The organism is Streptococcus sp. F2 (genome assembly GCF_056500955.1).
In genome coordinates this window covers 1-57,671 of record NZ_JBWKAI010000003.1, presented here as the reverse complement: position 1 = coordinate 57,671, position 57,671 = coordinate 1, and the positions used below count along the sequence as shown (strand labels likewise).

Sequence of the window (57,671 nt, the reverse complement as noted above, 5' to 3'; positions counted from 1 at the left end):
CCACCAAATAATTGAATGGACATAGGGTGCTCGTTCTCATCAATATGGAGCATGTGGAGGGTCTTCTCATTGTTGTAAAGAAGCCCTTTTTCGGAAATCATTTCCATAACCACTAAACCAGCACCAAATTCTTTAGCGATGGTACGAAAGGCAGAATTGGTCACGCCAGCCATAGGGGCAAGTACAGTGCGGTGGGGGATTTTCACATCACCGATCATAAAGGAAGAATTAAGCTTTGTCATTGATGAGGGCCTCCAAATCATTTTCATTAAATTGGTACTTGGTGCCGCAGAATTGGCAGACAATTTCAGCACCCTTATCTTCGTCAATCATGGCCTGTAAATCTGCTTTGGGCAAGGTCATTAGGGCTGCTTCAAAACGTTCTCTAGAACAGTCACATTGGAAGCTTAGCGGTTCTTCAGAAAGACGCTTGTATGGCTCATCTCCATAGATGGCATCCAGCAGAGCATCCACATGATTTTCAGAAGCTAGTAGTTGAGAAATGGCCAGCATTTCTTGCAGGCGTTTTTCATAGCGAGCAATCTCTTCTTCAGAAGCTCCAGGTAGAACCTGCAACATAAAACCACCAGCAACTTTGACCTTATCATTTTCATCGAGAAGCACGTTAAGCCCAACAGCAGAAGGTGTTTGCTCTGATTCGGTTAAGTAATAAGCAAAATCCTCACCAATTTCCCCAGTAATAAGAGGCGTTGTTGAGGTATAGGGATTACCTGTGCCATAGTCGATGATGGTTACAAAATGACCATTTCCCATAAAAGGTCCAACAAGGACTTCACCTGTGGCCGTTTTCTTGATGTCAACACCTGTATTTTGAATGTAACCTTTCACATGCCCTTTGGTATCTGCCACAGAGATAATGTGTCCAAAAGAAGAATCACCAATCACTTTGACGGTAATCTTGCTATCGCCTTTTTGGTTGGCCGCTAATATTTGATTGGCAATCAAGGTACGGCCAAGAGCCACTGTTGACGATGACAGGGTATTGTGTTTTTCCTGAGCCAATTTAACTGTTTCAGTACTATCAAGGACATAGGCCCTAAAAGCACCTGATTGAGAAATTGATTTAATAATTTTATCCATAACTTATATTATATCACAAAGCGTAAAGCTTGTATTGACAGGATTACTTGAAAATCAATGCAGGCAACTAATAAAAAATCTCAGGGGACCCCTGAGATTAATGCGAAATAGTGTCAGTCTGGTCATAGTGTTGAGCAAGAAACTCTTTAGAAGACATGCCTGTATATTTTTTAAAGGTCTTCAGAAAATGGGTGGTGTCGTAGAAATGCAATAATTTGGCAACTTCGCCGACAGGGACCCCTCTAGAAAGAAGGGTTTTTGATTCGTCTATTTTTGCTTTAAGAATGTGACTTTGCAAAGAAATAGTCGAATATTTTTTGAAAACAGAGCGTAAATGAGATTCTGACACGTACAAATGATTGGCGATGTCAGACACCTTTAATTTCGAATAAAGGTGATTATTCACATAATGGAGAATACTACTATACATTTGACGCTTATCAGAAATGCTTTTATTGCTTAAAGATTCAGAAAAACTAATAATAGCTGCACAACGAATCCTCAAGACTTCAATTAAATCACGGGCTTCTTCATTCAAGGCCATGTAATGCTTTACAAGAGTATAATTCTTGGCGACGTCAGTGTTTTCCTCAAAACTCAATTCTAGTAACTTAGTGAAATAAATAACCGATAGATTTTTTTCAGCCCTAAGAGCTGGAACCGAAGACGATGTGACACTAGATAGAGGTATGCGATTGACTTCTTGTTTGAGCAATTGTGGATTGCCTAACCTAACGAGTTTCATAACATGATTCAAATGATTTAAAACAGGAGGAGGTGTACAGGATGCTTTACGGCCATGTTTCAGACAATGAATAATATCAGGGTCAGCACTAATCTGTTTTGAATGGTGTATCAATTGGTTAATAATTTGCTGGCAGCGAGCTTCAAATTGTGTATCAAAAAAGGCGTCAATAGCCACAAAAAGATTGCGTATATTAGCAATTGGGAAATCTGGGACAAGTGCCATGTAGGTTAACAGTTCTTCTTTGGTATGATGTGAAAAGTGTTCTAAAAAGTGATCTGCTAACTGTTCGTGATACTCTTTGTTCAGAGAATAAGGATAGAAAGGCCCAATAGCAATAATGTATTGGCAGACAGGAAAAATAAAAAAGGACTCTTCAAGAAGACCATCATAAAAAGTAACATCATCTGCGTCTTGAGGGATAGTTAAATGTTTTAAAAAGTGATAGTAAGGAACCAAGTAATCTTCATTTGCATATACCTGAACGAGTGCTTTATCGTGAGATATCACTAAAATCGGCAATTGAGATAAACTATGCAATGTTTGAACATATTTTAAATTGAATGTAACCACTTTGATAGACTCACTTTCATCATTAATTGTACAGTTCCGTTAGCCTTATAAAGGTTTCAAGTAATATCAATGATGAAAACGACTGATTTTTGGGCACACTAAAGAAATATAGCAATAGCGCAATCTCTCTCCATCATTTCACTCTCTCACCGATTATACCATTAGTTATTTAGTAAATAAAGTTAAGTGGTTTTTTTAGAAAATTTAATGTTGGATGAGGGATTATTTTCAATAATAAAGTTATTATCTGAAAAAAGTTCTAAAAATAGTAAAATTCAGCATGATTTTAAAATCAACAAATTCTTAATGAAAATTATGTTATAGTCTATTAGTTCTGTACTTAATAATAGTTAGTGCTTACAGAATCATGATGTAAAAAGTAGGGAGAGAATTTAATCAAATGAAATTGTCTAGGAAAACATTATACTCAGCAATGGCTTTTACCATGCTGACAAGTGCCACTGTTGCACCAGTTGCTCAGATTATACCAAGTAGTACGGTAAGGGCGGAGACAGTAGCGACTATACCTGAAAAAACTACCGTTAAAATCTATAAGTTACAGGCTGATAATTATACAGACGAAGTCCTTAAAGATAATGGTTTAAGGAATGAAAATGGAGATGTAGTAGATTTTAAAAATTTAGGAAGAAATGCAAGAGGTCTTTCTGGAGTTACATTCACAGCATTTAAAATAACAGACAATGCAACAAAAGATGACTTAAAAAAATTATCCTTGGAAGAACTAAAGCAAAAGTATAACGAAACAAAGGTGCTAACTCCAACTGCAGATAATGGTCTGACAACCTGGGAGTTAGCAAAAGCAGATAATGGTCGTTATTGGGTTGTAGAATCGACTAAACCTGAGACAGTCTCTAATTCAGTTGCAGTACCATTTGAAATTAGTTTTCCGATGTCAAAATCAGATGGGACGGGATACTTGACAGAAGTTAATATTTACCCAAAGAATGTTACGGGTGAAAAGCCAAAAGTTGATAAGGATGTTACAAAACTAGGAAATGATGATGATTCGTATGCTGTTGGCGAAGAAATTAAGTGGTTTTTAAAAGCAATGGTTCCCTCTAACTTTAAAGATTACAATGTTTTCAAGTTAACGGATACTTTAGAGACATCATTAAGTTTTTTAATTCCTAACGAAAACAGTATTGGTGAGGTTAAGTTCGGAGATAAAGTATTAGTGAAAGAACAAGATTATCAAGTTATTTTTGATAATGCTATGAAAAAGGTATCTGTTGAATTAACTCCCACAGGTATAAAAAATGTTTCAGATTATATTAATGATAAAGTCAATCCGCCTATTTTAGTTAATACAGAAGATGGTTTATACAAAGCAACTACAAATAGTAACAATTCGGCATTTCTTTCAGTTGAATTAAAAACTATGATTAATGAAAGTGCAGTTATGGGGAAACGTATTAATAATAACGTCGAACTTGAATATAAGCGTAATCCAGATCAAGAAGTTAAAAAAGAAAAAATTCCAGATAAAGAAATTCCAGAGGTTCATACTGGCGGGCGTATCTTTAAGAAAGTCGATGTAAATAACCCCGAGGGAAATGGTTTATCTGGTGCTGAGTTTGGACTTTATTTTGATGAGCTATTAAATACTCCTGTCACTTGGACAGATAGTTTAATTAAAGCTAATAAAGCAGCAATAGATGCAGGTAAATTTAAAGAAAATACTCCAAGAGTGGGAGATTCTATTATATTAAAATCCTCGCAAGACGGGACCTTTGAAATTAAAGGACTTTCTTATGGAGCAAGGGACTCTAAAAAGCGTACAGATGAAACTGTTGGCAATGCTGAGGAAACAGGGCAAACACTTTATTACTTAAAAGAAACAAAAGCACCTGCGGGCTATGTGATTCCTGAAGGTCCTATCAAATTTGAAGTTAATGCAACATCTTATTACAAAGATTCTAAAACGATTCAGTCGGGAACAACTGCAGCCGATGCGGAGCCCCAAAAAGTAGAAAACACCAAACGTCCTGAAATTCCAAATACTGGTGGTATTGGTACGGCTATTTTTGTTGTATTAGGCCTTATCATTATGTTTGTGGCGGCTAGAGGAATGAAACATCACAAGGAAGAAAACTAAACAAGGCTACTTCTAAGTAACCACGCTCAGGAAAGAGAAATAGCCTTATTTCTCTTTTCGTCGTTTAATAAAAAGGAACATTATGCAGAAATTATTAAAATACCTTTGTTCTTTTGGGGTGGTTTTGGGATTGTTGCTAGGTTTTCAGGGACAGGTTTTGGCTCAGGGAGAACAGGCCCAACTGACGGTTGTACATTTAGAATCACGGGATGTGGATCGTCCCAATCCTCAATTGGATTTGGCACCCAGTTCTGGGAAGCCGGTTGAAGGAATAACGTATCGTCTTTACCAGCTCAAGTTTGGTCACGAAGCACAGCCGATGTCTTATTGGGAAAAACTGGCGCTCAACTCCTTGAATGAGCAGTCTCAAGCTGTTTTTGAAGCTAAGACAGACAGTGAAGGGCGTGTCGCTTTTTTACAGCTACCGGTTGGAATTTATTACGGGGTAGCTGTGGAGAATCAACAGCGTCAAGCTGGCATAGCAGGCTTTTTGGTAGATCTTACAGGAGATACGGGCTACGTGAAGACCGTTTATCCTAAGGTTATTTGGCCTACAGGTGGGTTACACCTTATCAAATACGGTGTTGATGGGCAATCGAAGAAACCTCTTGCTGGGGTTAGGTTTGAACTTTATGAGGATAATGGATTGAAACCCTTGCGCATGAAAGATGGGCTTCATTCTTACGATTTGGACGCTAAGACAACATTAATCACTAATCAAGAAGGGCAACTTAAAGTGGCTGGACTACTTGCTGGTAATTATTACCTTAAAGAAGTGGCTACTGTTAAAGGCTATCGTCTGAAAAGCAGCCCTATTTCAGTGCAAATAGAAGCTGGGCAGACTAAAACCATTACTGTTGACAATCAAAAAGAAACGCCTCCACCGGTAAAACCGCCTAAACGTTTTGGAGACTGGATTCCAAGAACAGGAGAGGAACAAGCGCGTGCACTGATAGGTCTAGGGCTTGTCTTGATGTTTGTGGCCTTTGTGATTTTCTATTATCAGGACCGTCGCAAGGAGGATAAAGAATAAGATGGCAGGGCAGACAAAAAAGATGAGCCTACGGATATGGTTGTCTCGCTTCATTTTTCTAGTGGGTTTCTTGGTCTTGGCTTTCCCGATTGTCAGTCAGATTATTTATTACCAAGCTTCTCATGCTAATATTAACGCTTTTCAAAGAGCAGTCACTACCATTGACCGCACGGAGATTAAGCGTCGATTAGAGCTAGCTAAGGCCTATAATGCTAGTCTTTCTGGGACAAGTACTCAGGCGACTCAACCTGTGCTGAAAGACCCTTATTCTGAGGAACAAAAAAAGGCGGGGCGGGCTGAATATGCTAGGATGTTAGAAGTTAGGGAGCAGATTGGTCATGTGATGATTCCAAAAATCAATCAGGATTTACCAATCTACGCTGGTTCGGGAGAGGACAATCTGCAACGAGGAGTTGGTCATCTAGAAGGGACAAGTTTGCCGATTGGAGGACCTTCTACTCATGCGGTCTTGACCGCTCACAGAGGTCTGCCAACTGCTAGATTATTTACAGATTTGGATAAGATGCGCCGAGGGGATCGCTTTTACATTGAACACTTGGGAGGTAAGCTGGCTTATCAAGTAGATAGCATCAAAGTGATTACGCCAGATCGCTTAGATGAGTTATACCTTGTTCCAGATAAGGATTATGTGACCTTGCTCACCTGTACACCCTATATGATTAATAGCCATCGTCTCCTTGTTAGAGGCAAACGTATTCCTTATAAGGAAAGTCTGAAACAAAAAGATCAACAGCTTGGTCAGCGACACCAGTTGGCAACTTATGGCTTCATTGCCTTAGGGCTTACCTTAGTGCTAGGGTTACTATGGTATGGGAAGCGACAAAAGAAACAAAATCGGAGACAAGATGAAACAAAAGGTTAACCAATTATACCAACTAATTGCTACCAATAAGTTGAGGAGTGTTCTCTTTATTTTAGGCATCTTAGTGGTGTTATTTCCAGTTGTTAGTCAGGTTAGTTATTACCTTGCCTCTCATCAACAAATTAATCAATTTGAACATAAGGCAGCAGTTATTGATCGCTCTGCTATTGAGCGACGAATCAGCTTAGCTAAAGCTTACAATGATGCGATTTCTCGGCATCCCTCTCTGAGTGATCCTTTTACCAGTAAGGAAAAAGCAGGGCTACGTGAATATGCTCGAATGCTTGAAGTCAATGAACAAATTGGTCATGTTGCTATCCCTAAGATAGGGGTTGATTTGCCTATTTACGCGGGGACATCGGCTGCTATTTTGGAAAAAGGAAGCGGGCACTTGGAAGGAACTAGTTTACCGATTGGTGGGAAAACCACCCATGCCGTCTTGACGGCTCATAGAGGGTTACCAACAGCTCGGTTGTTTACAGATTTGGACAAGGTCAAAAAAGGTGATTATTTTTACGTTACCAATTTGAAAGGGACCTTGGCTTATCAAGTGGAACGTATCATGGTGATTGAACCTAGCCAATTGGATGCCGTGAGCATTGAAGAGGGTAAAGATTATGTGACCCTTCTGACCTGTACACCTTATATGATTAATAGCCATCGCTTATTGGTAAGAGGTGTGAGGGTTCCATTAACGTCTAGACAAGCCAAAAGAGAAAGCCTAACAGCTGTGAGACCATATCAGTATTATCGTTGGCTAGTGTACTTGGCCATTGCAGTTCTGATTATACTTGTGATGATTGTTGCCAAATATTACCAAAAGACTAACAAATCATCGTAATATTCATTAAGGTGTTCATAAACAGCAGCCAAGAGAGAGGGCTGAAACTTAAAGGGGAAAGTGAGTATTGTGACTAATAAAACATTACATAAAGTGCTTGTCAAGCTAGCAGCCGTTTTGGCTATACTATTCTTGGTGTTACCAACAGGACTGACAGCTGTGACAGTACTTGCCGAACAAATCAACACAGAAAATCTTACCCCGGTAGAAACCGCTGCTGGGGAAATACTAAAAGAAAGTGATCTTGATTTTGAACAAGCTATTTCAACATCAGGGGAAGTTCTCAAAGATGGTTCAGCCAGCTGGATACAGTTGACCTATAATAAGGTCAATCAAAATCTAGCTAAGCAAGATCTCTTTTTAAGACTGCCTCAAGGCATGACGATTGAGGGGATTGGTCAAGACCAGAAGCTTGATGTTAAGAGCGTTTCGGTGCCTAAGAATCTTGATTTGGACGAAGCAGCTTCAACCATCAATAATACTAACATCATCACTGGGTTTGAAAAAATAGGAGAGCAAGACTATAAACTTAGCTTTGCCGCAACATCAGAGACTCTTAATTTAGTGTTCAAAGTGACGGATACCATCTTAAACGAAACAAGAGAACTTCAACTAGGAGACAAACAGGACCCTAAACAAGCTACGATAAGTAAAACATTAAGCTTGGGCATTGCAACAGGGGAGGACAGAGCAAGTACAAGCGAAACGACTACAGCACCAAGTATTCAACCAAGAGCTGTGACAGCTCCTACCACTGGTGGCTGGGATGTTAGCCAACAGGTGAATGTGTTAAATGGGCAGTTGACTCTAGATGATAAGAATGCTAATGGTATTTATGATGTAGAAGCACCAGACTCATTATCATTTAAAGCTCAGCTAACCCTGCTAGATCAGAGTTTAATCGTACCAGGAAATTACTTTGAATTGAAATTATCAGATTCAATTCACTACAATATGTTAAATCCAACAGATATTAATTTTCCATATTTAACACAAGGTGGAAAAGTGATTGCTGTTCCGGAATTAGTTCAGGATCCACCAGTTGATGGTCTTTTGAGAGCAACGGGTAAAACTGTCCGCTACCGTTTCACAGACCAAGTTAGAGGGATGGATTCACTGACTATGACCTTGAATTTAGGTCATTCGGTTAATCCTAATGTGGTTCAGAACAATGGTAAATATGATTTTTCTTATCAGATAGGTAGGCATATTACGAAACAGAAGTATGATGTGCAGTATGGGAATCCTAAAGAAAAAGAGAACCTAAATGTTCATCAACGCTTAACTTATACTGACTCCAAGCAAAATCTTAAAGCCAGTAGTTTGATATATGTGAATCCACTACGAATTGCTCAATCTAACGGACAACAGACGCTACAAATTGGGGCCCCTAAATCACAAAATATAGGTGGTAAAGATGTTGCTAATTTGTTGCAGCTAAATGCTCAAACAGCTGTTAAGGTTTATAAGTTAAAAGATCCAAAAGGCATTACAGATGCGGTTAACCTTGATAAACAATATTGGGAAGAAGTTCCAAATCCAACGATTATTAAAAGGAATGGTAAGATTGATGTTTCTTTCGACTACACAAAAGGGGACTCTTCGACTTATGTTGTTGCAGTAACGACAGTTCTTCAACAAGAAGGGGTTGAGCCAGTCTTTATCGCACAGATGGCAAGGCTCATGAAGGACTCTACATCAACTTCAGTATTCGAAGGAGATGCTATAGCTTTTAATAGTAGTGGAGGTTCTGCGTCAGGTGATCAGACTCCAAAAGGGACACTTTACCTGAATAAGGTCGAAATGAATAAAAAACACCTTGCTAATGCTACCTTCACTCTTTCAGGAAGTACGACTGCAGGTCAATTTCTTTATCGCACATTGGTAACAGATACTAAAGAAGTTAGCTTTTCTGACTTACCTCCTGGTTCCTATCAACTAAAAGAAACAGCAGCTCCATCGGGCTACCAACAAATAACAACCCCATGGACAGTAATTGTTGACGACAAAGGAAAAGTGGCAGTTACAGATAATGAAGCTGACACGCAAAAAGCTCAGGAAGAAGCGGAAATTGTCATTTTATGGGAACAAATAAAAAGTTCTTCTTATCGTGTTGGTGATGTTAAATTTTATCAAGATAGGCTTAAAGAACTAGTTGATGCTATTGCCAATCCAAATGCAAAGTACACTCTTATTGGGTACAGTGGTAGCTCCACTCAAGCAGCGCAAGTGCTTTTTCAGTCAAAATCAGCGAGTGAAGTGCAGACTGCCATTAGTTCTGCTTCGTTCCTTGATAATTTAACTGATAGCCGAGTCGCAATGCCATATGCTTATCAGTTGGCATTGCAACAATTTCAAGCTAGCAAAGCTAAACAGAAATATTTGCTTCAGTTAACGGAATACCCTATTTATAATTCTAATAATGTTGAAAAAGCATTAATTTCTAATAGTCAGGCGACTATGAACTCTATAAAAAAATTAGGGGTAAATCCATACTTATTAGTTGCTCGTGATCCATCAAAAAATAGAAATAAATATTTGGACCCTTATTCTTCGGGGGCTTCTTTTGGGACTTTGTTTGCGCAAGAAAATATTCATATAGCTTGGAAGAATGAAACAGCCTCTACGCTTGTTTCTCCACCTTATGAGGACTATAGCTATTCGAAACAAATCCAATCTATTGGTTCTGCAATTAAACAACAAATCCCTGAATCTATCCTGACTATTACAAACAAGACAAGCGGGAAGTTCAGTATTAACAAGATTGACGAAGCTAAAAAAGGCTTAGCAGGTGCTACCTTCACCTTGTCTAAACGCACAACAGTAGCGGCAGATCATCAAGTACAAGGAGATTTCATTCCTGTCAGCAAAGAGACAACAGCCGGTCGAACAACCCTTACCTTTGACAACCTTAAACCTGGAGTTTATGACCTTAAAGAAACGAAAGCGCCGAATGCTTACGTGCTTGATCCTAAGACTTATGTAGTGGTCGTTCAAAATTCAGGAAAAACGACAATTGTGGATGAAGCTAACTTCAAAGAGGCTGATTACCCAATGGCTGATAATACCAGCCAGTTTGACTATCCAACCAAAGAGATTGCTAACGAACCGAATAAGATTGTATTTACTAAAATTGGTGATGGCGGCAAGTCTTTGACTGGAGCTGAATTCGAATTGCGTAAGGGGAACGAGAAAGTCCAAACAACCACATCAGGTGCTGCTGGTCTGGTAACTTTTACCAAATTACTTCCAGGAAGTTATGAGGTCTGGGAAACCAAAGTATCTGAGGACATTTACAATCTCCCTCAAGAAGCAGTAGCAACATTTGAGGTCAAGGCTGATGGTACTTTATCAGAACCTCAGGGCCGTCTTTTTAGGAAAAATGCACAACAAAATAACCGGTATGAAATTCGCAACGAGCTGGTTAATAAAAAAATAGGTGATCAAAAAATTAAGGTCATCAAAAAGGATGAACTCACTGATCTACCGCTTCCAAAAGCAAAATTCCAACTTGAAGCTTCAGATGGTACAATTTATATCGGAATTACAGATGACAAAGGTGAGTATGTCTTTGACAAGTTACCATTTGGACAATATGTCTTGACAGAAATAGAGGCCCCCTCAGGTTATGTCTTGGATCCAACGCCACATAAAATCAACATTACAGAAGTGGACGCTCCTGAGACAGAGGTGGTTGCAGGAGGAACCACAGTAGAAGCAACTCCTGCTGCTGGAACCCCAGTAGTAACCAATGCAGTAACTGCTCCAACGGGAAGGGATGTTTCGGACTTGATTGTTTTGGATGAAATTGATATTAATTCATCAAACGAAGATACTCCTCGTACGGTTAAACCAAATCATGGTGAAAATGTGATTATACGAGCAGAATTTAAGATTAAACCAGGAAGTGATATTAAGGCAGGAGATACGTTTACAGTTACTTTACCAGATACTGTTGATCCGTTTGGGATTTCTGCGCCAGAAAATGTCGGCTTTAGAATATTAGGGCCCCTAGGAACACTCGCATTGGGAACTTATAATCCTAGTTCTCGTACTATTACCTATACATTTACAGACTATATTAGCCGCTACGCAGTAACTTCTTTTAGTTCTATTTCACCATTTTTTATTGATAGATATACCGTTAAAACCAATCAAGAAATTGATTTGTTTTTAAAGGTTGGCCAAGTATCTTCGAATTTATATCATTTTACAGTTGATTATAATCCTTACTATGGTACAATGGACACCAAGAATCCTGTTAACATTGGATCGATGATTACCAGATTAGATCAAGACACAGGGGATTTTGTGAATTATGTTTACATTAATCCTGCGAGACAGTCTTTATTGGATACCACTTTTACGCTTACTGGTAATGGTTCAACCATTCTGGATGCTAACACTAAAGTTCAAGTATTTGAAGTAGATAATCCTGACACGCAAATGCCACCAAGTTGGGGAATTGATGACAATAGTTTGAGGGAAACTGATAAGTATTACATCTATAAACAGAATGGTCAAATCTTGATTAACTTCCATGATGACCTTTATCTTGGAAAATCTTATATTGTTAAAGTTACGGGAAAATCAGATTTAAGCAACGACGAATCTGTTCATACGGCAGCAGTACTAACGCAACGCCGTTATAATTATTATTCCTATATAACACAAACAGGAAGATATATTCCATCAGGTCATTATATAGAATCGTTTACTTATACTTCTGATGTTGTCAAAAAATCCGGTGAAAGTAGTGCTGACGGTTCGGTCATTGTTAGATTATCCAACCGGAAAAATTATATTGATTTTGTCAAATCAGATGCCCAAGGAATCCCACTTGAAGCCACCTTTGAGTTGCGGAAAAAAACAGCTACCAACGATACGGTAACGGTTGGAACACCGGTAACTTCTGATAAGGCAACAGGGAAGTTCTATTTTGAAGGACTTCCTCAAGGAGATTATGAGGTTTGGGAAACCAAGGCGCCAGAAGGTTATGTCAAACCCGTTAAAGCGGTGGCCACTTTTAGGATTAATGACAAAGGAGAAGTCGTTGAGAAGAGCTTAGAAGATAGTCGTATCATTAACTATCCAAGGCCAGAATTGCCAGCAACAGGAGGCATGGGGTGGATAGTTTACATGGTTATGGGAAGTGCTATTTGTTTTATAGCTATTTTCTGGAACCGACCGTTTCGGTTTAAAAAATAACCGACACAGTACTTAGAGAAAAAGAGTATCTAAAAACACTAAAAAAGACAAACACCAAATCGATGTTTGTCTTCAATCTGAGGCAACCCATTTGGGTTGCCTATTCTTTTTGTAACCTTAATCAGACTCGATTTTTTTGAGGTAGCGGTAAACGCTTGGTTCAGAGATGCAAAGGATGTCAGCGACTTTTGAGACAGCTCCTTTTAATTGGAAAACACCTTTTTCAGAAAGCTTGGTCACGATGTCTATTTTAACCTCTTGGCTAAGGTGGACATTGTGTCTCAATAAAGAAGGATCAATAATTTCACTGATAATATCTTGAATATTAGAAGTTAAAATCTCAACTGGTTCTTCTTGAAGGGCAACTGTTGATGTTGTTTCATGAGCTGTAGGGATGAGTTGTCCTAAGTTAAGATTGGCGAGTTTTAACAAGTCACTAGCCACACCTTGATAAGCTGAGATATCTAAGTTGATGCACAGCATCCCCTCAAGGTTGCCCTCTTTATCTTTGATAAAGAAAGTAGATCCCCGGACCTCTTTGTGTAGAGGACTCACAATAGCTTTGTAATTAGTGACAAAATCTTTTTCCTGATAAACTTTTTGCGTGATGAGGTCAAGGGCAAATTTGGTAAGGGGAGAATTTTTAGAACGTCCACTGATGTGGCTGTTCACTAGTTCTCCGATATAAATGTCATTTTTGTCAATCACATGCAAAATAATTTCGTAGTTGTCTCCTAGGACATCGTGAAGAAATGTAATAACGGTTTTCCAGTAGTTTAGTGTTTCTTTATCCATATTAAATTTCCTGTATCTTCTTGTTTATCAATATAGTAATACATTTTAGGCTAAAAGACAATTGGCAATAGTTGGAATTATTTCAATAATAATTTTTTATTAAAATGATAATTTATTATTGACTGTGAATACGGTTTCCTGTAAAATTTAACTATATTATCAATGAGGAGGTTTGAATATGAACAGCTACCCACAACCGATGGGGCCTTATTCAACATACATGATTGAAGGAAATCTTCTCTACACTGCAGGCCAATTGCCCCTTGACCCAGTAAGTGGTCAGTTGCCGGATGGTTTTGAGGCCCAGTGTCGTCAAGTTTTTGCCAATTTACAAGCTATTTTAGCGGAGCAGAACAGGGAACTAACTCATATCTGCAAGTTAACGGTGTATTTATCAGACTTGGTTTATTTTGACACATTGAATCAGGTCATGATGGAGTTGTTGGAAGAGCCTTATCCTATACGGACAGCGGTTCAGGTGGAGGCACTTCCTCTACAAGCATTGGTTGAAATCGAAGCTGTGGCAAGAGTAAACTAGTTACGGCACTTTATAATAAAATAGATTGGTGGAAAATATGGATATTCTTTTGGGAACAGGGCTGTTGGTTCTTGTTTTAGCAATTTTTAGTTTGTTTAATTATAAGGCTCCTCACGGAGCTAAGGCGATGGGAGCTTTGGCTTCGGCAGCTTGTGCGTCTTTTTTGGTTGAAGCTTTTCAAGATTCGTTTTTTGGACAAGTTTTAGGTTTTCAATTTTTAAGTGAAGTTGGTGGTGCCAATGGGGCACTATCAGGAGTTGCAGCAGCTATTTTGGTAGCTATCGCGATTGGTGTGTCGCCAGGATATGCTGTGTTAATTGGTTTGTCTGTTTCAGGAACAGGCATCATCCCAGGTTTTGTGGCAGGATACTTGGTATCCTTCCTAATCAAATGGATGGAGAAAAATATTCCTGGTGGCCTTGATCTGATTGCGATTATTATTGTTGGAGCACCTTTGACACGTTTCTTAGCACAGTTGATTACGCCTGTGATTAATGGCACTTTGTTAACCATTGGTGATATCTTAACATCAAGTGCTAACAGCAATCCGATTATTATGGGTATGATTTTAGGTGGGACTATTGTGGTTGTAGCGACAGCTCCCCTTTCATCAATGGCTTTGACAGCTATGCTTGGCTTGACTGGTATTCCGATGGCTATTGGGGCACTTTCTGTATTTGGTTCTTCTTTTATGAATGGTGTATTGTTCCACAAACTAAAATTAGGGGAACGAAAAGACAACATTGCTTTTGCTATTGAACCGTTGACTCAGGCAGATGTGACCTCTGCTAATCCAATCCCTATTTATCTTACTAACTTCGTGGGTGGTGCAGCTTGTGGCGTCTTAATCGCTTTAATGAAGTTAATCAATGACACTCCAGGAACAGCGACTCCAATTGCCGGTTTCGCCGTGATGTTTGCCTATAATTCTGTCACAAAAGTTTTAATGACAGCGGCTGGTTGTATCATTTTGAGTTTGATAGCTGGCTATATCGGAGGCTCTGTTTTCAAGAACTATCGTTTGGTGACTAAACAAGAATTGCAAGCAAGAAATTAGAATCAGTTGTTGGTTGAGTTCGTGATAACCTACCCGTCAGGGACGGTTAAGTAAATATAGCAATCTCTTAATATCCTTCGTCTATGACGATTGAAGCCCCAGCAGGTTAATCTGTTGGGGCTTTCTGAATGGCTTAGTGACAACACACGGAAATGCTTCTAAAAGGAATGAAAAAGTCTATTCAAGAAACGTTGGTAGCACATCTTGAATAAACCGATCTGAAATTATTGAGACGCTTGAAGCTTGTGGCAAGCTGTATTTCTAATGGATAAGTTTTCTGTAGTATTTAGGGAATAAGGCTAATCAGCGGTTTCCTTCTCCACAGTCTTTTGAGTTTCTTTGCCTTCATTTAGGAGGGCTTGGACAATTTTTTGATCACGCAATTTGACCGAATCATTAATGGTTTCAGCCGATTTGACAATGACGCTTTCTAATTGGGCCCGTTCTTTTCGCCCCTGATCGATAGCAGCAATGATGCCATTATTTTGTGCTACGAGGCTTTCTGCTAAGGTGGTGACTGATTTGATGGACATGGTAGGATTTTGTGCGGACCGTTCTAAAGCTGGGATAGCTTCTTTGCTGGTTTCCGCCAACATCTGAAGGGCAGCATTATTAGCATTGACAATGGCGTCAGCAGTAATGCCAGATTTAACCGATTGTTGTATCATTCCTAACTGAGCAATAGATAGTTTCATCGTTGGAATGGTGTTACGTCGTAGCATGCCTAGTTTTTGACGCATATCCGAAGATACCTTAACCAAATTACGCATTTGAGGGGTTGTTGCCCAAGCAACATATAGACGGCTGAGATACTCGGTGTGCTGTTGTTCTAGAGTGTTAATGACTTCAGTAGTTCTCGCCAAAAGGTCTGTCTGGACTTGATATTCTGGTGTCGCACTATCCAAAGTTGCTAATTTTTGTTGTAAGGTCAGGGCACGTGTAGTAGCTTCCTTCTGACTAGCTTCGATAAAGGCGATGACACCAACCAAATTTTCAATGGATTTGGTATTGTCTTCAATTAATAGCTCTGCTGAGACAATATTGCGAGCTAAGGTGTCTTCTTGTTTGACTACAGCTGCAGCCATACTGTCCATTTTTTGCTCAATATTTTGGGAATCAAAATAAAATTCCTGCAAGGTATCCCGACTTTGTTTGAAAAGTTTCTGAATCAAATTGGGTTTCTTCTCCAAATCAGCAGGAGTAGCATCCTTGTACTTTGCAATAAAACCGTTGAGTTCTCGATTGGTGTTTTTGAGGAGATCATCCACTTGCGGAATCTGTAATTTTTTTTGTTCTGCCAAGATATGATTAACCGTTGCATTAACCCCTTCGACAGCAGATTGACCAAAGTCAAGAAGGGCATTTTGGTCTACCAAAAAGGTATCTACCAATGCCGGGGCTTTGGCAGTAATAGCTGTCTGCTGGTCAGCACTTAGTTTCTCAAAAAAAGAAATCTGTCCAGTGGTGTTAGTTGGTAATTCAGAAATAATATCAGTGGTTTTGTCTGTTTTGACAATAGCGTTGTCAGCAATTTGGTCAATATCAAAATGAAATTCTGCCATGGGAAAACTCCTTTAGTCTTTTTCTTGAGAGGTTGTTGCACGTTTTTGAGCAGCTCCTTGCATCATGCGAAGACTGATATCAAAGTCTTTAAGGTCACTTTCGTTAAGTTGACGAAGGGTCTCATCAAGGTCTTCATCAAACTGTTGGATGGCTTGTCGAGCCCGTTCCAAGCGTACATCAGCATTGTAATAATTTTTAGGATTTTCCTTGATTTTTAAGTAGCCAGTCAAAATATCTTGGAAGCGTCGCATGTTGGATTCATGAAGAGCCATCAATTCTTCTTGATTGTCAGCCCCTTGAATTTTGGAGAGAATCGCTTGATGGTCAGTTTGGATATTATCGTAGTATACCTGAAGCTCTGGTGCTTTGTGGATAGGATTGGCGGTAGCTTCTTCTAAAGCTTGCGTTTTCAAACTTGTTGCGATTTGTATTTTTTCCAACTGTAGGCTAACATCGCTTTCTACAGTATTGGCTTTTTTAGTGATGCGACGATAAATAGTAGGGTCCATTTTTTCTTTTAAGGCAATGGCTTGTGCTTTTATCTCACTGAGTTGTGGTAATAATTGTTTGGCAAGAATGGTGTATTGGGCATCGTCCTTGTTCTCTAAATAGCTTTCTAGTAAGTTGACTTTGCGGTCAGCTAACTGAATATTAGCTTTTAAATCTTCTAGCTGTTTGGCAAGAGTAGCTTTTGCTAAACGCTTTTGACGTGATTTGAACCGGTAAATGCCGTAGGCAGCTCCTCCCAAGATGAGGGGAGGAAGAACATTTTCAATAAACTCAATCAAAGGAGATCCACCCAGAAAACTGGCCATAATGACAAAAAGAATAAGAGGACCAACCCACTTAAATGGCTTTTTTCGTTTGTCTATAACATCATACTTACTCATCATTCCATACTTCCTCTATACGCTTTTACAGTGACTCTTTTAGCAAGAGTAACTTATCTCTATTTTACCTTAAATCACTTATTTCTTAAAGAAAAGACCTGATTTCACACCCACTATTTTAGATTTTCTCATGAAGTGAGAACAAGCAATTCTATGAAGAAAAAGGAATCTTTATCTCACTAATGTTCGTTATTTCTAATTATTTTGATGATTAAAAAAACATTTTAACTTTTTTTCTGAATATTGACAGGGAAAACTGGCAGGGAAAAACATTTTTTGCTATAATAAAGTGTAAAACATATGCTTGCAGGTGAGATTCCTGCCCTATTCTCTTGGAAAATGAGGTAGCTGTATTCCTCTAAGGGATGATCGGTGAGATTGCCTTATCCAGCTTTTGAGAGAATAAGCGTTTTGGAAAGTTAGGACATGATATGACATCAGTAGTAGTCGTTGGTACCCAGTGGGGTGATGAAGGTAAAGGAAAAATCACTGACTTTTTATCTTCAGATGCAGAAGTGATTGCACGTTATCAAGGTGGTGATAATGCGGGACATACTATCGTTATTGATGGTAAGAAGTTCAAATTGCATTTAATCCCGTCAGGTATTTTCTTCCCAGAGAAAATTTCTGTGATTGGTAATGGTGTTGTGGTTAATCCCAAATCATTGGTAAAAGAGCTAGCATATCTCCATGACGAAGGAGTGACAACAGATAATCTTCGCATTTCAGACCGCGCTCATGTTATTTTGCCTTATCATATTCAGTTGGATCAGTTACAAGAAGAGGCTAAAGGCGACAATAAGATTGGAACAACCATCAAAGGGATTGGACCAGCTTATATGGACAAGGCAGCGCGTGTTGGTATCCGTATTGCAGACTTATTAGACAAGGATATTTTTGCAGAGCGTTTACGCATTAACTTAGCGGAGAAAAATCGTCTCTTTGAAAAAATGTACGACAGCACACCGCTTGATTTTGATGCTATTTTTGAAGAATACTATGCTTACGGTCAAGAAATTAAACAATATGTGACAGATACTTCTGTGATTTTAAATGATGCACTTGATGCTGGTAAACGTGTTCTTTTTGAGGGTGCACAAGGGGTTATGCTTGATATTGACCAAGGAACTTACCCATTTGTAACCTCATCTAACCCAGTTGCTGGTGGCGTCACTATTGGTTCTGGGGTTGGCCCAAGTAAAATCAACAAAGTTGTTGGTGTCTGCAAAGCCTACACTAGCCGTGTTGGTGATGGCCCATTCCCAACAGAGCTTTTTGATGAAGTGGGTGAACGTATCCGTGAAGTTGGTCATGAGTACGGTACGACAACAGGTCGTCCACGTCGTGTAGGTTGGTTTGACTCAGTTGTTATGCGCCATAGTCGTCGTGTGTCAGGGATTACTAACCTTTCCCTCAATTCCATTGACGTTCTTTCAGGACTTGATACCGTTAAAATTTGTGTTGCTTACGATTTAGATGGTGAACGTATTGATCACTACCCAGCAAGTCTCGAGCAACTCAAACGTTGCAAACCTATCTACGAAGAATTGCCAGGCTGGCAAGAGGATATTACAGGTGTTCGTAGCCTTGATGAGCTTCCTGAAAATGCCCGCAACTACGTTCGTCGCGTTGGAGAATTGGTTGGCGTTCGCATTTCAACCTTCTCAGTTGGTCCAGGACGTGAACAGACTAATATTCTGGAATCTGTTTGGGCGTCTATTTAATCATTGTGAGTGAAGAGGAGTTGGACAAGTTGTCCAGCTCCTTTTAGTATATTTGTATTCTGATATTGGCTTTTCGCTGTTAGCTGTTTCTGTTGCTTGTGATTTTCAGCTTAAAGATAACATGGTGTTCCCTTGGTACGAGTATAGAGAATTTAATGTTCGGTTTTTGTTGTAAAATCAATATTTTTCGATAAAAATAATAGGATAAAACTGATTTTTTTGATATACTAGGTTTTCCGTTCTTTAAAAAAACTAAAGGACGTCAACAAAAGAAGCTTTATATTTTAGAAGATTAAACATTTAGGAGGTTCATTTTCACATGAACAAAAAGGTAATGTCGCTTGGACTTGTCTCAACAGCTCTTTTAACACTAGGAGCTTGTAGCAATCGCTCTGCCCAAAAAGAGGCTGATCATTCGTTAAAGGTTGCTATGATCACAAACCAGACTGGGATTGATGACAAATCATTCAACCAATCAGCTTGGGAAGGTTTGCAAGCCTGGGGAAAAGAGAATAAGCTTAGCAAAGGAAAAGGCTATGACTATTTCCAATCAGCAAACGAGTCAGAGTTTACAACGAACTTAGATTCAGCGGTATCAAGTGGTTATAACCTAGTGTTTGGTATTGGTTTCCCATTGCATGATGCCGTAGAAAAAGCAGCGACAGATAATCCTGATAGCCAATTTGCTATTGTTGATGACGTCATCGAAGGTAAGAAAAATGTTGCCAGCATCACTTTTTCAGACCATGAAGCTGCTTATTTAGCAGGAGTTGCGGCAGCCAAAACCACAAAGACTAAACAAGTTGGTTTCGTTGGTGGCATGGAAGGTGTCGTGGTTAAACGCTTTGAAAAAGGTTTTGAAGCTGGGGTTAAATCTGTGGATGATACCATCAAGGTAAGAGTCTCTTATGTGGGTTCCTTTGCGGACGCGGCTAAAGGGAAAACGATTGCAGCTGCCCAATATGCTGAAGGTGCTGACGTTATTTATCAAGTAGCCGGTGGCACTGGAGCTGGTGTTTTCAATGAAGCCAAATCGCTCAATGAAAAAAGAGATGAAGCAGGTAAAGTTTGGGTTATCGGTGTTGACCGCGACCAAAGTGAAGATGGCAAATACACCTCAAAAGATGGCAAATCATCTAATTTTGTTTTGACATCAAGTATTAAAGAAGTTGGTCAAGCACTTGCTAAAGTTGCTACAAAAACCGCTAAAGGCAAATTCCCGGGTGGTCAGGTGACGACGTTTGGGTTAAAAGAAGCTGGCGTGACGTTGACAACAGACGCTTTATCAGATGAGACGAAAGCTGCTGTTGAAGCGGCCCAAAAAGCTATCATTGAAGGGACCGTTACTGTTCCTGAAAAGTAACAGCCAGATAACTTGTTTAGATAAAAAAGTCACTCGCTTTTTAGCGAGTGACTTTTTGAGTAAAGAAAAGCTGATAGTAATGCGTCTTTAAGGGGTATTCAAAAGAAGCGCAATAGGTTTTTACGTTGTCAGCTAGCCAGTAGAATGGGATTGTTCGGTACGCTTTAAGCAATAGTGATGTCAAAAAGCTAAAGGCCCTTCTCTCAGAAGTAGCAATGAATATTGTGGTTGAGAAAGACAGCCTGATAGTCTTCCAAGTCCTCAGGGTGATAGGCCTTAACCTCAGCCATCTCATAATCCCTACCTAATAGCTTGTACTTATTTTCGCCGAATTGGTGGAAAGGTAATAGCTGTACTTGGTCGATGTCAAGTTGGTTGAAGAGTTCTGAAAAGGCTTTAGCATCGTCTAGGGAATCATTGAATTGAGGAATAACTGGAATCCGTAGAACGATTTCTTTGCCGGCTTGAAAAGCGTAATGAATGTTTTTGATGATTAAGTCGTTACGAACTCCGGTTACCTTGCGGTGTCTAAGTTGGTCATAATGTTTTAAATCGGTATAAATAAAGTCTACGTAGTCAATAAGCGTAACAAATTGATCATGTTTGGCAAAGGCGGTGGTTTCAATTGCAGTGTGAAGACCTGCTGCCTTAGCAGCTTTTAACAGGGCTAAAGCAAAGTCAAACTGAGCAAAGATTTCCCCTCCTGATAGGGTCATGCCGCCGCCAGATTCTTCGTAGAAATCAATATCTTTGAGCACTTCCTCGATGACCTCATCAACGGTTTTTTCTTGTCCAACGATTTCGGTTCTCAGGCCATCGCTGCTTAGCATTTGTTCGGGCGCTTTTTGCTGAGATTCGGGATTAGCACACCAAGGACACCTTAAAGGACAGCCTTTCAGAAAAACGGTTGTTCGAATCCCTGGGCCGTCATGGATGCTAAAATGTTGGATATTAAAAACAATACCGCGATTAGTCATAGTGTCTCATCCTTTCGTTATAGGATCATCATAGCAGATAAACGTAAATAAATCAATTACGAATGAAAGAAAAATTAACTTTTCTTTTAAGAAAATAACTGATACAATGAAAAGGAGGTGAATTATGAATCGATTAGAGCAGATTATTCAACTGGTTTCCCAGAAGAAAAAGATAGATGTGAATAGTTTATCGGAGCAGCTAAAGGTTTCGAAAGTAACCATCCGAAAAGACCTTGATAAGCTTGAGAGTAAGGGCTTATTGCGCCGTGAGCACGGCTATGCGGTATTAAACAGTGGCGATGACCTTAACGTTCGTTTGTCTTATAATTACAACATTAAGCGACGGATTGCGGAAAAAGCGGCTGAATTGGTCCAAGATAATGACACGGTCATGATTGAATCGGGATCAACTTGCGCCCTTTTAGCAGAGGTTCTTTGCCAGACCAAACGCAACATTAAAATCATTACCAATTCTTGCTTTATTGCCAACTATATTCGGCAGTATAACAGTTGCCAAATCATGTTACTAGGTGGTTATTACCAGCCCAATTCAGAAGTTACGGTAGGACCATTGTTGAAAGAGATGGTTTCTTTGTTTCATGTCAACCGTGTCTTTGTAGGGACAGACGGCTTTAACCCAGATCTTGGTTTTATGGGCAAGGATATGATGCGCTCAGAAGGAGTTCGCTACATGGCAGAGATTGCTGAGGAAGTGGTGATTCTAACTGATTCTAGTAAATTTTCAAAAACCAGTTTGGTACACCATTTATCATTATCAGATGTTGACCGAGTGATTACAGACCATGGCCTGGACAAGCAAACACAAGACTTATTAAGTACCAGTGGTCTCATTCTTGATTTTGTTTCTTAGAAAATAGGTGGCCAGATGAAAGAAGAACGTAGACGGCTTCTTGCCAAGGTGGCTTACTTGCATTATGTTCAAGGCAAGAGCCAAACCTTGATTTCAAAGGAAATGAATATCTACCGAACAACGGTTTGTCGGATGTTAGCTAAAGCTAAGGAAGAAGGTATTGTTCGGATTGAGATTGCTGACTATGATGCCGATTTATTTGCTTTAGAAGAATACGTGCGACAGCAGTATGGTTTGGAAAAATTAGACCTTGTGCCAAATCAGGTTGAAGATACCCCAGCGGATACCTTGACAAATGTTTCTAAAACAGCAGCAGAGGTTGTCCGACATACGGTTAAGGATGGGGATAAGATTGGTCTCTCTTGGGGAGCGACCCTGTCGAGTGTGATTGACGAGTTGGACCCTAAAGCCATGAAGGATGTTCTTATTTATCCCTTAGCAGGCGGACCGAGCCACATTAACGCAAAATATCATGTGAATACCCTTATCTACCGTTTGGCCCGTATTTTTCATGGGAATAGTGCTTTTATTAATGCAATGGTGATTCAAGAAGATGAACAATTGACCAAGGGTATTATTCAATCTAAATATTTTGAGAGTATTTTGGCGAGTTGGGACCAGTTGGACCTCGCTTTAGTTGGCATTGGAGGAGAGCCTAACAGCCGTGAGGAAAGTCAGTGGCGTGACTTGTTAACTGATGCCGATTATGCACAACTCAAACAGGAAGAAGCTGTTGGAGAAGTTTGCTGCCGCTTTTTTGATCAAGCGGGCCATCCTGTTTACAAAGGTTTGCAAGATCGGACGATAGGCATTTCGCTGGAGCAATTAGGTCGAGTGCCAAAGACTATTGCCGTCGCGACAGGTAAATATAAGGCAAAAGCCATTTTAGCTGCTTTAAAGGCGGGAGTGATTAACTATCTGGTGACGGATAAAGAGACCATGATAGCTGTTTTAGCGTTAGATGAAGATATTGACCTTAATAACGTTCTTCTTTAATCGAAACTCAAAGATACTATGACATTTTTAGAAGCTCGAGACCAAACGGTCAGGGCTTTTTTTGTTGTTTTGTTTATTGATAAAACAGAGATTGCTCAACTGTGCAACGAACACATTGGCACAAAAGTGCATTAATTAAAAAATAGCACAATATATATTGACCCTAGAAACAAACATGATAAAATGAAGCTATCAATGAAAAGAAAACGATTACAAACGTAATTGAATCGTTTTCGTAACAAAGTGATAGCATTTGATTAAGAGGAGAAGGAGTTATTTATGGAACTGATTGTACCAGATCAAATCATTATGGGGTTAATTTTAAATGCTGGCGACGCTAAGCAGCATATTTACCAGGCCTTGAAATGTGCCAAGGCTGAAGACTATGACACGAGTGAAAAAGAAATGGCATTAGCAGATGATGCCTTGTTGGAAGCTCATAATTTACAGACCCAGTTTCTTGCCCAAGAAGCTAGTGGTAATAAGTCAGAGATTACAGCTCTTTTTGTTCACTCACAAGATCACTTGATGACGACCATTACAGAAATTAATCTCATCAAGGAGATTATTGACCTTCGTAAAGAATTGGCAACCAAATAATATTTCATTCATAAAAAGGAGATTGACATGATTAAGATTGGATTGTTTTGCGCAGCAGGGTTCTCAACAGGCATGTTGGTGAATAATATGAAAGTAGCTGCTGAAAAGAAAGGCATTGACAGCCAGATTGATGCCTATTCTCAAGGAAAGTTAGCTGAGTATGCCCCATTGATTGATGTGGCACTTTTAGGCCCACAGGTTGCTTATACTCTGGATAAATCAGAAACTATCTGTAAAGAGAGTGGCATCCCGATTGCAGTTATCCCAATGGCTGATTATGGAATGTTAGACGGCAACAAGGTGCTTGATTTAGCCCTTAGTCTTGTTAAAGAATAGGAGTCAATCATGGCAAATATGAATATGCAAAAAATCATCATGCCAATCATGAAATTTGTGAATATGCGCGGTATCATCGCCTTAAAAGACGGGATGTTAGCTATTTTACCTTTGACCGTTGTGGGAAGTCTTTTCCTGATTGCTGGTCAGATTCCTTTTCAAGGGATTAATGATGCCATTGCCGGTGTGTTTGGTGCCGACTGGACAGAACCCTTTATGCAGGTTTACCATGGAACGTTTGCTATTATGGGCTTGATTTCCTGCTTTGCGATTGGTTATTCTTATGCTAAAAATTCAGGTGTTGAACCTCTCCCTTCAGGGGTTTTATCCTTATCAGCTTTCTTTATTCTATTGAGATCATCTTATGTTCCAGCAGAAGGCGAACCTATCGGCGATGCTATTAGCAAGGCTTGGTTTGGTGGACAAGGGATTATTGGTGCTATTTTGATTGGTTTAACGGTAGGTGCTATTTATACAGCATTTATCCGTCGCCACATTGTCATCAAAATGCCAGAGCAAGTGCCACAAGCCATTGCCAAACAGTTTGAAGCTATGATTCCAGCCTTTGTGATTTTTACCTTGTCAATGCTTGTGTACATTATTGCCAAGTCAGTGACAGGTGGCGGAACCTTTATTGAAATGATTTATGCTGTCATCCAGGTACCGCTACAAGGGTTAACAGGCTCTCTTTATGGCGCCCTCGGCATTGCCTTCTTTATTTCCTTCCTTTGGTGGTTCGGCGTGCATGGACAATCCGTGGTCAATGGAATTGTGACAGCTCTCCTCTTGTCCAACTTAGATGCCAATAAGGCCTTGTTGGCAGCAGGTAATCTGTCATTGGACAAGGGTGCCCATATTGTGACCCAACAATTTTTAGATTCTTTCTTGATTCTCTCAGGGTCAGGAATTACCTTTGGTTTGGTGGTAGCTATGATTTTTGCAGCTAAATCTAAACAATATAAGGCCTTGGGTAAGGTAGCTGCTTTTCCAGCCCTCTTTAATGTCAATGAACCTGTCGTTTTTGGTTTTCCAATTGTGATGAATCCGGTCATGTTCTTGCCATTTATCTTGGTTCCTGTTTTGGCAGCCCTCATGGTTTATGGCTCCATTGCCATTGGTTTCATGCAGCCCTTTGCAGGAGTCACGCTGCCGTGGTCAACACCAGCCATTATCTCAGGGTTCATGGTTGGCGGCTGGCAAGGTGTTGTTGTGCAAATCCTTGTGCTTGTTATGTCTACATTAATTTATTTCCCATTCTTTAAGATTCAAGATAGAATTGCTTGCCAAAATGAAGCGGCAACTGAAAACGCATAGTTATCCCTTGTTTATGATGCCACTAGCTACCTTTGAAAACAGCTGTTGGAATGCTTTCTAGACTCTGTTTATCCTTGATATCGTTAAGACCATCTCACCCTCTGAGGTGGTTTTTTAGAAAAGAAAGCTGATGTTAGGCGTCAGCCATATGCACTATTGTGCAAATCGCGATGGTTTATGATTCTTTCAGGCAGCAGTGTTAAAAAAAGACTGAATATGGTAAAATAATTACGAAAGAAACAATTATTATTACGAAAGAAACAAAGGAGACGGCGATGACTGAAACAAAAATCCCTTATTTTGGTAACTTAACTGATAGGATGAATCAGTACCGTGAGGCGGTGTTAGACAAAAAACCTTATATTGATGCTGAGCGTGCCATTTTGGTAACAGAAGCCTATCAAAAACATCAGAACAAACCGGCGAACCTGAAACGGGCTTACATGTTGCAAAATATTTTGGAAAACATGACCATCTATATTGAAGACGAAAGCCTCATTGCTGGTAACCAAGCCTCTTCAAACAAGGATGCGCCGATTTTCCCTGAATATACTCTGGAATTTGTCCTCAACGAACTCGATCTTTTTGAAAAACGAGATGGGGATGTGTTCTACATTACCGAAGAAACCAAGCAACAGCTGCGAGATATTGCTCCTTTCTGGGAAAACAATAACCTACGTGCTCGCTGCGGTGTCTTGCTACCAGAAGAAGTGCAAGTGTACATGGAAACAGGTTTCTTTGGTATGGAAGGCAAGATGAATTCGGGAGATGCCCATTTAGCGGTCAATTACCAAAAACTCTTGGAACACGGCTTGAAGGGATTTGAAGAGCGGGCACGAGCTGCCAAAGCTGCGCTTGATTTGACTATTCCTGAAAATATTGACAAATACCATTTTTACGATTCGGTTTTTATTGTCATTGATGCGGTCAAAACTTATGCCAAACGCTATGCTAAGTTGGCTAGAGAACTAGCAGAAACCGCTAGTCCAGAACGTCAAGCAGAATTGTTAGAAATCGCGCGCATTTGTGACAAAGTGCCTTATGAACCAGCAAAAACGTTTGCAGAAGCTGTGCAATCCGTCTGGTTCATTCAGTGTATCTTGCAAATTGAATCAAACGGGCATTCCCTATCTTATGGCCGCTTTGACCAGTACATGTATCCTTATGTCAAAGCTGATTTGGAGGCTGGCCGTGAAACAGAAGGCTCAATCGTTGAACGTTTGACCAACCTCTGGATTAAGACCTTGACCATTAACAAAGTGCGGAGCCAAGCCCACACCTTCTCATCAGCAGGTAGTCCACTTTACCAAAACGTGACTATTGGTGGTCAAACACGAGATAAAAAAGATGCGGTCAACCCACTGTCTTATCTTGTCCTACGGAGTGTGGCTCAAACCAAATTGCCACAACCTAACTTGACTGTTCGTTACCATAAAGGCCTAGACAATACCTTTATGAACGAATGCATTGAGGTCATGAAACTTGGTTTTGGCATGCCAGCTATGAACAACGATGAAATCATCATTCCATCCTTTATCAAAAAAGGTGTCTCAGAAGAAGATGCTTACGATTACTCAGCCATTGGTTGTGTGGAAACAGCAGTTCCAGGGAAATGGGGCTACCGTTGTACTGGTATGAGTTACATCAACTTCCCTAAAATCTTGCTTATTACCATGAATGACGGGATTGACCCAGCATCAGGGAAGCGCTTTGCCACAGGACACGGTCATTTCAAACACATGACATCTTATGAAGATTTAAAAGCAGCATGGGATGCCACCCTGCGAGAAATTACTCGCATGAGTGTCATTGTTGAGAATGCCATTGACCTAGGTCTCGAACGTGAAGTGCCAGATATTCTTTGCTCAGCCTTGACAGATGATTGTATCGGCAGAGGCAAGACCTTAAAAGAAGGCGGAGCTGTTTACGACTACATCTCAGGCCTTCAAGTCGGTATTGCCAACCTATCTGATTCCTTAGCAGCGCTGAAAAAATTAGTATTTGAAGAAGGTCGATTAACTCCAGAGGAACTCTGGCAGGCCCTTGAAAGTGACTTTGCTGGAGAACGCGGAGAAGACATCCGCCAAATGCTAATCAATGACGCGCCAAAATATGGTAACGATGATGACTACGCAGATAGTCTCGTGGTAGAAGCCTACGATACCTACATTGATGAAATTGCCAAATACCCAAATACCCGTTATGGCCGTGGCCCAATCGGAGGTATCCGCTATTCTGGGACATCATCAATCTCAGCCAATGTCGGACAAGGCAAAGGAACCTTGGCGACACCAGACGGTCGTCATGCAGGCACCCCACTGGCAGAAGGTTGTTCACCAGAACACAGCATGGACAAAAAAGGCCCAACATCTGTCCTTAAATCTGTTGCTAAATTACCAACAGATGAGATTGTGGGGGGTGTTCTCTTGAACCAAAAAGTTAACCCACAAACCCTGGCCAAAGAAGAGGACAAACTGAAATTAATGGCCTTGCTTCGCACCTTCTTCAATCGTCTCCACGGTTACCATATTCAATACAATGTGGTATCTCGCGAGACCTTGATTGACGCCCAAAAGCATCCTGAAAAACACCGCGACCTCATTGTCCGTGTTGCTGGCTACTCTGCTTTCTTCAATGTTCTATCAAAAGCAACGCAGGATGACATTATTGAACGTACGGAACACACACTTTAGAAAGAAGAATACTTATGGAATACATGTTAGACACTCTAGACTTAGACGCTATTAAAAAATGGCATCATATTTTGCCGCTGGCAGGTGTGACCTCAAACCCTTCTATTGCCAAAAAAGAAGGTGACATTGATTTCTTTGAACGGATTCGAGAAGTTCGTGCCATTATCGGTGATCAGGCTTCTATTCATGTTCAAGTGATTGCCCAAGATTACGAAGGCATCTTAAAAGATGCTGCTGAAATTCGTCAGCAATGTGGGGACAGTGTGTATGTAAAAGTGCCTGTAACCCCAGAAGGGCTAGCGGCCATTAAAACCTTGAAAGCTGAAGGCTATCATATTACTGCGACAGCTATTTACAGCACTTTCCAAGGGTTATTAGCCATTGAAGCTGGCGCTGATTATTTGGCTCCTTATTATAACCGTATGGAAAATCTTAATATTGATCCAGAGGCCGTGATTGGGCAATTGGCAGAAGCTATTGACCGTGAGTGTTCTGACAGTAAACTCTTAGCAGCGAGCTTTAAAAATGTGGCTCAGGTCAATAAATCCTTTGCCTTGGGAGCACAAGCCATTACTGCTGGTCCAGATGTTTTTGAAGCAGGATTTGCGATGCCCTCTATTCAAAAAGCGGTCGACGATTTTGGCAAGGATTGGGAAGCCATTCATCACCGTAAGAGTATTTAAGAAAGTTCGTCATTAGTAATCACAGATAAAGGAGTTCAACGATGAAAGTATTTGCAAGTCCATCTCGTTACATTCAAGGTAAAAATGCCTTGTTTAGCAATGCAGAAACCCTGAAACAACTAGGGGATAACCCCATTTTACTATGTGATGATGTGGTTTATGGTATTGTCGGAAAAACATTTGAAGCTTATTTGGCAGATAACGGCATGACCCCTGTTCACGTAGCCTTTAATGGGGAAGCCTCTGATAATGAAATCAATCGCGTAGTTGCCATTGCCAAAGATAATGGTAGCAATGTCATTATCGGTCTTGGTGGCGGAAAAACCATTGATAGTGCTAAAGCTATTGCGGATGTGTTGACTGTTCCAGTGATTATTGCGCCAACCATTGCCTCAACAGATGCCCCAACCTCAGCCTTATCGGTTATTTACACCGATGAAGGAGCCTTTGAAAAATACATTTTCTATTCAAAGAATCCAGATCTTGTATTGGTTGACACACAAGTAATCTGTCAGGCACCAAAACGATTACTGGCGTCTGGGATTGCAGATGGGTTAGCAACCTGGGTAGAAGCGCGTGCGGTTATGCAAAAAAATGGAGACACCATGGCAGGTGGTAATCAAACGCTGGCAGGAGTTGCCATTGCACAAGCCTGTGAACGAACCTTGTTTGCGGATGGCCTAAAAGCGATGGCTAGTTGTGACAGACAAGTCGTGACTCCAGCCTTGGAAAATGTCATTGAAGCCAATACACTTCTTAGTGGGCTTGGTTTTGAAAGTGCGGGTCTGGCTGCTGCACACGCCATTCACAATGGTTTTACAGCGTTGACAGGTGATATTCATCACCTTACTCATGGTGAGAAAGTCGCCTATGGCACGTTGACACAACTCTTCTTAGAGAATCGTTCGCGTGAGGAAATTGACCGCTACATCGACTTTTACCAAGCCATTGGCATGCCGACAACCCTCAAAGAAATGCATTTAGACACTGCTAGTCAAGATGATTTCTTAAAAGTTGGCCGCCAAGCAACCATGGCAGGCGAAACCATCCATCAGATGCCATTTGTTATCAGCCCAGAAGATGTGGCTGCAGCCTTGGTTGCTGTTGATGCCTATGTCACTAGTCGATAAGGACGTGCTGCTTTAAAACGATTGCTAACTAGATTTTTCGAATCATCAAAAAAACCGCAAGACCAGTGAGTCCTTGCGGTTTTTACAGGTCAATCAGTCTCTTACTTTGATTGCACAAGAGCTTTTATTTTGCTACTATTAATTTATTAGATGATAAAGAATAGACATTAGGACTCTTGGATAGAAAGTGATTTATGACATGTTTAAAAGACAACAAAAGAGGGCAGAGTTTATGGGCTGTCTTCAATCATTGTATAATGAGAAAGAGCTTAACTTAAGTCAATCTTTTAGGGAAAAGTTGATTTGGGCAGCTAAAGGGCTTGATTCTGGAGATAGGCTGAGTTACTTAGCTTACCAATTATATCCCTATCTTATGGAAGAAATGAAAAGAGAAGAGGCTAATCATAACCCTCAGTTCTTAAAAGCTAAAAAGTACCTCGAGAAGATCAGATGGCGATATAATGTGGGCTCTGTATGGGGTTGGCCTTTCTCTAGTTAAAGCTAGCAGTTATTTATAGGAGTTAAAAACCAGTCTAGGGATATATTCCTAGACTGGTTTTGATTATGGTGCTTACTGTTGGTTGGTAATAGCACTTTTAGCGGGGTCATTGTGGGCAATACGGCTGGCAGCTGCTGCCGCAATAGCGCTAACAATATCATCTAAAAAGGTATGGCAGGATTTCCCGTCTTTGTGGTTGAGTTTGTCAACAATCCCTGGTTTTGTCTTGTCCAGATAACCGTAATTGGTAAAGCCGATGGAACCATAGAGGTTAACAATGGATAAGGCCAAGATTTCATCAATCCCATACAGCCCTTGGTCGGTTTTTAAGATAGTAAGGAGCGGCTCAGACAGCTGGTCGGTTTCAGCCAATTTATCCAATTCAACCCCAGTGATAATGGCGTTTTGTACTTCTCGTTTTTCAAGAACCGCTTCAACACTCTCTAAACATTCTGCCATGGTCAAATTGGGGATATAATTATTTTGCAAAAAAAGCACCAGCTCTGCAATAGCTTCTAAAGAAACCCCTCGTTCAGCTAGTAATTGATAAGACACTTCTCGTAATTGATGGTCAGTTGTCATGTGAGACCTCCTTTTTCTTTATTGTAACATAAATGAGCTACCAAGTAATCAAAAGGAGGGCTTGTCAGCAATTGAACTTGAGAACCACTTGTAAAACGATTACAATAGGGTTGTATAACGGTCCAAAATAACTAGTTGTTTGTCCAAACTTAGGGACTAGAAAAGAGATTGCTATGACAAAACGACAGCTCCGCTGGCTTCTTTTAGTGATTTTTGGGTTAATAGTGTTGGTATTTTGTTGGCATAGCAGAGCAGTCACCCCAGACAAGCCTCATCCATCAGCTCTTTCGGCTCATCAGACAATCGTTTTCCCAAAAGAAACGAACGGGTTGCCTGGTCAAGCCCAACTCAAATCAGGCCAATTAGTGGAAAAAGATGGAAAACAATATCGTACCTTGTCTGCGTCATTGCCTCAACAGTCTGGGAAGATTTATTTTTACTGTCAGGTATCAGAAATAGGAGATAAAAAGGGTATTAAAAAGATTTTGGCGGCAGGTTATCAAGCTGGGAAGAACCATGTGTTTGACGGTCAGTTGCAGTTCTATTTACCTGAAGAGAATCTGATTCATTTCACGGTATCAGGAAAAATCTTTGCTCAAACCAAGCTTAAGAAGGTAACAGCTCAGTCAAAACCAACTGATGAAGTAGGGGTTTACGAGATTCAAGTTGTCGCTAAAAATGCTTTAATAGATTCCTTGCTAGACCACCAGGACTTGGTTTATTAGTTGGGTAACTGCTAAACCACTTGTGAGAAGTTTTGGTTGTTCATCTTCAGTAAAGGGCTTTTGTGTTATAATGAAGCAATCTATTGTGAACAAGGAGGCCTTGTAATGATTCAAAAAGTTGGTATTGTCAGTTTATCAAGTGGCATTTTAGGCGAGGAAATGGTCAAACATGAGTTAGACTTGGGCATCAAACGGTTGAAAGCTTTAGGACTCGATCCTGTCTTTTTGCCAAATGCTTTAAAAGGTCTAGAGTATGTGAAAGACCATCCAGAAGCTAGGGCTGCTGATCTTCTTGAAGCTTTTGCAGACTTATCTATTGACATGATTTTATGTGCTATCGGCGGGGATGACACCCATCGTCTGTTGCCTTACCTTTTTAGTGATAGACAACTCGAAAAGGTTGCTCGGCAGAAGGTCTTTCTTGGCTTTTCAGACACAACCATAAACCATCTCATGCTTCACAAGTTAGGACTTAAAACTTTTTACGGTCAATCTTTCCTGGCAGATATTTGTGAACTGGAAGAGGAGATGTTGCCCTATTCCTTAGTCTATTTTAAGGAATTAATCGAGACAGGCAGTATTGCAGCTATTAGACCAAGTGACGTGTGGTACGACGAGCGGACAGATTTTAGCCAAGCAGCCTTGGGGACTAAACGAGTGGTCCACTCCAATCAAGGATTTAAATTATTGCGAGGTTCAGCCCAATTTAGCGGAGAGATTTTAGGGGGCTGTTTAGAATCCCTTTATCAGCTATTTGATGGGTCACGGTATGCAGACAGTGTGACCCTGTGCCAGCAATATGCGTTATTCCCTTCTCTGGCGGACTGGGAGGGCAAAATTCTCTTACTTGAAACAAGTGAAGAAAAGCCAAGCCCAGAGCTTTATCGTCTTATGCTCGAAACCTTGAAAGAAACCGGCATTTTTGATGTCATTTCAGGTGTTCTGGTCGGTAAACCTATGGACGAAACCTACGATGACGATTATCAAAACATTCTTTTAGAGGTCATTGATACCGATATTCCTATTTTGGCTAACCTTTCTATTGGGCATGCTACTCCAAGAGCCATTGTACCATTTGGAGTGAAGGCTTTTGTGGATGCAGACCAGCAACTTATTCGTTTTGACTGTTAGAATGATGGAATGTTTACTTATAACTTGACCAGACACCAGTAATGTAAGCAGACGTCGAGATAAGTCATCGAAAAGGTAGAGACCACTAGAGAAAGGAACTATTAAAGGTATTTTTCTTTTGGTCACTGTTCATGCCCAAAAGACTTCAACTGTTATTCAGGAAAGTTAAAGGGCTATTTAGGAAAAAACGATACTATTTTTGTGAAAATCAATTATCATAAGTTTGTCGAGGTTGCAACGAGACAAATATTGAAAAATAGGAGTATTTCTTATGGATACAAAAATCATGCAACAATTTAAAATGATACCTAACGCTACCCTTGCACACATTGAGGGAGGAACTGGTTGGGGAGATGTCTTCCTAGGTCTTTTTGGTGGCCTATCAAAATCTCCTACTTTAGAAGAATTAAATGGTGGTCGAACTAAAAACTTTCGCGCTTGCACCTGTAGTCCTTACGGAACAGGTGGAACACCTAACGCCTGTAACATTTGTTAAATAAAACTAAGGAGAGATAACAATGACAATATATTATAAAGGAAAACCAGCTAAGGTTTGGGAAATTGGGCGCCAAACCCCACAACCCGATTGGGTTAAGGAAGGGTTTCAGAAAAATTATATTGTTTGGCTAGATAATCATATCAGGGTTCTCATGGCGGGTCTAAATCCTTCCACAACAACCAACTTAAAGATTGGTGCAACAGGAACAGTAGGTGGTGGTTTTGCAGGCTACGGAATGTATGTGCTCGGTTATCCAGGTGATTTTTTAGACATTACAAATCATCGTATTGTCTCAGCCAAAACCTTCCATAAACAATACAAAAAGATAGAGGATAACTAACCATTGGGAATTGGCCAGTAATTGTTCATCTACCACAAAAAAGTTAGTCATTCTTTTTAGAAGAGGACTTAGTTCTGTACTAGGCAGAGCTAGGTCCTTTTTATGTTGCCTTGATAGGCTTGTTAGTAGACATCAATGGTTACTAATAATGAGATGTTCTGGTTTATCTGCGAGAGAGTGAGAGGTGACTAAACCCTACTTGATTTTTCGTATTAGCTGAGAATTATAGGAGAATGTCCCATTTTCTTTTTTAGGATTTAGCAAAGGGGACAGTTAGCCCTTGACTTGGGTTAGGAGTTTGTCTCATAGCTTCTAACCTTAATAGCATGGCATAATCAAAGAAATAGCTTTCACCCTTCAGAATAGTTTTAGTAAGAGATACCATGACTGTCATGATCCTGGCAAGACTGATTAATCTCAATGGTGACTTCCTGGATATGATGTTTTTTTAAAATCTGATGAATGCTTTGCCGGCAAGTTTTGTCATCAGAGCAATGGGCATTCGTGAGACAAATATGAATAGTAGCCCTGTTGTCTAGCCCATCAAGTGACCAGATGTTTAGCTGGTGAATATGTTTTAGGAAACAAAGTGCAGCTAATGCACCTTGCAAGGCTTCATAGGAAATGCTTTGAGGAAGGGCTCCAAGTAAGATAGTCATAGTTTCCTACATTTTAGGAAGGGCCTTGGACAAGATAAAGATTGCAACTAGAAGAGATAAACGAGGGTATAAAATATACCACTCACGAACCCTTAGGACGAGCGAGACCAGAATAACACCTAGCCAGCCAAGGATATCTTCTAAAAAATGCAAGCTAAGCAGGATTTCGGTAGCTGCCTGACCTGAATTGACAATGAAACTGACGGCAAGATTAATCACAATAGCAAAGATTCCTAAAACAAGTGTCCCTTGGCTATCAACAGTAGGAGGATGCCACAATTTTGGAAAATTAATGAGGACGACACCAACCGACCCCTCCTATTAAGACAAGACCCGTGAGTAAGGCACTCAATAATCGGAAGCTATGATTCCCAATGGTAAATTGGTTGTCTTTTGGCCGATGGGCATAGCAATCAAGCCAGGCAGATAAACCAATAGCTAAAGCATCTCCAAAATTGTGAATGGCATCAGCCCAAACCGACCCCGAGAAAAAGAGGTAAGCAAAGATTATTTCAATCATAGCAAAGCCAAGATTAAGCCAGAAAACGAGCTGGATATTTCTAGAAGCTGTCATAGTGACCTCCTTTTTGTTATACTTAGGTGTGACCTCATCTTTATTATCTATGTTAAACGGAAAGGTTACTAGAATTAAACCACTAAAACTGTTCTTTGTTCTTTAGTTAATAAATTCTACAAAATGTCCCCGAATGATTTCTGATCGACGTGTACAAAAAAACAAGGTAAGTCATCTACACTGCCTTTTTAAACCTTTTGAATGCCAAGAGCTATGCCCGCATGACCGTTCAAGATGTTATTGACGTGGCGAATGTGGGACGGTCAACTTTTTATGCCCATTATGCAAGCAAAGAAGCGTTCCTAGAACAATTATGCCAAGAACTCTTTCATCATCTCTTTCACCAGCAACGAAAAATAGGTCTTGAAGATTATGTCAAACATATTTTAGGACATTTTAGGGACAATAAAGGCAGCGTTGCTAGTCTTCTAATAGCAAAAGAGCCTTATTTCTCCTAAAGCTAGGTGCAGAGTTAGAACATGATGTCTATCTACAACTAGTAGCCGCACGAGAAACACATGTCTCTAATGAGGTCGTTCTGAACGATGGTTCAAGCCAGTACCTACAAGAAGCACTGGCATAGACGTTCAATGACAGTCCAAACTATTATAAAGTGTTAGGAGCAAGTCAACTTAATCCAGCACCCTTTCCTAAAACAGGAGATATTTTATATAGTGGACTTGATGAGCTAGGAAGAACTCGCGCTGCCAGAGGAATGTTACCTACGAAAATGTAGCAGCGAGCTACGGCGTTAGACAATCGTTTGGTAAAAATCAAAACCCTTTAGGCTGGACAGGAAATCCTAACCATGTGAAATACAGGATTGAATGGTTAAATGGTTTAGCATACGAAGGTGATTTTTGGAACAGAAGTCCTTTGATTGCTGACAGTCTCGGTGGTGATGCTCTTATGGTCAATGCCATTACAGGTAGTCGAACTCAAAATGTCGGCGGACGTGATCAAAAAGGTTTTATGCGTTATACTGAACAAAAAGCTCAAGAATGGCTAGAGGCAAACCGAGATAGTTATCTCTACGATGAAGCAGCTCCAGTCTATCAGGGCGATGAATTAGTTCCACGAGCTGTTGTGGTATCTATGCAATCTTCTGATAAATCAATTGATGAAAAGTGTTGGTTTACAACACTGCTAATGGTTGGACCATTAACTATAACGACGGTACTGTCGCTCAATAATAAACTCTAAAAAGTCAAACCTCTGCTCACCAGGTTTGACTTTTTGTAGCAAATGAGAAATTCGTTTACTTATAAAAAATAAAGAAAATAGAGGTAGGCTGTATCACCAGAGGGATCTGTAGCTTTTTTTAAAGAGGGGGAACGCTGCAACTTCCCTAACGTCGTTAACCATATCAGTGGGGGGAATTCAAAAGTTAAATTATCAAACATATTGACAACTATTTTAACGAGTGATATCATTAACTAGTTAACAACTGGTTAATTTTTTCTTTTTAAAGGAGTTTTATGAAAAAATATGTCTCACTCATGGCTCTGGTCACGAGTTTATTAGTGGTTACTGGTTGCGGAAAGGCAGCCAAACCCAAGCAACAGGACAAGGGAATGACTGTTGTTACTAGTTTTTATCCAATTTATGCCATGACCAAAGAAGTGTCGGGTGATTTAAATGATGTTAGAATGATCCAATCAGGCGCAGGTATTCATTCCTTTGAGCCGTCAGTTAATGATGTGGCAGCCATCTATGATGCGGATTTATTTGTTTACCATTCGCATACTCTAGAATCTTGGGCGCGCGACTTGGATTCCAACTTAAAGAAATCTACGGTTGATGTGTTCGAAGCATCAAAACCATTGACTTTGGAAAGAGTAACAGGGCTAGAAGATATGGAAGTCACAGATGGTATTGACCCAGCAACTCTTTATGACCCCCATACTTGGACGGACCCTATCCTGGTTGGCGAAGAAGCCCTCAATATCGCTAAAGAATTGAGCCGCTTAGACCCTAAACATAAAGCCTATTACACTAAAAATGCTAAAGCTTTCAATCAGAAAGCGGAGCGGTTGGCAGATGTCTATGGTAAAAAATTTAAAAAGGTCACCTCAAAAACGTTTGTCACCCAGCATACGGCTTTTTCTTATTTGGCAAAGCGGTTTGGTTTGAAGCAGTTAGGGATTTCGGGAATTTCACCAGAGCAAGAACCCTCTCCTCGTCAATTAAGTGAAATCCAAGATTTTGTCAAAGAATATAAGGTTAAGACCATTTTCGCAGAAGACAATGTTAGTCCAAAGATTGCCCATGCCATTGCGAAGTCAACTGGAGCTAAGGTCAAAACCTTAAGTCCACTAGAAGCAGCTCCAAGCGGAGATAAGTCCTATTTGGATAACCTTCAAGCCAACATGGAAGTTCTTTATCAACAATTAAAGTAAAGGGAGATGACAAGTGAAAAAGAAATATATTTACATCAGTTCAGTAGCCGCTATTTTACTAGCTAGTCATATTGGGAGTTACCAACTTGGTAAACATCAAGCTGACTCGGCTACCAAAGACAATGCAATTGCCTATATTGATGGTGGAAAAACCAAGGCTAAGGCACCTAAAGCAGATAAAACCCCTGACCAAATTAGTCAGGAAGAAGGCATTTCGGCAGAGCAAATTGTGGTTAAAATTACCGATCAAGGTTATGTAACGTCACATGGTGATCACTACCATTACTACAATGGTAAAGTTCCTTACAATGCCATTATCAGCGAAGAATTGTTGATGACAGATCCTAATTACCATTTCAACCAATCTGATGTTGTGAATGAGATTTTAGATGGTTATGTGATTAAAGTGGATGGTAAGTATTACGTTTACCTCAAACCAGGAAGCAAACGTAAGAACATTCGGACTAAGCAGCAAATAGCAGAGCAAGTTGCCAAAGGGACTAAGGAAGCTAAGGAAAAAGGGTTAGCCCAAATTACCCACCTCAGCAAGTCAGAGGCTGAAGCAGTAAATGAAGCCAGAAAAGAGGGCCGTTATACTACTGATGATGGTTATATCTTTAGTCCGACAGATGTCATTGATGATATGGGAGATGCTTATTTAGTGCCGCATGGAAGTCATTTCCACTACATTCCTAAAAAAGATTTATCTCCAAGTGAATTGGCAGCGGCCCAAGCCTATTGGAGCCAAAAACAAGGCGTAGCTGCTAAGCCAACTGGTTATCGCCCTGCTCCGATGCCAAATCCGGGGATCACACCAAATCCTGGATCTCTGCCAACAACTGGTGGTGATTACCCAGCAACTCCTATCCCAAATGGGACTTCACCAGTTGCAGGGAACCCAAGTGCAGCCTTTCATGGGAAATCCTTTACAGAACTGTTAAACCAATTGCATGGTTTGGACAAAAAATATCGTCATGTTGAAGAAGACGGACTTATTTTTGAACCAACTCAGGTGACAAAGGCCAATGAATTTGGTTATGTGATTCCTCATGGTGACCACTATCATATTATTCCAAGAAGCCAATTATCAGCTCTTGAAATCACCTTGGCTGACCGTTACCTTGCAGGAGAAACCCAAGACAATACTACTAACAAACCCAAACCAGCAGAACAGTCTCATTCTGATAAAGAAGTTTTTCATAACTTCCTTGGTCATCGTATTAAAGCTTACGGCAAAGGGTTAGATGGCAAACCTTATGATACGAGCGATGCTTATGTCTTTAGCAAGGAATCCATTGATTCCGTTGACAAATCAGGAGTGACAGCTAAACACGGTAATCATTTCCACTACATGGGATTTGGAGAACTTGAGCAAAGTGAATTGGACCAAGTTGCTGATTGGTTAAAAGCTAAGGGCCAAGCAGATACGATTGCAGCATCCCTAAGTCAATCAGAAGGTAAAGAAACAATGCTCTTTGATGCCAAGAAAGTTAGCCGTAAGGTGACTAACGGTGGCAAAATTGGCTATATGATGATAAAAGACGGCAAGGATTATTTTTATGATCGTGACCATCTAGACTTAACTCAAATTGCTTTTGCTGAACAAGAGCTAATGTTGAAAGACAAAGACCATTATCGCTATGATATTGTTAAGACAGCTATTGAACCAAAACTTGCTGTAGAAGTATCAAGCTTACCAATGCATGCTGGAAATGCTAGCTATGATACAGGTAGTTCATTTGTTATTCCTCATATCGACCACATTCACGTGGTTCCTTATTCATGGTTAAATAGTGACCAAATTGCAACTATTAAATATGTGATGCAGCATCCTGAAGCACGTCCTAATATTTGGTCTAATCCAGGACACGAAGAAGTTGGAACAGTAATTGCTAATGTCACTCCTGCTGACAAACGTGCTGGTATGGAAAATTGGCAAATTATTCACTCTGCTGAGGAAGTTCAAAAAGCGATTGCAGAAGGCCGCTTTGCAACACCAGATGGTTATATTTTTGATCCACAAGATGTTTTAGCTAAGGGAACTGTTGTCTGGAAAAATGGTTCGTTTAGTATTCCAAGGGCAAAGGGAAAATCCCTTAGAACCTTTTATAAAGAAGATTTAACAGAGACTGAATGGTTAAAAGCTCAAGAATTATTGGCTCGGAAAAAAGCTGTGTCAGCTTCAGATGTGGAAAAAGGAGATAATTCACCAACAACACCAGTACCTACTGCGCCAGCTAATACCCCGGAATCAAGCATAGATAAGATGGAAGAAATAGACGAGCCAAAATCTTTCATTGACAGTCTGCCAGATTATGGTTTGGATAAGGCAACTTTAGAAGACCATGTCAATCAATTAGCTAAAAAGGCAAATATTGACCCTAAATACTTAATTTTCTTACCAGAAGGTGTTCAATTCTATGACCAGACAGGAGCTATCGTCTTGTACGATATTAAAACCCTTGAAAAAATTAAATAGGCTTTGTTGGTTAGTATCAAATAAAGATGATGTAAAGTTCGTTAGCTATGTATATTCTTGTCTATAAAAAGACTACAGATTAACTTTTTAATATGTGCGTAGTTTGTCACTTCAGTATTGATAGAGTAATATAATTTTAATATTGTAACTAGTTAAGAGTAACAGTAAAATCAAGCAATTATTTTCTTGTTAAGTTATAATAGAAATATATATTTATAATAAAATGAGGATTTTTAGTTCTTCTTAGACTAGATCAATCGTAAAGGAGTGAATAAATAATGACAGGAAAACAAAAATTGTTACTAATCTTTTTAAGTCTTGGGTTTATTTCATTACTCGTGGGTTGTTCAATGTTACAAGATATGAGTGATTTTAAGGAAAAGAACTTTGAGACAAAGAAAGAAGCTCAACAGTTGATTACAAATGGATGGATTCCTAAAGAAATACCTCAAAATGCTAGTCATATACAGGTTGTATATAACATTGATACAAATGTTGTCAATGGTCGGTTTGACAGTAAGCCTAGAGAAATAAAAAAACTGTTAAGTACTCTGAGTAAAACATCTTCGACTAGATTTCAGACGGAAACAAAGGCACTAACTTCAGAATATAGGAAAGTAAGTGTAGCTATATCAAAAAAACCTTCTGATTATTATCAAAATGAGGACTATATATTTGTCGTAAAGAATCACCGGGTGTACTTTTTTAGACGTATTAAATAGATGATTAAAGTTAGTTTTCATTAAATGAAATGATTTTGTTTTTACTTATCTAAATATTTAACTAGCTTTGACAGATGTAACAAAAATTTTTAGTGCTAGAAATTAGCTATTTGGAAACTAGTAAAAAGAATCTGGGATAAAAAGGATAGGCTCCCCTTATAGTAGACAGTGAAAAAACAAAAATTCACTAGAAACTATAAGGGGAGTTTTCGTACTGAAAAGGCAATACTTTTCTGTACAGATTTTATAAAGTGCTTTTTTCTAAATGACTAAACGTTTAGTCATGGGTGTCTGGTAGTTGAGGTAGCTGTGAATGCGGTGGTGATTCCACCAGTGGACAAATTCCATTTTGAAAGCACGATAGGTACTTTCAGAGACGGCATTGTCGTATGGACAACCTGCTTGACTAAGAGAGCGGGGATTCTGAAGGCTTTCAACATGTCATCAATCAAAGTATGATCAAACGCCTTCCCACGATCTGAATGGAATAGCTTGACCTTGATCAGAGCGTAAGGGATGCTCTGAATCGCTTGTTTGACCAATTCTGCGGTATTGTACCAACCAACTGACAGACCGATGATTTCACGATTGAAGAGATTAATAATCAAGCAAACATAAGCCCAGCCATTACCGACACGAACGTAGGTTAAGTCTGTCACTAAAGCTTTTAGAGGCTTTTCTTGATGAAATTGTCTGGCTAAGTGATTAGGAATAGCTGCCTCATTCTTCCCTTTTGAATATGGCTTGAAGGCTGCTTTCTGATAAACGGATACTAAGTTGAATCTGTGCATGATGCGACGAATCCGACGATGAGATAGCTGGATGCCTTCATTTTCCAAACATTTCTTGATTTTCCTAGCCCCGTATCTGGCCTTACTTTCGAGAAAAATAGCTTTGATATTTTTTTCAAGTTCCGCTTCAGAGACTGGTTTAACAGCCTTGTAGTAATAGCTAGAACAAGGAATCTTAAACCAACGACACATGGCTGAAATGCTATATTTGTCTTTGTTAGCAGTGATTACTTCTCTTTTCGTGCCATAATCACCGCCGCTTGCTTTAAGATGTCTAACGCATTTCAAGCTCTCTGTTTCGTTTTCTGAGCTTAATCAACTCTCGTTGGTTATCACTTAGATTATCAATTGACTTAAATGATCCAGTTGTTTTTGCCTGATGAGCCCCCTTATCGAAGGTTGATGGGGTCAACTCGTATTTTTTAATAAGCTCACTTCGTTTCATACCAGCCTGGTGGAGGTCAACGATTTCTTGCTTAAAGTCTTAGGTGAAATGGCGACGTATTTTTTAGTCATATCTTTTCTCCTATTTTCTTTAGTGTAGAACACTTTATAAGACTGTCTAGTTTAGTGTAACCTATTCAGATACATAAACTATAGCATTTTACCTCGATTCCTTAAGTTGACTCCATTATATTACTATATAGTATTAAAATCAAGTGTTTCCCATTAAAGTAGTTGATTATTATCGAACGGTTTTGGTGAGAGAGGGAGATTTATGGTAGAATAAACTCAAAATGGTAATGGAATAGCGGGAAAACAGCAGCTAAGTACACTTAGAAGCGAGGCTACAGATGGATCTTTACACACCAGTTGTTGACAAACTGACAGACTTAGGGATTGCGTTTGAGGTTGTTGAGCATGAACCTGCCTTGACCACAGAACAAGCAGACAGCTTTATCGAAGGTATTGACGGTGTTCGCACGAAGACCATGTTTTTGACCAATAAAAAGAAAACATAGTATTATTTACTGATTATGGTTGATCAAAAACAACTGGATATGGACCGCTTCAAGGAGTTAGCAGGGGCAAATAGAATTCGGATGGCATCAGCAGATAGCCTCTATGATAAAATGCTTCTTCCACCAGGCGTGGTTTCACCATTTGGACTGTTAAATAATAGAGATAAGGATATCTTGGTCTATATTGACCACGACATCATGCCAGAAAAACGCATGAGTTTCCATCCAAATACCCCGGATTTGGTAAGGTTTATAGAGTCATTAGGATATGACGTGCATGTGATCAATTTGTAGTAGATTAAGAAAAAAGAAAAGCCTATATCACTAAAATGGAACGTTAGTGATATGGGCTTTTTAGTCGTTTTTACGAGAATGGTGCATAGATTGGATGGTTAAAAACTTTCTTAAATTTAGAAGACTCTTTAACAGTTTTTATAGTGGCTTCTCATCAGTAGGTGGAGTGTATTCTAAAAGATCACCAGGTTGGCAGTCTAGTACTTTGCAAATTTTTGAGAGCGTTCCAAATCGAATTCCTTTAGCTTTTCCTGTTCTCAAAATAGATAAATTAGCTTCTGTAATGCCTATTTTCTCAGCTAATTCTTTTGAAGTTATTCCTTTAGCTTTTAAAAGGCTATCTAAGGTTACGTGGATATTATCCATATTAAATAATACTTTCTGAATCATCTTTTGACAGTTTGCCATTTTTAAAAATCAAATAACCAGAGAAGGCACAAATGGCAATAATAATATTAGTCAAGTAACTTCCATGTGAGAAGTCGAAAAGGCTACTCATATCGTTCAGGTTAAAATAAGTTTGAATAAGATTAATGCTGAGTTGTAGTAGAACGATAAAGATGTTAAAAAGGCAAATTTTTAAACTATTTTGACTATTACTGGTCGTAAAATAAGTATTCTGGCTAAGGTTGGTCATAATATATCGAAAATACTTTGCTGAAAAGCTATGGCATAATAAAATAAGGATGGCTACAACAAGGGTGTATATGGTAAAACCTAGGACTAGAGGCTGATTTAAATCAATTCCTATCTTAAGTTCCGTAATACTATCTTTGAAAGCAATCGTAAAGAAAATGCCTATGAATACAAAAAATGTACAGATAAGAAATAAATACTGTAAAAAAGTAGCACAGATAGCTAAAAAACGAAAGACAGTTTTTTCCATAAGGACACCTCTATTATTGTTTTACGATAATTTATTTTCCAAAATTATTATAAAACAATAATTTTTATTTGTAAAGAAGTTTTTAGACAATATATCTGTTTATTTTCTATCCCCTACCTTTAAAGGCACGCTCTGCCATGCGTTGGATTTTTATGGTGGAATTGTTCTGATAGATGACGCCGTTTACCAAGGCACCGTGAGCATATAAATTGGGCATGACGCCATATTTTGGCGATAGAACTTGCGCTGTTTCTGGTAAAATGGTAAGTCCGCCCTGAGCATCTAGTTGACAAAGGCGCTGATTGATGAGTGATTGGAGAAGAGGTGTTGCTGATGAGAGATTAGCGGGTGTCAAGTGATAGCCAGTTGCATTGATGATGCGATTGACAAAAAACTTATCTGTCTTAGTAATGATCGTAAATCCCTGATCAGTCGATGTGATATTTGAAACATCATCAATCGTCGTTAGTCTATTTTGCTTGAAAGCCTCTAACAGTACTTTAGCAGAATCATCTGGCATGGGATTGCGCAAGTTGACAATGGCTTTTCCATAAGTCTCTTGATAAGCTTTGCGATCATCTAAGGACATGTAGGGCCACAAATCAGTCAACCAGACCGTTATTCTTGAGGCTAGTTGCTGTAAAAGATAAAGCTCTTTAGGATGTTCAACGGCTAAAGCAATGCCCTCTTGACCTGGAGCTAAAACCTGTTTAGTTGCCTCTTTCCAACTCTTAAAACCCAGTGCTTGTAACTCGCTTGACAACAAGTTGTCAAAGGTAGTCAAAGTAAAGGAATGCTCAGCTTGGGTGAGCAGTTGGTTGAGCGTTTCGTCTGTGAAAAACTGCCAATCAATGACAGGCCCCTCTAAAATACGCACTGTTGGAAAAACGTTTGACCGAGAAAAAGCTTGAATAGAAGCTTTTGTATCACTGACAAGCCATTTAATCACATCAATGGCAGCCAGCCCTGTCCCGATGACAGCAACCATCTGCCCATCAAACTCATCTCTGGCAAATTGTTTCAGAGGGTAGGGATCAGCATGGTAGCCAGGAACCCCTTCTAGTTCATAAGGGTCTAACACCGGTAAGGCCCCACAAGCAAGATGAATCTCATCAAAAAAGACTGGCAAATTGTTAGGAGTTGCCCCTTCTTCCAGCTCTACTTGCCACTGTTGCTGCTGAGGGAAATAATGGATGTCCTCAACTCTAGATGTTACAACCTTAACAGGAAGTTGGTTTAACAGGGATTTTGCTCTCTCAGATAAATACTTTCCGTAAAGAGCTCTTGCGACATAAGATTGGTTAGTACTATAGCCATTTTCTCTTAACCATACCATGAAATCGCTCATGTTGCGATAATCAAACGAAATATCGTCAATAGGAGAATTTATCAAGGCCAAGTCCACATCTTCTTGAAAAGGAATCCCTTTCCCAAAGTGGTGAGAATCATCAAAACAGAGAATCTCCATACTCGCTAAAACGTCTTCTGACTGATGAGAAAGGGCCAGCAAAACAGCCAAACCACTCACTCCCATGCCTACAATCCCAATTGTTTTTTTCACCAAATCATCCTCCTTACTCTTATCATAGCACAAAAATAGAATTGCCAGCGGATAAAGCCTGATTTTTACTAAAAGTTGTCTCTGTTACCCTCTCTATTAGAAGTGACAAAGACCGTTAACGAATGCGCCTTAATCCATCATTTTCAAGCTCAAACACCTTTTGACAGACCTCATCAATAAAACACTGGTCATGCGATACACTGATAATGGCACCGGGGTATTCTCTTAGTAGCTGTCGAATCAAAGGTTGACTTGTTGGTGAAAAGTGCCTTGTCGGTTCGTCTAATATGAGGATGGGATACTTGGCTAATACCATTTTGGCAAGGAAAAGCTTGCCCTGTTGCCCACCAGATAAGTTTCCAATAGGATGCCCAATTTCCTGCCGCGTGAATTGTAAACTAGCTAAGAGTGTTCTGATTTCCGTCGAAGAAGATGAACTAGCGTGATCAGATAAAAACGTTAGTGCTGTTTGGTCGAGATTGAGATCCTCAGCATAGGTTTGAGGCATAAAGCCAACAGGATACTGACGAGATAAGTCGTTTAGGATGATGCTTAGAAGATTACTTTTTCCAATGCCATTTGCTCCTGTGATGACTAGTTTGTCTTGTCCCCAAATCGTTAGGTCAATACTTTGGTAAGTAAAGGGAACAAGTTGCTCTTCCCACTTTAAAATCACTTTGTTTGAGGCGAGTGGGTGAATATCGGAAAAGAAAAGGTTAATACGGTCTGGGTTTTCAGGAATATCGTGAAATCCTTGTCTTTCTTTTTCATACCGTTTTTCCTGTGATAAGACATTTTTAAGTTTTTTGGCTAACAAGCGACCTGCCACATCGTTTTTAGTATGTCGGAGTTGATGCTCAACGCTTTGATGAATACGATGACTTTTTGCTAATTTAGCAGCATGCTCTGAACGTTCCTTGAGGGCTAACTGGGTTTGCCGTTCAAAGGTTTCCTGTCGCCAGGTTTTATAACTGTCATAACTGCCTTTGAAATAAGTAGCGCGTGGTTCTTGCCGTTTTTTAAGCAATTCTAGATGAAGGATAGCAGTTGCGGTTTGACTGAGAAAATGTTCATCGTGGGAGATGAAAATAACCGTCTGTTGCGTTTTTGCGATAAACTGAGCTAACCAATTTAGCGAGTCCAAATCGAGATTGTTGGGAGGTTCATCTAAAAAGAGGCAGTCAGGTTGATTGGCTAAAAGAGTTAACAGGTAGAGTTTGAGCTGTTGACCGCCAGAGAGGTCCTTGAGGTGTAAATTTTCTTTGAGCATAGGCTCAATTGCCAAATGAAACTGCTGGGCTAGCTGGTAAAAAACGTTAAAATCAACGGTATTATTATCAAGATCAGTATAAATGAAGTCGGCAACCGTCATATCTAATTCGTGTTGTGGAATGATCTGTGGCAGATAAGCTACTCGGTCAAACTCTAACTGAACCTGACCAGACAGAGTGGCATAGTCGTTAATCAGTTCAGGATCAAGGAATGCCTGGAGTAAGGTAGACTTCCCTGTGCCTTCATAGCCGATAATGGCCATTTTATCCCCCGGCTGAACCTTAAACGTTACATCTTTGACCAAGTTCTTTAAATCTTTGTGGTGGGTTAAGGTTATCATTGTGGTTTTCAGCATAATTGCCTCGCTTTCTCTAACAAAAAATCTCCCTACCTTAACAAGTAGAGAGATAGAGAGTTTCTTTATTAGACGTCGCTAAAAAAGGATAATGAATCCTGTTTGTTTTAAAAAAGAAGCACACTAAAAACACTAAACTTGATAAGGTTATCAATAGATGTGTTCTTAGTTGTCCATGGCTCCTTAACCTCCGTGTAATGACTACCTTCATTCTAGCACTTGTTAAAAAGGGTGTCAAACGATGACAAACAAGGCGTCTAGGAACTCGCCACTTTAGTGGATATAATAATCTTGTAATTTAGCCTTATTGAGACGATAGGTGGATTGACCAATTTTTTCAATATAGTTTTCGTCCTGAAAATCCTTAAGGACTTGTAGGAGGTGACGGTAACTCGTTCCAAGATAATCAACCACATTAACGTGTTTCTCGGAGTAGACAGCCTTGTGTGACATGTCAATCATAAAAGTCGCCAGACGATATTTCAAATCATAGCTTTGATTCTTCACAAAATGATGCGTCCTATCCAATAATTTTTTTCCAATAAAACGGTTCAGTTCGATTAAAAACTGCTTATCTGAAAAGAGATGGTTTTCCACAAGGTTTTTGGGAATAGCCAGAACACAGGTCTCACCAATAGAAATAACCTGTTTTGTTTCCTCCTCGATTCCTAAAAAAGTGAGTTCACCAATCCAATCATTCGCACTTAGGAAATGAATAAAAATGTCCTTACCATGTTCGGTAGAGTGATAAATTTTCGCGCGCCCATCAAGAATGTAATAAAGATGAGTGAGTGTTTGATTCGCCTTAATAATAGCAGTGTTATGCTGGAAAATCTGAACACGGCTTTTGGCAATAACCTCTTTTGAGACGAGGCTATAGATGGATTCAGTCATATTTCCCTCCTAACTATGAGATATCTCATAGTTATTATACGAGAATTTGTCTAAAATAACAGAAAAGGAGGATGAGATGGTAAAAAAAGTTTTCTTATCACTAGGATGTTACCTGTTGATAGCATTTGGTATTAGCTTGACCATAAAAGCAGCTATTGGAGTTAGTAGTTTTAATGCCTTAAATGTTGCCTTGTCAGAATGGAGTCATCTAGAAGTAGGAACAGTGACAGGTTGTTTAAATGGTTTTTTTCTTGTTGTGAGTTATTTGTTGGATGATAAAAAGAGTAAAAAAGAGTACAGCCTGATGATCTTATCTATCTGCTGCTTGAGTTATGCAATCAATCTTTTTGTCTATGGGATGTTTCCCTATTTGAAGGTAACATCTTATGGGGTAAAACTCTGCCTTTTTCTCGTAGGGATTTGTCTAGCAGGATACGGCACAGGGAAAATACTCTATTATGGAGTGTTAACTTTTCCAATAGAAAAATGTTGTCAGCTATTGGAATACAGGCTGCAAAAGCCATTTTCTTATTTTAGGTATGGCATTGACATGATTTGTGTCACTTTGTCGCTGTTGATTTCATTGACCGCTCAATTACCCCTATTTGTGAGAGAAGGCACGATTATCAGTTTAGTGTTATTATCTTATGTGATAGGAAAAGCAAAAGAATAAGGAGACATTATGGAAACAGTAGTAACATATGAAAAGCAAGGAATGTTACCAAAGGTTGATAAGTATATTTTGTTATCAACATCACCTCGAAGAAAAGACTTATTAACCTTTTTAAACCCAGAGATCATGTCTGTTTATGTTGATGAAAGGGCCATTCAAGACCACTATATGAAGGTCTTTAACGACGAGCCATTTTTAATGAGAGCTGCAAAATCTTGCTGCGAATTAGCAAAAGCCAAATCACAAACAACCATCGCAAAAGGGGCCCTTTACCTGTCAGCAGATACCATTATTGTTTCGGAAGACCGTGTATGTCATAAACCACAAACAACAGCAGAAGCAGTGGCTACCCTACGGTCCTATTTTGGAAAGAGTCATTATGCGGTGACAGGTGTCTGCTTAAAAGCAAAAGACTATCAGGAAGTGTTTTATACATTGGCTAAAATAGATTTTGTGGATTATTATGATGCTTTAGATGAAGCCATAACCACATATGTGTCTCGATATCAGCCCTTTGATAAGGCAGGTGCCTATAGTATCAGAGACATTGACCCTCGATTTATTAAAGGCATAACAGGTGATATGAATACCATCCTTGGTCTTCCGGTTGCAGAATTATCACAGAGACTTTTTGGGAAAATAGGAGAAACGATCAAATAGTAACAGCTAAAAACGCTAAGACCCTAGGGCCTTAGCGTTTGTCTTGGTAGCATACGACTTGGTAATGAGGGATAAAGTTTCAGTTAGCTGACTGATAAAGCGTCCGATCCCATCTTAAAGAAAAAATGTTATCTGTGGATGAGAGAGAGGGCTAGCGACTGTAAAAAGGCTAGTTTTCCTCTTTCTTTATGGGGTTCCTTGGCTATTTGCTGTGCAAAATCAATAACAGGTTGGGGTGCCTCGTACTTGTTCAGCACAAGATACCAAGAAATATCATTGCTTAACCTCGCGAGTGCATCTCGCTCCCCTTCTTCCATTGATGCTCTAGCTTTTAAAAAGATTTTTACTAGGGCATTATTATATCGTATATCATCAGTCGTTAAGATAGTGTCAATCTGTTTTACCCATTCAGTGACGTCTTTGTTTTTCAATATGGTAAAGCTCCTCTCCAAAGTCTTTATAGTGGTGTCATCGTCTATCAATCGTTCAACTGTTCATGATTGGCTAGACCGTTTAATGCTATTATATCATAGCAGTAGGTGTAGGTGCTTTTAAGGACCAAAAGTGAGGTGTTTTGGTGACTGGGGTCACTCATTTTACGGCTAGTATGTCCAACCGCATTGTTGTTAACTGGCTTTGGAGAGGTGTTTAACATGATAAAAAAATCCTGGTTATCTCATATTGTTTCCCGAAAAAGATTGCTATATAATGATAGTGTACGATTACGTTTTCAAAACTTAAGGGGGGATTATCTTATGAAACAAATAAAGAGTATATCGTTACTAAGATTGGTTAAATTATGTCAGTTAGTGTTGCTTATATTAAGTGCATATCTTTCTGCAGCTCACTTTGGGATGTTAATAAGTAGTCTTCCGCTTATTCTGTGTTTCCTATTGGAATTGTTTGTTCCCCGTGATTATAAGTGGGGATTTGCTGGAAGAAAAAATGTTTTTCTAACGAACGTTAGTCCTCATATTGAAAATACTGTTTTATTGGTGCTGGTAGTATTATTATCCGCACTTGCTGTTTCCTTTACTTTTTAAATGTGACCTTGTATAAGTCTTTTGAGATATAACAGTAAATTAGGAACCTATACTATCAAGAAGAGAAATGAGATGACAACACTACTTTATTTTATTCGCCATACTGAGCCAAACTATGACAATCATGATGATGTCACTCGTGAGCTAACTGAGAAGGGCATAGTAGCCAGTCAAGCATTAATTGAAGCATTTGCGTCAATTCCAATTGATAAATGCTACAGTAGTCCTTATAAACGTTCCATTGACACAATTCTTCCCTTGGCAAATAGTAGAAGCAAAAGTATTACGACACTGACAGATTTGCGAGAACGTAAACTTTCTGATGAATGGGTCAAAGATTTCAATGAAATAGCTCAAAAACAGTGGGAGGATTTCAACTTTAAACTACCAAATGGTGAAAGTTTAAAAGAAGTCCAAGAAAGAAATATTAAAGCGCTCAATCATATTTTATCTGAATCCAAAAATCAAACGGTAGTCATTGGTACACATGGGACGGCATTGTCAACCATCATTAATTATTATAAACCAGAATTTAGGTATGAAGCCTTTAATGCTATTAAGCATGTCTTTCCATGGGTGGTGAGTTTTGAATTTGAAGGGGAAGCACTTAAGGAGATTAGGTATTAGTTTAGGAACAGGGAAATCGTTATAAAAAATAGCCCGGGTTACCCGTGGCTATTTAGTTTTGCACTCTAATTAGTTGATCGTATTCATATAGTGACTTAGCTGCTTTTGATTTGTTAAGACAATGGTTTTATGAGAGTATTTTTGGACAACGGATTGGTATTTTTTTAACTGGTTTCTTGAACGCCCATCTAATAGAATCCATTTCACAAACGCAACGTCAAATTTTTCCTGACAGTTGTCAGCCATATCAGGACGCGTTTTTCCCCTATAGTTTAAATAACGCTTAAATGCTCGATAGACACAATGAAACCGACTGAAATTAACATAGATAATGTAATCAGCTTCACTCATGCGCTCTTCATAGAGACAATTGGCATAATTCCCCTCAATAATCCAATCTTGTTTGAGCAGGCATGTTGATAAATCAGCTATCATGTCATGATCTGACCGTTCTTGCCAGTTCGACGAGAAGTGTAGTTGGTCTAAATGGAATACCTCACAATGGTAATGTTGGCCTAAAAATCGTGCTAAGGTTGACTTTCCAGAGCCACTATGTCCAATGATGGCAATTTTCAATGGATACCTCCTAAAAATGACGTATGAAATGACTATAAAGGGTATGAAATGTGTTTAGATTAGTTTCTTGATGAGATGCGTGTCATCATAAAATTGATAACCATGTTTAGGATAAAACCGATAAGACTCAAACCATTGTTCTTTAGGTTGACCTAAGTGGATACGAACATGACTCTTGCCGATTTTCCTTAGATAATCTTCTGCAAACGTCAGAAGTTGACTGCCAATGCCTTGATGTTTTAAGCTTGGTTTGATGAAGAGACGGTGCAAGAAGACCTCATTTGTTTTGGGAATAGAAGAATAAGCGATTGAGCCAATAACACGACTTTCTTCATTGACCGCTAGCCAAAAACAATCCCCTTTTTCCAAATAACTTGTTTCAATTGTCAAAAGATCCGGGTTAATACTGGGAATTCTCCCTAAGGCATTTTTTGCTTCCAAGACCATAAAAATGAAGTCATCTCTGTAATTTCCGTTGTACTCAATTATTTTCATAACAGTCTCCACCTTAATCTTAAGTGCTTCAATTGATATCATACCATAAAAAATTACTGTGGGGATAACGGATAGGAAAAATACTCTGTAGACAAGAAAGGCTTATAGGAAAGGCTTTTTTTCGTTTTTATGCTCCCCTTACAGGATGGAACAAAGTGCGGATCTAATATAACAACTGATGTTATTAATACCTCAAAACAGAGACAAACCCCGTTTTCGACTCAACAAGCATGAACAGTTCTGCGGATGTGACATCCGATTTCCTATTTCTGCGAGTGGAACGAGCCAAACCAGATGTTTTTGCCGTGGTAAAAGTGGTGTTAATACTGACTTTGACGGCACTCGGAAATTTTGAGACCCATAAGGTATGGTATTCCAAAGGAAGTCTCTGCCGTCATTTAGTGCCGTTTGAAACTTATTATACGATTTTCTTCAATCATATAACATTGATCACAAAGTTTTTCTAACATAGCAAAGTCATGACTAATAACAATGAGACCTATCTGCCGATCTTTTACAATTTGTATTAGACTTTTCCATACAGTGGCTTGAGTGATACTATCCAACATAGTAGTCATTTCATCTGCAATAAGGTATTTAGTCTCTGGATGTAATGAACGCACAATCGAAAAGCGTTGTAATTCCCCTCCTGATAGTTCACCAGGACGACGATTTAGCCATTTTTCTTGAATGCCAAAAGCATCTCGCAAATCTTGACTTGGATAGTAGGCTTCTTCCAAACTTTTTTTCATAGGCCATAAAGGATTCATGGTTTGTTCAGGATGTTGTTGGATAAGTTGTACAGGTCTAAATGCTTTGTTAGGCAAATGACTGCCATCAACTAATACTTCACCAGATTTAGGCTGCAAAAAACCGGCAAGCACTCTGGATAAACTCGTTTTTCCACAACCACTTTGTCCAAATATCCCTAAGATTTGACCAGATGCTACCTCTAAATCAATCTCCTTAAAAAGCCATTGATCTTTTTTATGATAAAAGCCAAGCTTTTTAGCCTCTAAGGTCATGAGTAACTCCTTTCAAAAAGTCTTGCTGAGGGAGTGTGCGCCATAAACGTCTCGCAAATTCTGTTTGTAATTGCTCCCCACCTCCGCTAAAAAAGCTAGCTGGGGCTGTTTCAATAGCTTTTCCCTCTTTAAAAATAGTTATACGATCCGCAATTTGACTAGCTGCTACAATATCATGAGTGATAAATATGACGCTTATTCCTTTATCTGCAAAAGAGCGTAGTTGATCTAAAACCATTTGCAGAGCATCTGGATGTAATCCAGGGGTGGGCTCATCTGCAATAATCAAAGAAACCGTATCACTAATACACGTTGTAAACAAAACACGTCGGAGCATCCCGCCAGAAAGTTGGAAAGGATACAAGTCACCATCACTTTCTTTTAAACCAAACTGTTGAAACAATCCTTCTTGAGTAGCCTTAGCATTTTCTGAGATACCCAAGCGCACTTGATGCTTGACTTTCATAGATGGATCTAAATAATTAACGGATTGTGGAATCAACGTCATTTCTTTTCCTCGCAACTGTTTGATGCGTTTAGAAGTTAGTGATTGACCACGATAAATCATATCTCCTGTTACAGCTGCATTTTTAGGAAGAATATCCATAATAGCATGTGCTAATAAACTCTTGCCTGAACCACTAGCACCTATAATAGCTAATAACTCACCTTTTTTAACTTCTAAATTCAGCGCTTGGAGCGGTGTGGATTGAAATGGTTTTAAAAATCTTCCGTATTGAGTGAAGGTGATGGAGAGGTCTTTAATGCTTAATAATGTTTCTGTCATATCTCTACCTCCTAAAAATGATCCGTTTGAGGGTAAAAGAGTTTCTTTAAAGATTCTCCGATAGTATCAAATGCATTGACAACCAAAATAAGATAAAGGCCTGGAAAAATCACCAACCACCAATTGCCAAGAGAGATATGCTTAGCTGCCTCTGACAAAATGATACCAACCGAAGGTTGCTCGGCAGAGAGTCCAAATCCTAAGAAAGTCATGGATGCTTCATGCAGTATGACGTGCGGAAATAAGAGGATAAACCCAATGAAAATTTGAGAAGCAATCAAAGGCAGGATATGATGCCTCACAATATAATAAGGCGTTTTTCCCATGCTTTTAGAGAGCTGGACAAAGGATTTATTCTTTAGATCATAGACTTCATTGCGGATAAGCCTTGCTAGAGAGGGCCAATGGGTAACAGCTGTTGCAATGATAACCCCTTGAGCCCCTTTCCCAACAACAAAAGAAATGAGAATCATAAAAATCAAATGAGGCATACCAATAAACAAATCAACCAACCAGGCTATTATTTTATCAATAAGGCTATTTCCTAGACCTGCAAGCACTCCAAAAACGGTCGCAAGAAAGACTCCCATAAGGGCACCTAATAAGCCGACTTGTAAAGAGAAGTAAAGGCCTTTAATCGTTCTGACAAACATATCCCTACCTAAACCATCTGTCCCAAAAAGATGGTTTAAGGAAGGAGCGAGGTTGCGTAAAGCTGCATTGGTTTCCAAAGGTGTCCTATAGAAATAAAGGTTTAAGGCTAGAATACTAAGAATGAGAGAAATGGCGATACCTAGTTGGCATAAAATAATAGTTCGACGTTTCAATATCATACTTTTCTCCTTAACTGTGGATTGATTATGCTATTTAAAATATCCGCAATAAGATTGCCCGCAAAAACGAACAATGTTCCTATCATCACGATAGCTAGAAGTAGCGGTGTATCGCTTTTGAGCCCTGCTTCAGTGAGGGTTGACCCCAAGCCAGGATATGAGAAAACTTGCTCAGCAAGAACAGATCCTCCAAACAATTCTCCAAAATATGAAAAATGTAGTGTAATGGCTGGTACGATAGCATTTCTAAGACAATGATTTTTAAAAATTTGCCATTCTGTTTCCCCACGCGCTCTGGCAAATAAGACATATTCACTAGAGAGCACAGACAACATCTTAGTTCTAGTGTGAAGAGTTACATTAGCAATGCCTAAAATGCTTAGTGTGAAAACAGGTAACATAAGGTGCTTAATACGATCAGCTAACGTAATATCTTGACTCAAAGTACCTATCGGAGAAGAAATACCAATAGGGAACCAACCCAACTGGACAGAAAAAATCAGTAAAAAAATGAGTCCAATCCAAAAAGTTGGTACTGATATTTGAAGGTAAGAAAACCACCTTACAACTCGGTCAAGTAATTTCCCTTGATGAAAAGCTGATAAAGTTCCTAAGATAAATCCGATAAGTCCCGATAAGACCCAAGAGAGTCCCATAAGTATGAAAGAAGCCCCTGCCCGCGATTTAATAATATCAATAACAGGTTGCCGATAAACGAGCGAGGTTCCTAAATGTCCCTGTATAACATTTTTTAACCAAATAAAATACTGGACTGGAGCTGGCTTATCCAAGCCATAGTAGTGAGCAATTGCTTTGTACTGAACAGGGGTTAGTGACGTATCATAATTGACACTTGCCATGACTGGATCGACTGGTGATTGTTTTAGTAAAATAAAGGTCAAAATAGATACTCCAAAAACGAGTGTCAAACACCTAAGTATCTTCCAGATAACTACAGTAGTAATATGTTTCACAGATAAATCTCCTTAATTGTTAAAAAAGGAGTCGAGGAAACCATTCACACCATAAAGTGTATATTGTTTTCTCTGACTCCAAACTTAAAGTTGCCTATGTTAACTAAACTCGTTACTTAGCAGATTCATCCCAAGTCCATTCAGCAATATTAGTTAGTAATGACCAATCATGACCATGACTATGGACACCTTGTTTACCTACATTGATACGTTTATCACCAATATAAGTATGGTTAAGGCTCACCAACCATACATTTGGTAAATCTCCAAGAGTGGAAGCACCTGTTTTGCCATCCCACTGAGCTAACTTCCAATATTTGTTAGCTTTGTCAAGGTCAGAAGATGTCATTGCTTTGTCAAGGTACTTAGTCACAGTAGGGTTGTTATAAAAAGTAATATTGGTCCAACCTTTACCAGCTAAACTTGGATGATGTGATTCATAAAATTGTTGTGCATGATGACGTCCTCCTGCATAAAGTAGGGCTGAATCGTGTGACTTAGTTGCCATTTCATCCCAGTTACTAGCCTTGAGTTTAATATTAATACCTAAGGCTTTAGCTTGTTCCGCGACTTCAACGGCTAAGTTTGCTCGTAATTGGTCGTTAGTAGGGTAGTAAAGGTCAAATTCCGCTTTGAGATTTCCTTTTTTACGGCTACCGTCTGCTTGTTCTTTCCATCCAGCTTTTGTCAGAAGTTGCTTAGCTTTAGCTATTTTATTATCTTTAATTGCTGTTTTTGGATTCCAAAATGGTGTTCTATCAATAATTGAATAAGCTGGCTTACCATAACCATTTAAAACAGTATCCAGAACTTTTTGTCTATTTAAACCAATAGTCAAGGCTTTTCTGATTGCTGGATCACTAGTGACATCATTTCCTACTGGATAACCGTCTGGTGAATTTTTCACAACACCTTTCTTCACATAGGGTAGTGATAACCCACGAACATCATTTGAAGAAATATCTAGAAGACGAGTTCCTTTAACTTTCTTACTAGCAAGTTCTGGCGTTGCGTAGATCATATCAACATCGCCAGATTCTAAAGCCGCTAGCGCTGTGTTTTCGTCAAGTAATACCCAAGTCCACTTTTTAAAATAAGGTTTCTTGCCACGCCAATACGGATTGCGAACAAAGATAGCTTGCTCTCCAGCTTTATATTCTTTTACCATGTAAGGTCCTGAACCGATTGGGTTACTCTTATACCTATCATTGTAATGTTTTTTAGGAACGATTGGGATTTCAGTCAACTGTGCTGTAAATGTCGAATGCGCCTCAGTCAAATGAATATTTATCTGGTTCTTCCCAACTACTTCAACATCCTTGATAAAGGTTAAATCCCAAGCTTTTCCATCTGCTTTCAACATATCATAAGTAAACTTGACATCATCAGCAGTAACAGACTCACCATTGGAGAATTTAAAATCATCATTTAAGTCGAACGACCACGTTATACCATCCTTAGAGATTTTATATTTTTTAGCAAGTTCTCCTTTTATGTCTAGGTCAGGAGAACGTTTCAATAAAGTACTATGAGTAATATTACCTTCATTATGGATACCATAACGGTCCTTTGGATCAAATTCATGAGGGAGCTTAGCCCCCATAGAAACAACCAATTCATCTTTTGGTCGTTGCTTCCGGCTACGATCTTTTGGTTGAGAATTGTGTTGATGACATGCAGCTAAAGAAAAACTAGTCAGAGCCAACGTAACAACAGAGAAATATTTTAGATATTTTGACACTATAAAATCTCCTTATTTCTAATTGATAAATAATATTTTAATAACATAACCTCATTATAACAATAGACAAATATGAAGGCAATTATTTAACCAGTTAATTAGAATTTTCGTTATTTTTGGAATGTAACTTTTAACCCGCGAAAAAATGGTGGCGATTTCTATTTAGATTAAAGAAAAAGAACCTTTCCAACATATTATGATTGGCTGACATGTTTATAAAGGAGCTTAAGGATAATATAAAGTAGTGCTAAGAGAAGAAGTTAATATGTTATAAGAAAAAAGTTATGGCTGTCTTTTTTTGACGTTGCATTGCATTTAAAGTATGTAAATCCTAATTTGTAAAATTAAGCTAGACAGAAAAAAAGCCATCTATGTTAGGCTCAGATAAACACCACATTTGTCTGAAAGGAACTAACATAAATGACCTATACTCATCTTACCACAACCGAGCTTGTAATGATAGAGGCTTATTACAAAGAAGGAATAACTGTTAGCAATATTTGTCAATCCCTCAAAAGATCAAGACAAACAATTTATAAGGTCATTGCTTATCTCAAGGCTGGTCACACTGCCTATGATTACT

At 39.3% G+C, this 57,671-nt stretch carries 53 protein-coding genes and 4 pseudogenes (1 of these 57 running past the window's edge); 32 read left to right on the top strand and 25 right to left on the bottom strand.

Going from position 1 to position 57,671, the window contains the following annotated elements; all coding sequences use genetic code 11:
• The 3 genes from dusB to ACYTR8_RS01855 form a co-directional block, all read right to left on the bottom strand.
• Positions 1-242, bottom strand: the beginning of a protein-coding gene (gene dusB / locus ACYTR8_RS01865) for a tRNA dihydrouridine synthase DusB (protein WP_479641579.1). It extends 736 nt beyond the left edge of the window; the window shows 242 of its 978 coding nt (coding positions 1-242); its start codon is at positions 240-242; its stop codon lies off the left edge, out of view.
• Positions 229-1,101, bottom strand: a complete 873-nt coding sequence (gene hslO / locus ACYTR8_RS01860) for an Hsp33 family molecular chaperone HslO (protein ID WP_269760219.1) — start codon at positions 1,099-1,101, stop codon at positions 229-231. Before hslO ends, dusB begins: the two co-directional genes overlap by 14 nt.
• Before the next feature lie 97 nt (positions 1,102-1,198).
• A complete protein-coding gene (locus ACYTR8_RS01855; RefSeq protein WP_269760218.1) occupies positions 1,199-2,419 on the bottom strand; it encodes a YSIRK-targeted surface antigen transcriptional regulator in 1,221 nt (406 codons plus the stop codon).
• 400 nt (positions 2,420-2,819) lie between these two features.
• Between ACYTR8_RS01855 and ACYTR8_RS01850 the strand changes: the two genes are divergently transcribed.
• The 5 genes from ACYTR8_RS01850 to ACYTR8_RS01830 all read left to right on the top strand — a co-directional run bounded on the left by ACYTR8_RS01850 (position 2,820) and on the right by ACYTR8_RS01830 (position 12,500).
• Positions 2,820-4,535 (top strand): SpaH/EbpB family LPXTG-anchored major pilin, encoded by a 1,716-nt coding sequence (locus ACYTR8_RS01850; RefSeq protein WP_479641578.1) that lies wholly within the window; start codon positions 2,820-2,822, stop codon positions 4,533-4,535.
• Between the two features lie 82 nt (positions 4,536-4,617).
• Positions 4,618-5,568 (top strand): MSCRAMM family protein, encoded by a 951-nt coding sequence (locus ACYTR8_RS01845; RefSeq protein WP_479641577.1) that lies wholly within the window; start codon positions 4,618-4,620, stop codon positions 5,566-5,568.
• A gap of 1 nt (position 5,569) precedes the next feature.
• Positions 5,570-6,451 (top strand): class C sortase, encoded by an 882-nt coding sequence (locus tag ACYTR8_RS01840; protein ID WP_479640387.1) that lies wholly within the window; start codon positions 5,570-5,572, stop codon positions 6,449-6,451.
• Positions 6,435-7,292: a class C sortase gene (locus ACYTR8_RS01835; RefSeq protein ID WP_479641576.1), complete on the top strand. Its 858-nt coding sequence runs from the start codon at positions 6,435-6,437 to the stop codon at positions 7,290-7,292. Before ACYTR8_RS01840 ends, ACYTR8_RS01835 begins: the two co-directional genes overlap by 17 nt.
• A 69-nt stretch (positions 7,293-7,361) precedes the next feature.
• Complete coding sequence (locus ACYTR8_RS01830; protein WP_479641575.1) at positions 7,362-12,500, top strand: SpaA isopeptide-forming pilin-related protein; 5,139 nt, start codon at positions 7,362-7,364, stop codon at positions 12,498-12,500.
• A gap of 117 nt (positions 12,501-12,617) precedes the next feature.
• Here the strand turns inward: ACYTR8_RS01830 and ACYTR8_RS01825 are convergent, their stop codons facing one another.
• Positions 12,618-13,295, bottom strand: a complete 678-nt coding sequence (locus ACYTR8_RS01825) for a helix-turn-helix transcriptional regulator (RefSeq protein ID WP_479641574.1) — start codon at positions 13,293-13,295, stop codon at positions 12,618-12,620.
• 178 nt (positions 13,296-13,473) lie between these two features.
• Between ACYTR8_RS01825 and ACYTR8_RS01820 the strand changes: the two genes are divergently transcribed.
• Positions 13,474-13,833: a RidA family protein gene (locus tag ACYTR8_RS01820; protein WP_003061669.1), complete on the top strand. Its 360-nt coding sequence runs from the start codon at positions 13,474-13,476 to the stop codon at positions 13,831-13,833.
• A 37-nt stretch (positions 13,834-13,870) separates the two neighbouring features.
• On the top strand, positions 13,871-14,890 hold the full coding sequence (locus tag ACYTR8_RS01815; protein ID WP_003060913.1) for a PTS sugar transporter subunit IIC: 1,020 nt from the start codon (positions 13,871-13,873) through the stop codon (positions 14,888-14,890).
• 299 nt (positions 14,891-15,189) lie between these two features.
• Here ACYTR8_RS01815 and ACYTR8_RS01810 read toward each other — a convergent pair whose 3' ends face one another.
• Both ACYTR8_RS01810 and ACYTR8_RS01805 read right to left on the bottom strand, forming a co-directional pair.
• On the bottom strand, positions 15,190-16,452 hold the full coding sequence (locus ACYTR8_RS01810) for a toxic anion resistance protein (RefSeq protein WP_479641573.1): 1,263 nt from the start codon (positions 16,450-16,452) through the stop codon (positions 15,190-15,192).
• A 12-nt stretch (positions 16,453-16,464) separates the two neighbouring features.
• The gene (locus ACYTR8_RS01805) at positions 16,465-17,346 is read right to left on the bottom strand and encodes a hypothetical protein (protein ID WP_479641572.1); all 882 of its coding nucleotides are present in this window, start codon (positions 17,344-17,346) and stop codon (positions 16,465-16,467) included.
• A 428-nt stretch (positions 17,347-17,774) separates the two neighbouring features.
• Between ACYTR8_RS01805 and ACYTR8_RS01800 the strand changes: the two genes are divergently transcribed.
• Both ACYTR8_RS01800 and ACYTR8_RS01795 read left to right on the top strand, forming a co-directional pair.
• Entirely contained in the window at positions 17,775-19,067 is a 1,293-nt protein-coding gene (locus ACYTR8_RS01800) for an adenylosuccinate synthase (RefSeq protein WP_003060354.1), read from the top strand.
• Between the two features lie 319 nt (positions 19,068-19,386).
• Positions 19,387-20,430: a BMP family lipoprotein gene (locus tag ACYTR8_RS01795; RefSeq protein WP_479640394.1), complete on the top strand. Its 1,044-nt coding sequence runs from the start codon at positions 19,387-19,389 to the stop codon at positions 20,428-20,430.
• A 203-nt stretch (positions 20,431-20,633) separates the two neighbouring features.
• Here ACYTR8_RS01795 and ACYTR8_RS01790 read toward each other — a convergent pair whose 3' ends face one another.
• On the bottom strand, positions 20,634-21,407 hold the full coding sequence (locus ACYTR8_RS01790; RefSeq protein ID WP_269760348.1) for a glycyl-radical enzyme activating protein: 774 nt from the start codon (positions 21,405-21,407) through the stop codon (positions 20,634-20,636).
• A 124-nt stretch (positions 21,408-21,531) separates the two neighbouring features.
• Between ACYTR8_RS01790 and ACYTR8_RS01785 the strand changes: the two genes are divergently transcribed.
• The 9 genes from ACYTR8_RS01785 (at position 21,532) to ACYTR8_RS01745 (ending at position 30,529) form a co-directional block, all read left to right on the top strand.
• Positions 21,532-22,278: a DeoR/GlpR family DNA-binding transcription regulator gene (locus ACYTR8_RS01785; protein WP_111714855.1), complete on the top strand. Its 747-nt coding sequence runs from the start codon at positions 21,532-21,534 to the stop codon at positions 22,276-22,278.
• 15 nt (positions 22,279-22,293) lie between these two features.
• Complete coding sequence (locus ACYTR8_RS01780; RefSeq protein WP_479641571.1) at positions 22,294-23,274, top strand: sugar-binding transcriptional regulator; 981 nt, start codon at positions 22,294-22,296, stop codon at positions 23,272-23,274.
• Between the two features lie 279 nt (positions 23,275-23,553).
• A complete protein-coding gene (locus ACYTR8_RS01775; protein WP_003049344.1) occupies positions 23,554-23,874 on the top strand; it encodes a PTS lactose/cellobiose transporter subunit IIA in 321 nt (106 codons plus the stop codon).
• A 27-nt stretch (positions 23,875-23,901) separates the two neighbouring features.
• A complete protein-coding gene (locus tag ACYTR8_RS01770; RefSeq protein WP_269760346.1) occupies positions 23,902-24,210 on the top strand; it encodes a PTS sugar transporter subunit IIB in 309 nt (102 codons plus the stop codon).
• 9 nt (positions 24,211-24,219) lie between these two features.
• Positions 24,220-25,524: a PTS sugar transporter subunit IIC gene (locus ACYTR8_RS01765; protein WP_269760345.1), complete on the top strand. Its 1,305-nt coding sequence runs from the start codon at positions 24,220-24,222 to the stop codon at positions 25,522-25,524.
• Positions 25,525-25,799: 275 nt separating this feature from the next.
• Positions 25,800-28,217 (top strand): glycyl radical protein, encoded by a 2,418-nt coding sequence (locus ACYTR8_RS01760; protein WP_479641570.1) that lies wholly within the window; start codon positions 25,800-25,802, stop codon positions 28,215-28,217.
• Between the two features lie 14 nt (positions 28,218-28,231).
• Positions 28,232-28,900, top strand: coding sequence for a fructose-6-phosphate aldolase (locus ACYTR8_RS01755; protein ID WP_003049351.1), 669 nt, complete (start codon positions 28,232-28,234; stop codon positions 28,898-28,900).
• Between the two features lie 41 nt (positions 28,901-28,941).
• Positions 28,942-30,030: a glycerol dehydrogenase gene (locus ACYTR8_RS01750; RefSeq protein ID WP_015016577.1), complete on the top strand. Its 1,089-nt coding sequence runs from the start codon at positions 28,942-28,944 to the stop codon at positions 30,028-30,030.
• A 199-nt stretch (positions 30,031-30,229) separates the two neighbouring features.
• The gene (locus ACYTR8_RS01745; RefSeq protein WP_003049355.1) at positions 30,230-30,529 is read left to right on the top strand and encodes a hypothetical protein; all 300 of its coding nucleotides are present in this window, start codon (positions 30,230-30,232) and stop codon (positions 30,527-30,529) included.
• A 72-nt stretch (positions 30,530-30,601) separates the two neighbouring features.
• Here the strand turns inward: ACYTR8_RS01745 and ACYTR8_RS01740 are convergent, their stop codons facing one another.
• The gene (locus ACYTR8_RS01740) at positions 30,602-31,111 is read right to left on the bottom strand and encodes a phosphatidylglycerophosphatase A family protein (RefSeq protein ID WP_003059612.1); all 510 of its coding nucleotides are present in this window, start codon (positions 31,109-31,111) and stop codon (positions 30,602-30,604) included.
• 173 nt (positions 31,112-31,284) lie between these two features.
• On the opposite strand from ACYTR8_RS01740, the gene ACYTR8_RS01735 reads away from it, so the two are divergent.
• The 4 genes from ACYTR8_RS01735 to ACYTR8_RS01720 all read left to right on the top strand — a co-directional run bounded on the left by ACYTR8_RS01735 (position 31,285) and on the right by ACYTR8_RS01720 (position 33,806).
• Positions 31,285-31,836 carry a hypothetical protein gene (locus ACYTR8_RS01735; RefSeq protein WP_479641569.1) on the top strand — a complete coding sequence of 184 codons (552 nt, stop codon included), beginning with the start codon at positions 31,285-31,287 and terminating at the stop codon, positions 31,834-31,836.
• A gap of 105 nt (positions 31,837-31,941) precedes the next feature.
• Entirely contained in the window at positions 31,942-32,967 is a 1,026-nt protein-coding gene (locus ACYTR8_RS01730; RefSeq protein WP_479641568.1) for a S66 family peptidase, read from the top strand.
• 271 nt (positions 32,968-33,238) lie between these two features.
• The gene (locus ACYTR8_RS01725; RefSeq protein ID WP_015057385.1) at positions 33,239-33,463 is read left to right on the top strand and encodes a ComC/BlpC family leader-containing pheromone/bacteriocin; all 225 of its coding nucleotides are present in this window, start codon (positions 33,239-33,241) and stop codon (positions 33,461-33,463) included.
• Between the two features lie 22 nt (positions 33,464-33,485).
• Positions 33,486-33,806, top strand: a complete 321-nt coding sequence (locus ACYTR8_RS01720) for a role in replication (protein ID WP_111714886.1) — start codon at positions 33,486-33,488, stop codon at positions 33,804-33,806.
• Positions 33,807-34,174: 368 nt separating this feature from the next.
• On the opposite strand, the gene ACYTR8_RS01715 is transcribed toward ACYTR8_RS01720, so the two are convergent.
• Genes ACYTR8_RS01715 through ACYTR8_RS01705 form a run of 3 tightly spaced genes read right to left on the bottom strand, consistent with a single transcriptional unit; the run spans position 34,175 to position 35,039 of the window.
• Positions 34,175-34,465 carry a hypothetical protein gene (locus tag ACYTR8_RS01715; protein ID WP_479640402.1) on the bottom strand — a complete coding sequence of 97 codons (291 nt, stop codon included), beginning with the start codon at positions 34,463-34,465 and terminating at the stop codon, positions 34,175-34,177.
• Between the two features lie 6 nt (positions 34,466-34,471).
• A complete protein-coding gene (locus ACYTR8_RS01710) occupies positions 34,472-34,744 on the bottom strand; it encodes a cation efflux transmembrane domain-containing protein (protein WP_479641567.1) in 273 nt (90 codons plus the stop codon).
• A gap of 10 nt (positions 34,745-34,754) precedes the next feature.
• Positions 34,755-35,039 (bottom strand): cation efflux transmembrane domain-containing protein, encoded by a 285-nt coding sequence (locus ACYTR8_RS01705; RefSeq protein WP_231871995.1) that lies wholly within the window; start codon positions 35,037-35,039, stop codon positions 34,755-34,757.
• A gap of 221 nt (positions 35,040-35,260) precedes the next feature.
• Between ACYTR8_RS01705 and ACYTR8_RS01700 the strand changes: the two genes are divergently transcribed.
• The 5 genes and pseudogenes from ACYTR8_RS01700 (at position 35,261) to ACYTR8_RS01680 (ending at position 40,639) form a co-directional block, all read left to right on the top strand.
• The gene (locus ACYTR8_RS01700) at positions 35,261-35,497 is read left to right on the top strand and encodes a TetR/AcrR family transcriptional regulator (RefSeq protein WP_231871996.1); all 237 of its coding nucleotides are present in this window, start codon (positions 35,261-35,263) and stop codon (positions 35,495-35,497) included.
• A 47-nt stretch (positions 35,498-35,544) separates the two neighbouring features.
• Positions 35,545-36,232 (top strand): annotated as a pseudogene (locus tag ACYTR8_RS01695) (DNA/RNA non-specific endonuclease); the annotation flags it as partial.
• A 285-nt stretch (positions 36,233-36,517) separates the two neighbouring features.
• Positions 36,518-37,438 carry a metal ABC transporter substrate-binding protein gene (locus ACYTR8_RS01690; RefSeq protein WP_111714890.1) on the top strand — a complete coding sequence of 307 codons (921 nt, stop codon included), beginning with the start codon at positions 36,518-36,520 and terminating at the stop codon, positions 37,436-37,438.
• 13 nt (positions 37,439-37,451) lie between these two features.
• Positions 37,452-39,917: a pneumococcal-type histidine triad protein gene (locus tag ACYTR8_RS01685; RefSeq protein ID WP_443597602.1), complete on the top strand. Its 2,466-nt coding sequence runs from the start codon at positions 37,452-37,454 to the stop codon at positions 39,915-39,917.
• Between the two features lie 278 nt (positions 39,918-40,195).
• The gene (locus tag ACYTR8_RS01680) at positions 40,196-40,639 is read left to right on the top strand and encodes a YbbD-related protein (protein ID WP_111714895.1); all 444 of its coding nucleotides are present in this window, start codon (positions 40,196-40,198) and stop codon (positions 40,637-40,639) included.
• A 261-nt stretch (positions 40,640-40,900) separates the two neighbouring features.
• On the opposite strand, the pseudogene ACYTR8_RS01675 reads toward ACYTR8_RS01680, so the two are convergent.
• A pseudogene (locus ACYTR8_RS01675) lies at positions 40,901-41,899 on the bottom strand (IS3 family transposase).
• Positions 41,900-42,224: 325 nt separating this feature from the next.
• Between ACYTR8_RS01675 and ACYTR8_RS01670 the strand changes: the two are divergent.
• Positions 42,225-42,686: pseudogene (locus ACYTR8_RS01670) on the top strand (YbaK/EbsC family protein).
• Positions 42,687-42,824: 138 nt separating this feature from the next.
• Here the strand turns inward: ACYTR8_RS01670 and ACYTR8_RS01665 are convergent.
• The 5 genes from ACYTR8_RS01665 to ACYTR8_RS01645 all read right to left on the bottom strand — a co-directional run bounded on the left by ACYTR8_RS01665 (position 42,825) and on the right by ACYTR8_RS01645 (position 47,654).
• A complete protein-coding gene (locus ACYTR8_RS01665) occupies positions 42,825-43,052 on the bottom strand; it encodes a helix-turn-helix domain-containing protein (protein WP_443597612.1) in 228 nt (75 codons plus the stop codon).
• Position 43,053: 1 nt separating this feature from the next.
• A complete protein-coding gene (locus tag ACYTR8_RS01660) occupies positions 43,054-43,572 on the bottom strand; it encodes a hypothetical protein (protein ID WP_014611948.1) in 519 nt (172 codons plus the stop codon).
• Between the two features lie 106 nt (positions 43,573-43,678).
• On the bottom strand, positions 43,679-45,133 hold the full coding sequence (locus ACYTR8_RS01655; RefSeq protein WP_479641566.1) for an FAD/NAD(P)-binding protein: 1,455 nt from the start codon (positions 45,131-45,133) through the stop codon (positions 43,679-43,681).
• Between the two features lie 115 nt (positions 45,134-45,248).
• Positions 45,249-46,760: an ATP-binding cassette domain-containing protein gene (locus ACYTR8_RS01650; protein WP_479641565.1), complete on the bottom strand. Its 1,512-nt coding sequence runs from the start codon at positions 46,758-46,760 to the stop codon at positions 45,249-45,251.
• 273 nt (positions 46,761-47,033) lie between these two features.
• Complete coding sequence (locus tag ACYTR8_RS01645; protein WP_111714902.1) at positions 47,034-47,654, bottom strand: cyclic nucleotide-binding domain-containing protein; 621 nt, start codon at positions 47,652-47,654, stop codon at positions 47,034-47,036.
• A gap of 76 nt (positions 47,655-47,730) precedes the next feature.
• On the opposite strand from ACYTR8_RS01645, the gene ACYTR8_RS01640 reads away from it, so the two are divergent.
• Positions 47,731-48,327, top strand: a complete 597-nt coding sequence (locus ACYTR8_RS01640; RefSeq protein ID WP_269760804.1) for a YczE/YyaS/YitT family protein — start codon at positions 47,731-47,733, stop codon at positions 48,325-48,327.
• Between the two features lie 9 nt (positions 48,328-48,336).
• Complete coding sequence (locus tag ACYTR8_RS01635; RefSeq protein WP_111714908.1) at positions 48,337-48,987, top strand: Maf family protein; 651 nt, start codon at positions 48,337-48,339, stop codon at positions 48,985-48,987.
• 128 nt (positions 48,988-49,115) lie between these two features.
• On the opposite strand, the gene ACYTR8_RS01630 is transcribed toward ACYTR8_RS01635, so the two are convergent.
• Positions 49,116-49,418: a bacteriocin immunity protein gene (locus ACYTR8_RS01630; protein ID WP_479641564.1), complete on the bottom strand. Its 303-nt coding sequence runs from the start codon at positions 49,416-49,418 to the stop codon at positions 49,116-49,118.
• Between the two features lie 684 nt (positions 49,419-50,102).
• On the opposite strand from ACYTR8_RS01630, the gene ACYTR8_RS01625 reads away from it, so the two are divergent.
• A complete protein-coding gene (locus ACYTR8_RS01625) occupies positions 50,103-50,657 on the top strand; it encodes a histidine phosphatase family protein (RefSeq protein ID WP_479641563.1) in 555 nt (184 codons plus the stop codon).
• 69 nt (positions 50,658-50,726) lie between these two features.
• Here the strand turns inward: ACYTR8_RS01625 and ACYTR8_RS01620 are convergent, their stop codons facing one another.
• The 7 genes from ACYTR8_RS01620 to ACYTR8_RS01590 form a co-directional block, all read right to left on the bottom strand.
• Positions 50,727-51,233: a DNA topology modulation protein gene (locus ACYTR8_RS01620; protein WP_011529046.1), complete on the bottom strand. Its 507-nt coding sequence runs from the start codon at positions 51,231-51,233 to the stop codon at positions 50,727-50,729.
• A gap of 54 nt (positions 51,234-51,287) precedes the next feature.
• Complete coding sequence (locus ACYTR8_RS01615; RefSeq protein ID WP_479641562.1) at positions 51,288-51,728, bottom strand: GNAT family N-acetyltransferase; 441 nt, start codon at positions 51,726-51,728, stop codon at positions 51,288-51,290.
• Between the two features lie 398 nt (positions 51,729-52,126).
• A complete protein-coding gene (locus ACYTR8_RS01610; RefSeq protein ID WP_111714913.1) occupies positions 52,127-52,753 on the bottom strand; it encodes an ABC transporter ATP-binding protein in 627 nt (208 codons plus the stop codon).
• On the bottom strand, positions 52,737-53,540 hold the full coding sequence (locus ACYTR8_RS01605) for an ATP-binding cassette domain-containing protein (RefSeq protein ID WP_479641561.1): 804 nt from the start codon (positions 53,538-53,540) through the stop codon (positions 52,737-52,739). The genes ACYTR8_RS01610 and ACYTR8_RS01605 overlap by 17 nt, the downstream gene beginning before the upstream one ends.
• Before the next feature lie 11 nt (positions 53,541-53,551).
• Positions 53,552-54,373: an ABC transporter permease gene (locus ACYTR8_RS01600; protein ID WP_111714918.1), complete on the bottom strand. Its 822-nt coding sequence runs from the start codon at positions 54,371-54,373 to the stop codon at positions 53,552-53,554.
• Positions 54,370-55,347 (bottom strand): ABC transporter permease, encoded by a 978-nt coding sequence (locus ACYTR8_RS01595; protein ID WP_111714920.1) that lies wholly within the window; start codon positions 55,345-55,347, stop codon positions 54,370-54,372. The genes ACYTR8_RS01600 and ACYTR8_RS01595 overlap by 4 nt, the downstream gene beginning before the upstream one ends.
• A gap of 112 nt (positions 55,348-55,459) precedes the next feature.
• Entirely contained in the window at positions 55,460-57,088 is a 1,629-nt protein-coding gene (locus ACYTR8_RS01590; RefSeq protein ID WP_111714923.1) for an ABC transporter substrate-binding protein, read from the bottom strand.
• A gap of 420 nt (positions 57,089-57,508) precedes the next feature.
• On the opposite strand from ACYTR8_RS01590, the pseudogene ACYTR8_RS01585 reads away from it, so the two are divergent.
• A pseudogene (locus ACYTR8_RS01585) lies at positions 57,509-57,671 on the top strand (IS30 family transposase); the annotation flags it as partial.

Excerpts from the sequence above, each read along its gene's own strand:
- ACYTR8_RS01610 (WP_111714913.1), bottom strand. The coding sequence starts at position 52,753 with ATGACCTTAGAGGCTAAAAAGCTTGGCTTTTATCATAAAAAAGATCAA.
- ACYTR8_RS01725 (WP_015057385.1), top strand. The coding sequence starts at position 33,239 with ATGGATACAAAAATCATGCAACAATTTAAAATGATACCTAACGCTACC.
- ACYTR8_RS01690 (WP_111714890.1), top strand. The coding sequence starts at position 36,518 with ATGAAAAAATATGTCTCACTCATGGCTCTGGTCACGAGTTTATTAGTG.
- ACYTR8_RS01730 (WP_479641568.1), top strand. The coding sequence starts at position 31,942 with ATGATTCAAAAAGTTGGTATTGTCAGTTTATCAAGTGGCATTTTAGGC.
- ACYTR8_RS01715 (WP_479640402.1), bottom strand. The coding sequence starts at position 34,465 with ATGACTATCTTACTTGGAGCCCTTCCTCAAAGCATTTCCTATGAAGCC.
- ACYTR8_RS01735 (WP_479641569.1), top strand. The coding sequence starts at position 31,285 with ATGACAAAACGACAGCTCCGCTGGCTTCTTTTAGTGATTTTTGGGTTA.
- ACYTR8_RS01625 (WP_479641563.1), top strand. The coding sequence starts at position 50,103 with ATGACAACACTACTTTATTTTATTCGCCATACTGAGCCAAACTATGAC.
- ACYTR8_RS01790 (WP_269760348.1), bottom strand. The coding sequence starts at position 21,407 with ATGACTAATCGCGGTATTGTTTTTAATATCCAACATTTTAGCATCCAT.
- ACYTR8_RS01755 (WP_003049351.1), top strand. The coding sequence starts at position 28,232 with ATGGAATACATGTTAGACACTCTAGACTTAGACGCTATTAAAAAATGG.
- hslO (WP_269760219.1), bottom strand. The coding sequence starts at position 1,101 with ATGGATAAAATTATTAAATCAATTTCTCAATCAGGTGCTTTTAGGGCC.
- ACYTR8_RS01600 (WP_111714918.1), bottom strand. The coding sequence starts at position 54,373 with ATGATATTGAAACGTCGAACTATTATTTTATGCCAACTAGGTATCGCC.
- ACYTR8_RS01835 (WP_479641576.1), top strand. The coding sequence starts at position 6,435 with ATGAAACAAAAGGTTAACCAATTATACCAACTAATTGCTACCAATAAG.
- ACYTR8_RS01840 (WP_479640387.1), top strand. The coding sequence starts at position 5,570 with ATGGCAGGGCAGACAAAAAAGATGAGCCTACGGATATGGTTGTCTCGC.
- ACYTR8_RS01805 (WP_479641572.1), bottom strand. The coding sequence starts at position 17,346 with ATGATGAGTAAGTATGATGTTATAGACAAACGAAAAAAGCCATTTAAG.
- ACYTR8_RS01850 (WP_479641578.1), top strand. The coding sequence starts at position 2,820 with ATGAAATTGTCTAGGAAAACATTATACTCAGCAATGGCTTTTACCATG.
- ACYTR8_RS01665 (WP_443597612.1), bottom strand. The coding sequence starts at position 43,052 with ATGGATAATATCCACGTAACCTTAGATAGCCTTTTAAAAGCTAAAGGA.
- ACYTR8_RS01800 (WP_003060354.1), top strand. The coding sequence starts at position 17,775 with ATGACATCAGTAGTAGTCGTTGGTACCCAGTGGGGTGATGAAGGTAAA.
- ACYTR8_RS01720 (WP_111714886.1), top strand. The coding sequence starts at position 33,486 with ATGACAATATATTATAAAGGAAAACCAGCTAAGGTTTGGGAAATTGGG.
- ACYTR8_RS01745 (WP_003049355.1), top strand. The coding sequence starts at position 30,230 with ATGTTTAAAAGACAACAAAAGAGGGCAGAGTTTATGGGCTGTCTTCAA.
- ACYTR8_RS01795 (WP_479640394.1), top strand. The coding sequence starts at position 19,387 with ATGAACAAAAAGGTAATGTCGCTTGGACTTGTCTCAACAGCTCTTTTA.
- ACYTR8_RS01785 (WP_111714855.1), top strand. The coding sequence starts at position 21,532 with ATGAATCGATTAGAGCAGATTATTCAACTGGTTTCCCAGAAGAAAAAG.
- ACYTR8_RS01650 (WP_479641565.1), bottom strand. The coding sequence starts at position 46,760 with ATGCTGAAAACCACAATGATAACCTTAACCCACCACAAAGATTTAAAG.
- ACYTR8_RS01680 (WP_111714895.1), top strand. The coding sequence starts at position 40,196 with ATGACAGGAAAACAAAAATTGTTACTAATCTTTTTAAGTCTTGGGTTT.
- ACYTR8_RS01770 (WP_269760346.1), top strand. The coding sequence starts at position 23,902 with ATGATTAAGATTGGATTGTTTTGCGCAGCAGGGTTCTCAACAGGCATG.
- ACYTR8_RS01645 (WP_111714902.1), bottom strand. The coding sequence starts at position 47,654 with ATGACTGAATCCATCTATAGCCTCGTCTCAAAAGAGGTTATTGCCAAA.
- ACYTR8_RS01810 (WP_479641573.1), bottom strand. The coding sequence starts at position 16,452 with ATGGCAGAATTTCATTTTGATATTGACCAAATTGCTGACAACGCTATT.
- ACYTR8_RS01635 (WP_111714908.1), top strand. The coding sequence starts at position 48,337 with ATGGAAACAGTAGTAACATATGAAAAGCAAGGAATGTTACCAAAGGTT.
- ACYTR8_RS01845 (WP_479641577.1), top strand. The coding sequence starts at position 4,618 with ATGCAGAAATTATTAAAATACCTTTGTTCTTTTGGGGTGGTTTTGGGA.
- ACYTR8_RS01765 (WP_269760345.1), top strand. The coding sequence starts at position 24,220 with ATGGCAAATATGAATATGCAAAAAATCATCATGCCAATCATGAAATTT.
- ACYTR8_RS01605 (WP_479641561.1), bottom strand. The coding sequence starts at position 53,540 with ATGACAGAAACATTATTAAGCATTAAAGACCTCTCCATCACCTTCACT.
- ACYTR8_RS01780 (WP_479641571.1), top strand. The coding sequence starts at position 22,294 with ATGAAAGAAGAACGTAGACGGCTTCTTGCCAAGGTGGCTTACTTGCAT.
- ACYTR8_RS01740 (WP_003059612.1), bottom strand. The coding sequence starts at position 31,111 with ATGACAACTGACCATCAATTACGAGAAGTGTCTTATCAATTACTAGCT.
- ACYTR8_RS01615 (WP_479641562.1), bottom strand. The coding sequence starts at position 51,728 with ATGAAAATAATTGAGTACAACGGAAATTACAGAGATGACTTCATTTTT.
- ACYTR8_RS01815 (WP_003060913.1), top strand. The coding sequence starts at position 13,871 with ATGGATATTCTTTTGGGAACAGGGCTGTTGGTTCTTGTTTTAGCAATT.
- ACYTR8_RS01700 (WP_231871996.1), top strand. The coding sequence starts at position 35,261 with ATGACCGTTCAAGATGTTATTGACGTGGCGAATGTGGGACGGTCAACT.
- ACYTR8_RS01820 (WP_003061669.1), top strand. The coding sequence starts at position 13,474 with ATGAACAGCTACCCACAACCGATGGGGCCTTATTCAACATACATGATT.
- ACYTR8_RS01825 (WP_479641574.1), bottom strand. The coding sequence starts at position 13,295 with ATGGATAAAGAAACACTAAACTACTGGAAAACCGTTATTACATTTCTT.
- ACYTR8_RS01750 (WP_015016577.1), top strand. The coding sequence starts at position 28,942 with ATGAAAGTATTTGCAAGTCCATCTCGTTACATTCAAGGTAAAAATGCC.
- ACYTR8_RS01775 (WP_003049344.1), top strand. The coding sequence starts at position 23,554 with ATGGAACTGATTGTACCAGATCAAATCATTATGGGGTTAATTTTAAAT.
- ACYTR8_RS01640 (WP_269760804.1), top strand. The coding sequence starts at position 47,731 with ATGGTAAAAAAAGTTTTCTTATCACTAGGATGTTACCTGTTGATAGCA.
- ACYTR8_RS01660 (WP_014611948.1), bottom strand. The coding sequence starts at position 43,572 with ATGGAAAAAACTGTCTTTCGTTTTTTAGCTATCTGTGCTACTTTTTTA.
- ACYTR8_RS01760 (WP_479641570.1), top strand. The coding sequence starts at position 25,800 with ATGACTGAAACAAAAATCCCTTATTTTGGTAACTTAACTGATAGGATG.
- ACYTR8_RS01705 (WP_231871995.1), bottom strand. The coding sequence starts at position 35,039 with ATGACAGCTTCTAGAAATATCCAGCTCGTTTTCTGGCTTAATCTTGGC.